Raw genomic sequence first — 50,238 nt, 5'->3', positions numbered from 1 at the left:
TCATTCACGTTGTACATCATCTCCCAAATCTGTCAAATCGGACAACTTTGAGATTGTTTCGTTTCGTCTAAAACTGGGCAATGGAGTTGAGATCCGAAAATGTAACACTAATCTTGAGAGCATAACAGCTCTGCTTCAAAACCTGGGAACATTATGTTAGGGCTGAATCCCAGCATGCGCTTCTACCTGTGCGAAGGTCCGGTAGATATGCGAAAAGGTATTTTCACCCTTGCCGAACTGGTACGCAAAATAATGGGTAAAGAGCCCTCCGCAGGGGATATTTTCATCTTTTTGAGCAAGGACCGGCGGAACATCAAAATCCTTCATCATGATACAGGGGGATACGTGCTTTATTGGAAGAAGCTGGACAAAGACCGTTTCCTCCTACCTGTTTTCTGCAAGGCCAGTCATCGTTATGAAATCGGTTGGGAGAAACTCGTGGTTCTGCTCCAGGGTACTGTCCGCAAAGAATTACTCGTAGGGTAGTACGAGGTTACAGAACAATCGATTGTACGAGGTTATATATCTGACTATCAATATATTAATATGTTTAAAATCTTGCATAAGTCAGCTTTATTTTGTATATTTGCGACATGAAGTTACGAAAAGAGTGTAATTTATTGGAAATGAGCGTAGGTTAATTGCTCTTGATAGTAATAGGTTACGATTTAGTTAGTTATCTACTGCATTATCCTTCTGCGCGTTGCGTAACCTTCAAAGAACTCTTCGTATGCAAAAGTAGCTATTTAATTCGAGATTTTGATATAAACTCCCGTTTTTTATCCCCTCATTCATAAGAATTTTCCGTAAAAGCGGTATTGTCCGTCGGCACACCATTGCCCAAAACGAGTTTGGAACAAACGTGTGCCGACTACCGCATAGCTGGAGAAAAGGGCATTGCCTCACGCCTAAACGATGTTTAGACAGATGAAGCAATGCCCCTTTCTTTTGCGCCTATGCCAAGAGGTGCTTTTACGGGTTTTCAAATGATTTTTCTTTTTTCGCTGTCTCTTTTGCCGGAAGCGGAAAGTGAATGCAGAGTGTGTCAGCCTGCCCCATGAATGAAACAGGCGCCCACACACAGCCGGACAAACCGGGAAGAATGATTGTTGCCACCCGGCTGAACAAGTTCCGTCGGATCGGAAACAATCATACTTCCTTTGTTGTGGTTTGCCCTTTTCACGCTTCCGGTGATGTCTTTTTCCTTTTGGTGATTCTTTTTTTTACGGATTTTCCCCTGAAGTTTTTTTCTACACAATCTGCCTCTGTTTTCGTTTACCTCCATTTTGCGCCTTTCAGTAAGCCGCATCAGTCAGTCATTTTCGTTCTGGGCGCAAAGGTAATTCCGGGATTGGACGGGAAAGCAAGGTCAAGCCTCCTGTTTTCGGTAAAAATCTCCAGCCCTGCGGGTAGTATTTTGACCGAAAAACCTTGCATTCCCTAATCCCTACCTTTTCAAGCACCCGAAACGAAAACGACCGATGCGACAGAAAGACGCATAAAAAAAATGTCGGATAAACGAGAGGCAGATAAGATAGTTTGAAACTCAACTCCCTCAGCTCTTGAATCCGCATTAAAAACAAAAAAATCAAAAACAGCGAAGATATGACGGCAACGGCAAATTTCAGACAAATGGCGCAACACATCGGGTTGGCGATATGCGGCTTGATGATGCGCACCGCCTTCGGGGTGTTCGGCATCCTTTGGGGCATCATCAGAGAGATTGTAAACGGAGTGTTCCGAGTGGCGATAGGTGTAATCGTGGCTATCCTTTCCACCATTGCCTTCTTTGGCTTCATCCTTTGGTTATTCACCCTTTAACCCTTACCGACATGGCAAAAAGAAACAGCAAGACGGCAGCGCAGCAGTGCAGATATTACGAGGTGGACAACATCTTCGTGTATATGGTGGAAACGTACATCAACGGCAATTTTGAAACTTTCCGAAGATTGTACCACGAACTGAACAAGGACGCACGGAGGGATTTCATGGACTTCCTTCTCAGCGAGGTAGAGCCGACCTATTGGAGAGAGATACTGAAACAGATAATCTAAAAATGACAGCGATATGAAAGGAACAGACCATTTCAAGAGAACGATATATATGTACTTGGAACAGCGTGCGGAGGAAGATGCGCTATTTGCAAAGAAGTACCGCAACCCTGCCAAGAACATGGACGAGTGCGTGACCCACATTCTGAACTATGTGCAGAAAAGCGGTTGCAACGGTTTCACGGACGGAGAGATATTCGGGCAAGCCATCCACTACTATGAGGAAAACGAGATAGAGGTGGGCAAACCGATGGACTGCCAAGTGGTTGTGAACCACGTTGTGAAACTCACGGCAGAGGAAAAGGCGGAGGCACGTCAGAACGCTGTCCGCAAATACCAAGAGGAGGAACTCCGCAAGTTGCAGAACCGCCACAGACCGTCAGCGAGAAAAGAAAACCAACCCCAACCCTCATTATTTGATTTAGGCTTATGAAACCGAAGACCAAGATACAGAAAGAGGTGGCAAGACTTTCCGCCAACCTTCGCCCCATATCAGCGACACAAATAGATTGGGCATACCGCCACTGCGTTGAGCATATCGGCTACCGCACCAAGAAAGGGAACATCACCTGTTCCGACTGCGGTCACGAGTGGCACAGCGACAGCGGACTATGCGACACCCTTGAAGGCTGCACCTGCCCCAAATGCCATGCCGAACTCAAAGTGCAGGACACACGCAGACGCATCTACAAGGAAACGCAGAATTTCAGCGTGATAACCACCTGCAAAGGGTATCAGGTAATCCGCGTGGCGCAGGTCAGATGCGAGAGCAGGAAAGGCGAACCGATGCGTTTCTACTGCCACGAGGTCGTGCAGCGTTGGATTTCACCCGACGGCAAGGTTACGGACATGGCGTTGCTCCGTGGCTTCCTTTTCTGCTATTGCGATGTGTGGGCATTAGGCAGCGATATGGAGGTAAGACCGCACAACAGCCTATACGATGATGTGGTGGCAAGAAGCTGTGCATATCCAAAGATGAGGATATTGCCCCAACTCAGACGTAACGGCTTCAAGGGCGATTTCCACGGCATCTCCCCCGTGCGTCTTTTCAAAGCCTTGCTTTCAGACCCAAGAATTGAAACCCTTATGAAAGGCGGTGAGATTGAGGTCATGAAACACTTTCTTTTCAATACCCGTACTGCCGATGAATGTTGGGCATCATATCTGATTGCCAAGCGTCACAAGTATCAGATAGACAACCTCTCAATGTGGTGCGACTATCTGCGTATGCTCAAAAAACTCGGTCAAGACCTCCGTAACCCGAAGAACATCTGTCCCGAAGATTTCATGGCGGCACACGACAACGCAACCCGAAAAATTGAAGCCATACACGAGAAGGAAAGAGCCGCAGAGCAACGCCGTTGGGAGATTGAAAGGCGTGAGCGTGAGCAACAGCGACAACTCCAACGAAAGAAAGATGCGGAGGATTTCATCGCCAACAAATCCAAATTCTTCGGCTTGGTAATCACGGACGAGGAAATAATCGTCAAGGTGCTTGAAAGCATAGACGAGTATTACAACGAGGGCAAGACGCAGGGCATCTGCGTGTTTGGCAGTGGATACTACAAGAAAGCCGACACCCTCATACTATCGGCAAGGATTGGCGATGAGATTATTGAAACCGTAGAGGTGGACTTGCGAACCCTCGAAGTGGTGCAGTGCCACGGCAAGCACAACCAGGACACCGAATATCACGAGCGCATCATAGACCTTGTGAACAAGAACGCCAACCTTATCCGTGAGCGGATGAAAGCGGCATAGCATAACCCCTAAAACAACATTGATATGGAAGTAAGAATTGAAAGTATGATTTGTGTGTGGGATGATGCAATCCCCACGATGTTCCTTGAATTTGTGAACCTCCTCACTCTCACAACGAGTGAGGGGGAATTGAGAAAGAGCGTAAAGGAGTTTGCCGAGAAGCACGAACTTGACAAGTTTTTCCTTTACGGCTTCGGCTCACACCATTTCTACCTGCACCAACGCTACACAAGCAACCCCGAAATGGTGATGAAGAACAGAGTTCTGTCAGTACATTTTTAACCATCTAAAAAGCAACATTATGACAACACGAATGACCATCAACGGAGTAAGCACCTGCGCGGAAGCAGGTACGGAGAAATACGAGCGTTTCCAATCGGGTATCGGAAGACGCAGGCGGACACTTGTGCAGTACGACTACCGCCACCCCATAGACAGAGAATTGTTCTCTTGTGTCAAACCCACGTTGGACGAGTGCCGAGCCGCACGGGACAAGTGGCTGAACGCAAAGAAGGGAAAGGAGGACAGACTATGAACACGACCTATCAAACGCTGATAGTCAAGTTCAGCGAACCTATCACGGCATTGGACGGTATCTTTGACGATACCGGAGCGTGGGGAACGGACACCCTCAAGGGGTGGATAGATGATTACGAAAGCACACGTTTCACCGCCACCGACAGCCATACGGCAGTCATCACGAGCGAGTACAATATGGAATGTGTGAAAGAGTGGCTACAACGGCAGACCCCCATTTCCGAAATGCGAGAATTTTGAACGGGATGGCGGTGTCCGCACCGCCAATACTTAAAACCCTAAAAACAAAAGATATGATAGCCAAGACGATATTACAGCAGATAGGCGGAAAACGCTTCACCGCCATGACAGGTAGCCGTGATTTCATAGATATGGGCAACGGCTTACGGATGAGCCTTGCAAGGAACAAAACAAGTGCCAACCGCCTTGACATCATCTATGACGAAGGGGCAGACCTCTACAATATGCGCTTCTACCGCAGGACGTTCAGCAAAAAGACCTTTGAGTGCAAGACAAAGGACATTGCCGTACACGAGGGTATCTATTTTGATATGCTGGAGGAAATGTTCACGATGGTGACGGGACTTTACACACGCTTTTGAGTGGCGGGGCGGCGAGAGCCGCCCTACTTTCTTTCAGTGAGCATGATGGCGGACAAAGAAAGTAGCAAAGAAACCTTTGTCCAATCTGCGATAACTAAAAAATCCGCAAGTAAAACTTGCGGAGGCTATATATTGGGTCGTTATTTTTTGGTGGAGGGGAATGATAATCTCGAACCGTTGAACTACACATTTCTGCTTCGTCTCCATTTCCCCCAACGATTTGATACGTTCAATCATTTTTGTTGTTCCTTTCTGAATTTTCCTAAATACTTTCTTCATAATTTCGCTATACTTTTTATGGTTAATAACTATGTTTTGTATTGCTCTCACAACACTTACAACTTGAAGTGTTATTTGGAAACCGATAGGCAAAAATGGCTCAACGATGTCAATTAACGAGAAAATCCTACGATAATCTATCAAGTGATAGAGCAAAAGACGTGCCAAGTTAAATATGGCACGTCTTTTGCCAGTTTTGTCAGTCCTTTTATGGGATATACAACAGCGCAAACTCCGCCTTTCTCCGTTTGAGCAGCATGGCGTGGCGTTTTCCTTTGTAGTTGCAGAAGGCTATATACTCACGGTAGATGTTCCTGTCACCAGCTTCCAGCTTCTTGATTAAGGTGCTTTTGGGGATTGTTTTGCTGCCTAACAGCTTCGCCGGTCCCACATTGTAAGCTAACGTGCCAAGCAAAATCGAATCAACCCCGAATTTACGGAACATGGCGACAAATTTGCGCAGGTCTTTCCGCAAAAGTTCATCCGCATCCCGTTTTGTCATGGTTCGTGCCGAATACTTCTCGTTTGGCAAAAGTTTGTGACCCCAACCGACGTATGGGTAGTGTTTTTCTGAGTGCCAGCCTTCAAAGTAGCGGCAGCATAAAAAAGCACGTTCCATAAGCGGCAGTCGGTAGATTGCCGCCTGCCCGTCCGTTCCCTCTTGGCGGCTGATCTGCGCGGACACAGAACAGACCGTCAGAAGTGAACAGAGCATTGTCATGAATACACGCATCATTTCAACAAGGGGCTGAAGTTGCCGATGGGAACGATGGTAAGATCGTCGTCCTTTACATTCCTGTTGTTGAAGTCAAATTCCAGTTCGTAGGAGTTGCTAAAGTTATCCTCCACCACCACGATGAAATTATGCGCCTCATCACCCGCCGCCGTGTAGTACAGGCGGAATTTTTCGTTCTCCAGCAGGTAGCGGTCGTTAGGCAGGAAGGTGATGCCGTTATCCATTTTGAGCGAGCCTTCCCCCTCGAACTGGAAATAGCGGATGGTATAGAGCGTACCCGAAAAGTCGCCCTCCTTTTTCAGTTCACAGCGGATTTCCACTGTCTGCCCCTTTACTACCTTGTTCGGCACGGGCATGACCTCCACCGTGAAGGGATAGGACTGCTGGATGTCCATGTCATCGTCACATGACACGAGGGTGAATGACATGGCGGCTATCAGGCATAACGCCACTGCCTTGAATATTGATGTTCTCTTGTTTCTGTTGTTCAGTATGTTCATTGTTCTTCGATTTTTAGATGGTTGTTTTTCTGTTTTTTCGTTGTCAGTTGCAGGTACTCGTTCAAGTCCTTGCAACCGTCATAGAGGGAGGAACGGTCGGTGACACGTTCCCCGTATCGCATGGTAAGTGCGGCAAGCGTCCGCCGTCCGGCTTCGTCACGGTCGAGGAAGCAGCCGATGCGCCCGTATCCGTCCAGCAATCCCGCCGCCTTCTCCACGTTGGCGACTGAGTTCAGCACAAGACAGTCAGCGTTACCGGTTACACCAAGCGTCACGGCAGAGAGAAAGTCCATGAAGCCCTCGAACACGAGGCACTCGTCAGCCGGGATGTCATTCGCCTTTACCAGTGATACAGACTTCGGAGGTATGCAACCCTTGAAATATCGGCTTCTGACTTCATAGCCACCTGCCATGTTCGGAAAGCCAACGGCAAAATACCGTTTCCCACGCACACCGTAGTTCAAGCGGCAGCAGTGACGGGATGCGATGGCGTAAGGGATGCCCCGTTCCTCTAAATACTCCGTCAGCAGTGAGCGGAGCAGCGGAGCGACCTCCACATCCTCAAAAACGGATTCGGTCGGCTTCGAGAGATAGACGGGCTTTTCCCATCCGGCAACCGTCATATTGGCGGCTTCCGCTATGAACTTCGCTTGCTTCATGAAGTCATCGCTTTGCAGAAACTCCCCGGCAAGCGTGAAGATGTCGCCGCCCTTGCCCAAACCGAAGTCGTACCAGAGCTGTTTCGCCACGTTCACACGGAAAGAGGATGTGCGCTCGCCCCTGTACGGGGCAAGATACCACAGCTCGTTACCGCTCCTTCTGACAGGCTCATGCCCCAGCCGTGCGAGAAAATCCGCAAGCGGCATCCTTCTGACAGCATCTATTTCCGTCCTTTCCATGCCCGTGTCAGTTGATGATGAACTTGATACCGACCCCGAACTGCGTGTGGAACTTCCGTGTGTCGCCACCCCAAAGGCAACGCTCCCGCAGGTTGGCAAGCAGGGCGATACGGTCTGCCACGTAACACTCCACATCGAGCGTCAGCGCACCGCCGTAGATGAAGGCGTCCCGGTCGTGCAGCGTGGAGCCGTCATGCAGCACCTTCTTCCCCCAATTTACCGCCTCATATCCGGCGAGAGCCGAAGCCCCGGCATAGACGAAAACAATCTTTCGGGCGTCCGACAGTATCTTGAAGTAATAGCCGCCCTCCGCCGTGAACTGCGCCACGGGTATCTTGGTGTCCTTGTAGGGATTGTTCTTCAACAGGTATTCGCCACCGAACACCCACTTGTTCCCCTTCTTCGTGTAGGTGGAGAGAGCCGCCCCGAAGCTGTACCCGCCGTCCTTGCCGCCGAGATTGAAGCCGTCCGCCATGTCCGCCCTCACCTCGATGCCCTGCATCTTCGGCAGACACCGCTGGGCGTGCGCCTGCCCTGTAAAAAGGGCAAGCGACGCGATGATTATTGCGATGTACTTTCTCATGGTCAGCGTACTTGAAGTTCGTTGATGGTACCCGCGCGTACCAAATCCTCGTTCTCAATCACGAAGGACTGGTGACGGCCGCCGTTCTTCTCGTTCAATTCCACCACGAGGCACTTGTCATCGGGGATGGTGAACTTCGCCATCGTGAAGACCGTGCGCTCGCTCTTTTTGCCCGGCACGAGGGTGGCGTAGTTCTGCGCGCGGAGCGGCAGAATAATCTGCTCCTGCACGGCAGTACGCTTCGCAACCTTCTTGTCCACGATTTTCCAAGTGATGTAGTCCACATCGAAAGGCACGTTGCTCTGGTTCTTTATCTCCGTGTGGAAATAAAGCAAGCCGTTGTGCGTGTAGATGCCTTTCAACAGGTATTGGATGCCGAAACGCTTGCAGCCGATATGCTTCACCTCGCGCTTGTTCTGTTTGTGGATGGACTTCATGATAAGGCGCACCAGCATCGGGCTTTCGCTGCCCAGCTCTTTCAGATAGATTTCCTGCGCGTTGTTCGGGCGGTTCACCGTGCTGCCGTCATGGATGAAGTCGCACATCTCCACGTTGAGCAACAGCGGTTCGGCGGCGTACTTCACGTTGAAGGTGTAGAAACTGCCGTCCTCCGTGATGACGGACATATTCGTTTCGTTGGGAAAATTCCTTACGGTAGCCTTCACACGGATGATGTTCTCCGCTCCGTCGGCTTTCCCGGCAATCAGGTCGGGCGAGCCTAAATCGACATAGCGCACCTCCGCCGGAAAAATGACGTGGACGGTCTTGTCGTAGGTCACTTCCAGACCGTGCGGCGGTATCATGCGGTCGAAGGTCAGCTTGCGTGACAGCCCGTGATATAGGTCGCCGTCCGCCTCCTTCTGCGGATAGACCTCCTTCGTCAAGGTCGGTTGTTCACTTCCGTTGGTCGTTTCAACGGTTACATTCTCCTGCGCGTTGGCAGTTATGATGCCCATAGCGAGGGCAAACATGATGATTACTTTTCTCATTACTTTTGGATTTTAGTGGTAATTTTTATTGTTTTCAATATTTTTCTTGGTAAAGCATGACCCTGTACCCGGCTTTCAGATGCACCTTGACGGTTCGCATCTTTTTGGCGATGTACTGGCTCGTGCCTTGTATCAGCCCCTTGCCCAAGTCGGAGGCGAGCTGCGCCCCGGCATTGGTGGAGATGTTGATGCTGCTTCCCAGCGAGCCGCCCATGTTGGCGGCGACCTCCCGGACGGCGTTCATCTCCATCGAGTTCGGGATGAAGATGCCGGGCTGTCCGTCCGTGTCATAGACCGCAAGCTCCACGGGGATAATCGTGCCGTCGTATTCCAGCGAGGTAATCTCGATGTCGAGCCGCTCACCCTGTATCTTGCCCGTGCCGACCACCACCGCACCCCGGGGTATTGTCCTGCCTGCCACCGCCATAGGCTCCAGCAGGCGCAGCCTTACCGTCTGCCCGTCCGTCACGCTCTGCGCCCCATGCACGCACGCCGGTATGGTGTTCCTGTCCAATACCTCCGCCGTGCCGACAGCCGTGTTGAAACCCCGGTTGCGTTCCTGCGATAAGGCGGCGACAAACTCCGCGTTACTCATAGGCTGTGAGAGTGAAGAAACTACTTGATGCTCCACCTGTCTGATAGGCATTGCCTTGTTCTTCTTCCCTTTCTGCACGGTAGTTGGCTCTGCCCTCTGTTCCGCCGATGGCTGTCCTCCGTTCTGACCGCCCATGTACTTTGCCGCCAGCTCGTAGGACTTCTCCATAAGAGCCACCTGCTCGTCCATAGAGGAAGCCTTGCCCCTCTCGCTTTCCAGTTCCGACTCCAGCGATGCGATGCGCTCCAACAATTCGTCCATCTCCGCATTGTCGTTTTTCGGCTGGTCGTAGAAGTTTCCGAGCGTGGCGTTCAGGTCACGGTAGGCGGCTGCGGAGGACTGGATGGTCTGCGGCGTGGCTGGCTTTGCCCTTTCTTCCTTGCCGCCCGGATTGGCGAGGTCGAAGTCCACTCCGTTCTCCGTTCCCGCTATCTCGCGGTCGAACATGTCGCCCAGCTGCCCGATGGCACGGTTGCGGCTCTCCTGACGCTCTTCCATCTCCCCATGCTCGTAGGCTTTCAGCTTGTCGCCGATAATCTGCCGGTTCGCCTTGTCAGCGTCGGGCATCTCGGTGTTGTATCCGTCCGTTCCCGGCGGTTGCTCCTTGCCGGAGGACGGGGCGAATATCAGCCACATCGCCCCGATGAACACCAACACCATAGCGGGCAGCACGATCATCTTCTGCCGTTTCAGCCGTTGCGCCTCTGTCAGCGGTTCGCGCTCCTTTTTCGGTTTCCCCGTTTCGGGAGCAGCTTTGTTCTCTTTCGTCGGTTCATTCTTTGTCTGTTCCATATAAATAAGGTGTTAAGTGATTGCCTGTTTCCGCCGGGGTCGGCAGTTCCACCCGTCCGGCGTGTCCCGTTTCCATATGTGAGCCGTCGTTCCTGCCGATGTCATAGACGGCTCTGCCGAAGGTGTAAAGGGCAAGCACCGCGAAGGCGGCGAACATCCCCAGCACGATGCGGCGGCGTGTTTCCGGCGGCAAGCCGTCCAGATACCCTTTGAGACTTGCCGCCAAGCGTTTCCGTTTGTCGTGGAGTTTCCAATACATGCCCCACATTGATTTTCTGATACTTTTCATGTCCTGTTACCGTTTGATAGTCTGTAAATCCTTGTTCTCAATGATGGTGAAACCCTCGATGGTAAAACCGTTCGGGTTGTCATCCGACCGCGATGCGTTCAGCAGGCGGCAGGTGGTCACGAGGCTGCGCTCGGTGACGTTGCTCTGCCGGATGATTTTCTGTGTGGCGTAGGTCACGGCACGGTAGGGATAGGCGTTGAAGTCGCACACCACGCTGTCCACCTTCAGCACTTGGTTGATGTTCCCGGCGATGATGCGGTTGTAGTACCCCTTCTCCGCGAAGTCCGAATAATAGTGGTACACGCTCTTGTCCGCCAGCAGCAAGGCACGTTTCACGTTGTGTTCAATCGCGCTTTTTTCAGGTGATAGCGTGAAGAACATCTCGTGGAAACGGCGCACATGTTCCCGTGCCTCCGCCGGGCGGTTCTGCGACAAATCCTGAGACAAGGCGAGCATCAGGCTCTTGCCGTTGTCCAGCACATAGATTTTCTCCCGTTGCTTCTCTGCGAAACGGTAGGAGTTCCACACGCTCCACACCGTCACCACGGCGCACAGCGAGAGGAAGACGATACCGAACAGGCGTATCTGCCTGAACGACGATTCGATGTTTCTAAGTGATTTGAATTCCATTTATATTTTCCAATTTATGATTGCACATTGATTATTTCAGCAATTTGCCGACACGTCCGACTGCGTTTCCTGCGGCTGCACCCGCCACGCTGCCCGCCATGCTTCCGGCTCGTCCCGCCATCTGGTTCACGTTGCGACCGTAACCGCCCATGCCTCCGGCTTGGATAATCCAGCCCGCAACGGTGGGAATGGTAAAGTAGCCGATGATGCCGATGCAGAGGAATACGATATACACCCCGTCGCTCGAATCCAGCGAGAAGTTCGGGTCTGCCTGCATCCGCTCGATGTCGTTTTGCAGCATCAGAACCTGTATCTTCGCCAGTATGGTGCTGAACATGTCCGATACCGGTAGCCACAGATAGACCTGTATATAGCGGCATATCCACTGCGTGAGCGTGTTTTGGAAACCGTCCCATACCGACAGGGCGAAGGCTATCGGACCGAGAATCGCCAGCACCACGAGAAAGAAGGTGCGGACGGTGTCTATCACGAGGGCGGCGGCTTGGAACAGCAGTTCGAGTATCTCGCGGAAGAAGTCGCGGATGCTCTTCTTCATGTTGTACATTCCCCGGTCGATATACATTCCCGCCATCGTCACCATGTCGGAGGGCGACCAGCCGAGTTCCTCCAGTTGCTTGTCAAATTCCTCGTTGGACACGAGGTAGGCGGTTTCGGGGTTGCGTACCATCGCCTCGTATTCCAGTTTGTCCTTCTGCTCCCGGTATCGGTTCATGTCCAGCGTTTCCGCCTCCAGCATCTTTGCCGTGCCCTGTACGACGGGTGAGAGGATGCTGTTTATCGTGCCCAGCACCACAGTCGGGAAGAACATGATGCACAGACCGATGGCAAAAGGACGGAGCATCGGGAATACGTCTATCGGTTCAGCTCTCGCCAGCGACTGCCATACCCGGTAGGCGACGTAGAACAGCGCACCCAGCCCGGCGATGCCTTTCGCCACACCAGCCATGTCCCCACACAGCGGCATCATCTGCTCATAAAGTGAACGTAAAATCTGATGAAGGTTGTCGAACTTCATAGGCTACCAGTATCTTTCGTTCATGTTCCCGTACAGCCCCATGATGCGGTCGAGGTCGTTCTTCTTTTTCGCACGCAGGTAACTCACGGAGATGTTCTTGTTCGTGTAGTAGCTCACGAGGTTGCGGTAACGCTTCATCTTCGAGTGGCAGCGTTCCACCACGTCCATGCGCTCCTTGTCGGTCATGGAGAGCGTGGTGATGTTCACCACGTTCCTGAGTTCCGTCAACACTTCGTTGCTTTCCTCCAGCAGTTTCGTGTAGCCGAAAGCGATTGCGGAAAGCTCTTCGGGTCTGAAATTCCCGTCACGGAGCATCCGTTGGAAACTGTTCACATAGATGTCTGTGATGTCGCCCACCATCAGGATGGTCTGCTGCACCTTGCGGGCGTCCTTGACCAGATTGTTCACCGATTTGAGGGCATCGTAATACTTCTTGCCCTGCTGATAGATTTTCACCGTCTCCTGAAAGTTGCTCACCATGTTCGTGGCGGTCTTGGAGGTATGGATGATGTTTTTGGAGGCATTGATGATGCCCTGCGCTAGATTGCCCGGATCGCTTACGACCCACTGTGCGCTTGCCCTGCCCGCGAAAAGCAGGCACAGGCAGATAATCATTGTTATTCTTGTTCTCATGTTACTTTGGATTTTAGTGGTTGTTATTCTTCGGTCGGATGTCCCGGCTGCGGCTTCACCCGCACATAGTCCCCGTTTGGCGAGAAAGTCAGCACATCCGTGGCCTCGTTGTAGGACACGTCGATGCGGAAGCCGGTGTTCATGAACAGGTTGCCGTTCTCCTCCTGCAAGAGATAGGTTTCCGGCTTGAGCTTGCGGCGCAGACCGCTACGACGGAACACCGTCACTTTGTAGGCTTCGCCCTCCTTGTAGATAAGCACGTCAGGTTTTCCCTCCACGCTCTCCCAGTTCCCGCACAGCATGTCGCGGCGGTTGTCGGCCACGTCGCAGGATTGCAGCATCATGACCGCCAATCCGATAAGGCACTTGCTGACTTGCAGCATTTTCACTTTTGGTAAATTCATACGCGTTTTTCTTTTTTGGTTGATACATTCTGTTTTTTAGTTATTCCTTGTTTCTCCGCCTTTCGGCAAGCTGCCGGATGGCGGCTTCGATGTCGTCGCCCAGCTTCTCCGCCAGACGGTAAACCTCCACTTTTTCCGTTTCCTCGGTGGTGTACGCCAGATACTCTTCCGCGCTGACCTCCGTGGCATAGACCGCCGACTGCGTGCCGCCCAAGCCTATCCACACCTCCTTGTAGAGCCGTGAAGGGTTGTTCGCCATGTTGATGGAGAGTATCTGCGACTTCTCCTTTTCCGTCAGTCCGAGCAACGCCTGTATCTGGTCGAACTTGTTCATATATTTCCTTTGGTCAAGCAGGATTTTACAATCCGAGTTGTTGATAATGCTCTCTTTGACCACCGGAGAACTGATAATGTCGTCCACCTCCTGCGTCACCACGATTGCCTCGCCGTAATATTTTCTGACCGTCTTATACATATAGCGCAGATATTCAGCCATGTTCGCCGATGAGAGGGCCTTCCAAGCCTCTTCCACGATAAGCTGTTTCCGCACGCCTTTCAGCCGCCGCATCTTGTTGATGAAGGCTTCCATGATGATGATGGTCACGACGGGGAACAGTTCGCGGTTTTCTTTAATCGAATCTATCTCGAAGACGATGAACCGCTTGCCGAGCAGGTCGATGTTCTCCGTGGAGTTGAGCAGGAAATCGTAACGCCCGCCCCGGTAATACTGCCGCATGGTGGTGAGCATGTTGTCGATGTTGAAGTCGGACTTCTCCACCTTGATGTCACGCTGTGCCAGTTCCTTGCGGTAGTCGTCACGCATATACTCGTAGAAGGTGTTGAACGACGGCACGATGCTACGGTCGGATTGGATGCGCTCAATATAGGCACTCACGGCACTGCCCAGCTCGCCGCTCTCCGTCTTTGTCACCTTGTCGTCCTCCGACTTCCAGAGCGTCAGCAACAGGGTCTTGATGCTGTCCTTCTTCTCCACGTCGAAGATGTAATCGTCGGTGTAGAACGGGTTGAAGCTGATGGGCTTATCTTCCGTGTAGGTGAAATACACACCGTCCGCTCCGCCTGTCTTGCGTCGGATCATGCCGCACAAGCCCTGATAGGAGTTTCCCGTGTCCACCAATACCACATGTGCGCCTTGCTCATAATATTGGCGCACGAGGTGGTTCATGAAGAAAGACTTGCCGCTGCCCGAAGGACCCAGCACGAACTTGTTGCGGTTGGTCGTGATACCTCGCTTCATGGGCAGGTCGGAGATGTCAAGGTGCAGCGGTTTTCCCGTGAGCCTGTCCACCATCTTGATGCCGAAGGGCGAGAGCGAGCTGCGGTAGTTGGTTTCCTCTGTGAACAGGCACACCGCCTGTTCGATGAAGGTGTGGAAACTCTCTTCCGCCGGGAAGTCCGCCGCATTGCCGGGTATCGCCGCCCAGTAGAGTGTCGGGCAGTCGATGGTGTTGTGGCGCGGCACGCATTCCATGCTTGCCAACTGGCTGCCCACGTCGTTCTTGATATGCTTCAGTTCCTCCGCATCGTCGCTCCACGCCATGACGTTGAAGTGTGCCCGTACCGAGGTCAGTCCGTAGGAATGGGCTTCGTTCAGGTATTGGTCTATCCACTCGCGGTTGATGCTGTTGCTCCTTGAATAGCGAGATAGCGACTGCATGTTACGGGCGGACTTCTCGAACTTCTGCAAGGTTTCCTCACTGTTGTCTATCAGCACATACTGGTTGTAGATATGGTTGCAGGAGAGCAGAAGCCCCACCGGGGAGGCGAATGACAGTCGGCAGTCACTCCGGTCGGTGGAGAGCTTCTCGTAACGGGTGTCGGTAGCCACCTTGCCCGGCAGGTCTTCCGCGTCGGAGAGGGTGTGCAGACACAGGCGGTTGTCGCCGATGCGCATCTCCCTTGCCGAAAGCTCGATGTCCTGCAAGGTGGTGTCACCTTCCGGCATGAGCGAGAAGTAGCGTTCAATAAGTCCCGTCTTTCCCTCAGTACCCACAATCTCATCGGTGGAGAGGCGGCGCAGCCTGACAAGCCCGCTGTCGTTCATGATGCGCTCGAACTGTTCGCAGGCTTCCAAGAACTTGGTCGTGGTTTCCCTGTCCAGCTCCTTCGGGATGATATGTCCCCGGCACAGCGTGCTGAAATTGCTCTGCATCCGGTTACGCTCCTTTGTTGTCTTGGTCAGGTAGAGGTAGCAGGTGTGTTTCAGGTACGGACGCTCGTTGAAGTGACGCTCGAAAGAGCGGCTTAAAAAGCTCATGTCGTCCTTCTGAAGCTCCGGTTTGTAGCGTTCCTTGATGAACCAGTCCTGTTTGTGGACGACGGAGTAGTCCGGCAGCACCTTGATAGCCTTGCACCAGCAACTGTGTATCGCCTCGTACTCCGCACCCGTCACGGTGTAAAGTTCCGGTAGTTCCACCTCGAAAGCCACCGTGATGTCGGCGTCCTTTGAGATGATGCAGCCATGCTCCACCGCTAAAAGTGGGAACCTGTTTTCCAGTGTTGTCATTTTCGATGTATTCCTCATTGTCTTTCTTCCTTTCGTTGTCGTTTGAACAGACGGGTTATCCGCCGCCGGTTGATAAGGTATCGGGGATGGCTCCGTGCCGCTCCTAATTTCATCAGCCCGTGTTCACCGTACCGGGCGTTCAGCGCGAAGGTCTGCCATACAAGGAGGGAGGACGATGCCGCGCCGAAGCCGATACATATCCACTGGTCGATACCGACCATGTAGAGGATGACGAACAGGACGAAGAGAGCCAGCAGACCTCCGCAGAAGATGAAGAGGTACTGTGCCTTCAAGCCCTTGAACTCTACCGGACGGCCGATACCCTTGTTGATTGGGTATTCAGCCATACATTATTTATTAAAGGAAGAATGAGCGCAGGATGGTGGCGGCAACAATCAGGAAGATGCACGCGCCGAACCACGAGGCGGCTGTCTTGCTGGTGTCGGGGTCGCCCGATGAAAACTTGCCGTACACTTTTACGCCCCCGATAAGCCCGACGACTGCACCGATGGCGTATATCAGTTTAGTTCCGGGGTCGAAATAAGAACTCACCATAGAGGTGGCTTCGTTGATGCCCGCGATGCCGTTTCCCTGCGCGAAAGCGGAGGCGGTTGCGGCGATGACAAGTGCCGCGGAGAGGATTGCTTTTCTGTTTTTCAAGATGTTCTTGTTCATAAACTGTTCTTGTTTTTTGCCGTCAAAAGGGTGGATGGTCCTTTGTCGGGCGGTTGATACTTTGTTTCTTTACTTTGGTTTTAGTGGATGCCCGTTTGTTTCCACGGACGTGGGCGTGTCCGTTGCGGATGGGGATGCGCCTTGCGTTTCCTCGCCGCGTGGGTTGATGTCATTCTTTCATGTTCATTTCTTTTATTGTTGTCATACATAGTTGCGAATGTCGAACTCCTCGATGTTGTCCGGCACGACGAACTCCTTTTCAGATTTCTTCAGCCGAATCTCGATAAGCCCCTTGATGCGGATGCCTATCTCCGAAGAGCCTTCCATCATTTTCTCGTACAACTCCGTGCCCTCCATGTCGGTGAACACCTTAGCCGCCTTTTCACGTTCCGCCTGTGTCGCGTCCGGGTTTTTGGCGGTCTTGCAGGCGTCGTCAATCTCGTCAAAGCTGCTGCCCGAAGCCCGTGGCGTGTCCGAGGCGTCCTCTTCCGGTTCGTCGTCCCCGTATCCCAGTTCCTCCGGCGGTATGCTCGTGAAGGTCTCATCGAGTTTTTCCTCCGGGACTTGTGCCGGGCGGGATGCGTTTCCCGTTTTTCCGTCGTCAAAAGTAGCCTCTTCCTCCGACAGCTCAATGCCTTTTTCAATAGTGGCGGCTTCTTGCGTCGGTATGGCAGCGGTTGTCCGGGTGGATGCCATCCTGAAACGGCTCTTGCCGATGATGTCCGCCTTTTCCGCAGGGACTTCCTCGTGTGCCGCTATGCGTTTAGCCTCATTCCCGTCCAGTGACCGCCATAATCCGACAATGCCCTTGAAGAAGCGGACAATCCGCGTGTCCATGATGCGCTCGTAAAGGAGCAGGAACAGGAACCAGAGGTTGCAGCCGACCGATACCGCCAGCAGAATGTCTGTCATGCTGATTGTGTAATTCATATCCTTCCGTTTTTGGTTAGAATACTGAATTGTAATTTCGGGCATAAAGGCTCTTTATCGCATCTTCGCACTGGTTGAAGTGGTGCGTCAGCACATGGTCGATGTAAGCGGACAGCGTAAGCCGGTCATGCCCGATTACACGGGTGATACGCATGATACGCTCGTGGTACTCCGGGCGCACATACGCCATCTTCCCCTCACGTGCCTTTACTTCCGGGTCGCGGATGAACAGGCGTTCATAGTCCTTCTCACTGCATTTGCCGCTTACCGGGACAGGCGACAGTATTTCCACACTCGCCTGCACTTGGGTAAACATACCTCCGCAGTCTTGCTGTGGTCTTTTTTCATTCGGTGTCATTTCTTTTTCCATTTTCAAATCAGATCTTCACGTTGTTTCTTGTACAGTTCGTTGATTCTCTCCTTGTGCTGTTCCAGATGCTGGCGCAGCACGGTATCCACATATCCGCCTACTGAGATTTCCCCTCCGGCGATGTCGTTCACGATTCTGAGGATCTTGCCGTGGACGTCACGGCTGATATAGACACATTGGCGGGTCTTTATCTCGTTGCGGCGCAGGAATAGCTCGTTGTAGTCCTCGTCCTGCCTTTTCCGGCGTCCACTTTCCCTCTGCGCTTTTTCCCGTGTTACGGGTTGCACAGGAGATGGTTCCGGTGCGGCGGTGTCCTCTTCGGTCGGTGCAGCTGCGGGTACTTCCTGTGCGGGGCGCAGTGTCCCGTCCTGTGTGCGCCGCCCGATGGAGGCTAACAGCAGTTCCTCGTCGATGCCTTCCGTGTTCACTTTCCTGCTGCCCATGCTCACTGCGGTCTGATGATGTCGCTTATCTCTTCGGAAAACTCCCGGATGCCACTCCCTTTCAGCAGTGCCGTGTCCATCGGGAAGATGGTGGAGCGGAAAACGCTCTTGCGCTCTTCCGAAAGGTCACGGCGGAACTTCTTGCTGTCGGGCAAGCGGGTGGAAAGTACCGGAAAGCCCATTTCGGCTATCACTTCCTCGTAGATGCCGTACAAGTCGTTCCTCTCCCTGCCGTCCACCATCGTCCAGAACAGATGCAGCCCCTTTGTTTTCGCCTGTCCGGTAGTCATCAGCCTGTCGCGGAACATCGTGACGAATTTCAGGGTACTCTCCACGACAAAGCGGTCGGCACTCAGCGGAGTGAAAATGTAGTCCATCTGCGAGAGCGTCTTTATCACGCCGTTGCTTCGGAGTGTGCCGGGCATGTCGAAGAACACCACGTCGGGTTTCACGTCCTCAGTGGCAATCATCCTCTCGGCATCGTCGAGGGCGTTCACCGCATTGCTTTTGACGATGGTGTAGGCGTTCTTTTTGATCCGGCGGAAATGGTCGCAAGCGAGAGCCTTGAAGTAGGTGCTGCTGTCGATAAGCCCCATTTCGTGTTCGCGCAGCCCGTGGATGCTGTGCTGCGGGTCGTCGCAGTCCACGACGGCGACATTGTAGCCTTTCACGTTGTGCAGGTAGCTGGCGGCAAGTGCCGTGACAGTGGATTTGCCGATGCCACCTTTCTGTGTTGCGAATGCAACGAAGATTTCCTTACTCATAGTTCCATTTATTTTAATTGTTGATGATTTGTTTTTCTGTTTCCATACGGATTTGGCTGTCGCACCATCCGCTTCCGTGACTACACACGCAGGCGGGTCGTCGCGTATCCGGTTCTGTGGTGAAGCGGTGCGTCGGACAAATGGTGATTGACGACATTGCGTCATGAAGTCATTGAATCCATACGTCACCGAATTGTCGGAGAACCGGGTTTCCGACGGTTCGGGTATCCGTTTCGGCAAGTATCCGAAGAAGCGGATTTCCGGGTATTTGAATGTTCCGTTTATCATATCTTCAAATCGTTCGTTTCTTGAATCATGCTGCAAATAAACAAGTATATTTTGGAACCTGTATCACTTCTCCGGCAAGTGGCGGCACGTTGCGCCGGTTGGCAGTCATTGACCGGGTCAAGCATCTGTCCGATACCGCTTTAAGGGCGTAACTTTGCACCCGGACAGCAGGGTTCGCCGATGACGCGCGGCCCGGAGTCCTGAAAGGTATTTTCCCAATCCGTCCCCTGACGGATTTTTATGTTCACCTGAACATAGCAAGATGTCTTTTCAGCCGCTCAAAATATTTTGAGCAGCCACGAAAAGCACTTGCCCTTGCAGGGGGCGGGCTTTCCCTCCGAAGTCGGGAAGCCTTTCAGAACTGCGGTGCTGTAATCCGAAGCGGCGGCTTATGCCGTCAATCCGCTAAATCCAAAGTAATATGAAAGAGAAAAGGAAAAGCAAATCAGGGAGAAATCCCAAACTTGATCCGGCGGTGTACCGGTACACCGTCCGTTTCAACGAGGAGGAACACAACCGTTTCCTCGCCATGTTCGGAAAATCGGGTGTCTATGCACGGTCTGTTTTCCTCAAAGCGCACTTCTTCGGGCAACCGTTCAAGGTGCTGAAGGTGGACAAGACGTTGGTGGACTATTACACCAAACTGTCGGATTTTCATGCACAATTCCGTGCCGTGGGTACGAATTACAACCAAGTCGTGAAGGAACTGAGGCTGCATTTTTCAGAGAAAAAGGCGATGGCGTTGCTCTACAAATTAGAGCAACACACCGTCGAACTCGTGAAACTGAGCCGCCGGATTGTGGAACTTTCAAGGGAAATGGAGGCAAAATGGTCGCAAAAATCAGTGTAGGAAGTTCGTTGTACGGCGCGATTGCCTACAACGGGGAGAAGATTAACGAGGCGCAGGGGCGGCTTCTCACCACCAACCGCATCTACAATGACGGTTCGGGAACGGTGGACATAGGCAAGGCGATGGAGGGTTTTCTCACCTTCCTGCCACCGCAGATGAAGATCGAGAAGCCGGTGGTGCATATCTCTCTCAACCCGCACCCGGAGGATGTGCTGACCGATATTGAGTTGCAGAATATCGCCCGCGAGTATCTGGAAAAACTCGGTTTCGGAAACCAGCCTTATCTTGTATTCAAGCACGAGGACATCGACCGCCACCACCTGCACATCGTGACGGTCAACGTGGACGAGAACGGGAAAAGGCTCAACCGGGATTTTCTCTACCGCCGCAGCGACCGTATCCGCAGGGAACTGGAACAGAAGTACGGATTGCATCCGGCAGAACGTAAAAATCAGAGATTGGATAATCCGTTGCGCAAGGTGGCCGCATCGGCAGGTGATGTGAAGAAGCAGGTAGGCAACACCGTGAAGGCTCTGAATGGGCAGTACCGTTTCCAGACGATGGGCGAATACCGTGCGCTCCTTTCCTTATATAATATGACGGTGGAGGAAGCGAGGGGCAACGTGCGCGGACGGGAGTATCACGGGCTGGTCTATTCCGTCACGGACGACAAGGGTAACAAGGTGGGCAACCCGTTCAAATCCTCGCTTTTCGGGAAGTCCGCAGGCTATGAAGCCGTACAGAAGAAGTTTGTCCGTTCCAAATCGGAAATCAAGGATAGGAAACTGGCAGACATGACGAAACGCACCGTCCTTTCCGTGCTGCAAGGCACTTATGACAAGGACAAATTTGTATCCCAACTCAAAGAGAAGGGCATCGACACCGTACTGCGCTACACAGAGGAAGGGCGCATCTATGGGGCTACCTTCATCGACCACCGCACGGGATGCGTGCTGAACGGTTCGCGCATGGGTAAGGAGCTTTCGGCGAATGCCTTGCAGGAACACTTCACCCTGCCATACGCCGGACAACCGCCGATACCGCTATCCATCCCTGTGGATGCTGCGGACAAGGCACACGGGCAGACCGCCTACGACAGTGAAGATATATCGGGCGGTATGGGCTTGCTCACTCCCGAAGGTCCGGCGGTAGATGCCGAGGAAGAGGCTTTCATCCGGGCGATGAAGCGCAAAAAGAAGAAAAAACGCAAGGGCTTGGGTATGTAATCAGAGTATCAACAATTAAAAAATCAATGTATGTCACAACAAGAAGACGATTTGAGGGCATTGGCGAAAATCATGGATTTTCTGCGTGCCGTGAGTATCATTTTAGTGGTCATGAACGTGTACTGGTTCTGCTACGAAGCCATCCGGCTGTGGGGCGTGAACATCGGCGTGGTGGACAAAATCCTTCTGAACTTCGACCGCACGGCGGGGCTGTTCCATTCCATTCTCTACACGAAGCTGTTTTCCGTCCTTTTGCTTGCCTTGTCCTGTCTGGGTACGAAGGGTGTCAAGGGTGAGAAAATCACTTGGGGGAGAATCTGGACAGCATTTGCCGTCGGGTTCGTGCTGTTTTTCCTGAACTGGTGGTTGCTGCCCCTGCCGCTGCCGCTTGAAGCGGTGACGGGACTGTATGTCCTTACCATTGGAACGGGCTATGTCTGCCTGTTGATGGGTGGTCTGTGGATGAGCCGCCTGTTGAAACACAATTTGATGGAGGATGTTTTCAACAACGAGAACGAGAGTTTCATGCAGGAAACGAGGCTTATCGAAAGCGAGTATTCGGTCAATCTGCCGACACGTTTCTATTACAGGAAACGCTGGAACAACGGTTGGATCAATGTAGTTAATCCCTTCCGTGCGTCCATCGTGTTGGGTACGCCGGGCAGCGGCAAGTCCTATGCCGTGGTAAACAATTTTATCAAGCAACAGATTGAAAAGGGCTTTAGTCAATACATCTACGATTTCAAGTATCCCGACCTATCTACTATTGCCTACAACCATTTGCTGAACCACCCGGACGGCTACAAGGTAAAGCCGAAGTTCTATGTGATCAACTTCGACGACCCGCGACGCTCTCATCGGTGCAATCCCATTCACCCGGATTTTATGGAAGATATTACGGATGCCTATGAGAGTGCCTACACAATAATGCTCAACCTCAATAAAACGTGGGTGCAAAAGCAGGGCGACTTCTTCGTGGAGTCACCTATCATTCTGTTTGCCAGTATTATCTGGTATCTCAAAATCTATCAGAACGGGAAGTTTTGCACGTTTCCCCATGCTATCGAGTTTCTGAACCGCCGTTACGAGGATATATTTCCGATACTGACCTCTTATCCGGAGCTGGAGAACTACCTTTCGCCGTTCATGGATGCGTGGCTTGGAGGGGCTGCGGAGCAGCTCATGGGTCAGATAGCGTCGGCAAAAATCCCGCTTTCGAGGATGATTTCACCGCAGCTCTACTGGGTGATGTCAGACAGCGAGTTTACGCTGGACATCAACAATCCCGAAGAGCCGAAAATCCTCTGCGTGGGTAACAATCCCGACCGTCAGAATATCTACGGTGCGGCACTCGGTCTGTATAATTCCCGTATCGTGAAGCTCATCAACAAGAAGGGGATGCTGAAGTCATCGGTCATCATCGACGAGTTGCCCACAATATACTTCAAAGGGTTGGACAATCTTATAGCTACCGCCCGAAGCAACAAGGTTGCCGTGTGTCTGGGCTTTCAGGATTTCAGCCAGTTAGTGCGTGACTACGGGGACAAAGAGGCGAAAGTGGTGATGAACACTGTCGGCAATATTTTCTCCGGTCAGGTGGTGGGGGAAACAGCCAAGACGCTCTCCGAGCGGTTCGGTAAGGTGTTGCAGAAACGGCAGTCCATCTCCATCAACCGGCAGGATGTTTCCACCTCCATCAACACGCAGATGGACGCGCTCATTCCACCGAGTAAGATTTCCGGGCTTACGCAGGGAATGTTTGTCGGTTCTGTATCCGACAACTTCAACGAGCGTATCGAGCAGAAGATTTTTCATTGCGAGATTGTGGTGGATGCCGAAAAGGTGAAACGGGAAGAAAGTGCCTACAAGAAAATTCCCGTCATTACAAACTTCACGGACGAGGACGGCAACGACCGCATGAAGGAAACGGTGCAGGCGAACTACCGGCGCATCAAGGAAGAGGTGAAGCAGATTGTGCAGGAGGAACTGGAGCGTATCAAAAACGATCCGGTGCTGTGTAAACTGCTACCAGATAATGAGACTGTCTAACAAGTCCCCAAAATTGAAAATTATCCCTATCGAAGTTTGAAGTGACCCCCAAAAGTTGGATACAATTTTTTTGGGGGGCACTTCAGTTCTGACGGGTAAAATCGTAAAATTCGGACTTGTTAGACAAATACTTACGCGGTTTCAACCTCAGGTACTGAATCTATCGAATTGACAAATTTAACCAATTGCGGATCTGAATCTTTTTGTATGAGGTTTCGGAGACTCTTTTTCAATTCATAAGCATCATCCCCTGCTGTATTTATTAAATCCATATAAAAATCTTTGTTTTGCAGAATCAATGAACGGCATGCCCCATCGGAAATTACAGGTTTCACTATTTTATCAATAACGTCTCCAGCTTGACTTTTCAAATTACCATGCGATCTAAGCCATGTTTCGAAAAATTGAAACTTTATTGCATTGATAGTCTTTTTACCGATGCAGAAATCATTTCTTATATCGGTAACTGTCGATTTAATTTTTCGTTTATCCAATCTTTCAACTATATTCTTGAAACAATTAGGGAAAGGATTCAAACTTTGAGTTCCAGAAGCAATATCCATCAGAATCTTTTTGCCAAATTCAGTCAAGTTATCTGGCAAGGATTTGATTTTAGCCAGTAAATGTTTTATTGCGACAAACCAATAATATGATGTATGTGCTGTTCTTTGGGCGTATAATGTATCAACACTTATTTCAGACAACGCTTCGAACGCTATTTTATTGATATGATCGGTCAGGACATTGCTTATTTTAGTGGTCAAATCGTAAAAAGATGCGTCAGGAATTACATCTTTAATATTGTTCTTAGTGATATACTTATCCAAATCGGTATTCCACTCTGCTAAATGCTCGATAAATACCTCATCCGTTACACCTATTCTGTTCTTAATATCTTCAAATTGGGGCAATATGTCTGAGAGCAATAATTTATAGCCAAGTTTATGATTTACCATGTATTGTAGTGTTTCATTTAATAGCGGTATATTCCATCCCACACTATTTACTAATAAGTCTCCATGATCCACATAATAGTCCATGAGTTCTGCAACATATTTTATATCTCCACCCTCTATTAAGGAAACGGAATGACCATGTGCCAATTGCATGGCGACTAAATCGTAATATCCAGACTCTTTAATGTTTCGGCCATCAGTTTCTAATTCAGAATGCAACTGATTTATGTAGGTTGAATCTAACGTTACAGGTAAAGGTCTTTCTTCGTCAGATGCCAATAAACGATAGGTTGTAAATATAGCCCCTATATTATCTTTATTTACATTCTGTTCATCAATGCAATTCGTGATCGCTTGCAAAAGCGTTGGAAACGTATAGGTAGAATTATCTTTTAACGTTTTTACAATATCTGCATGGTCGAAATTATCGGGTAGTAAGTTTGCCAAATAATTATCGAGCGCCTCCGAATTTGTTGCTACTTGATAATATTTATATGCTTTAGTTGTCGCGTTATCCCGATAGGCAGCATCTGTTGCATTTGCAGCTTGAATATAATCGATAAATGTATTTGGCTTGACTGTTTTTGCTTCAATCAATGACGTAAAATCGCACGCCAACTTATTTTGCGCAATAAACCTGTCTATTGCATCTAACGTTTTGAAATAGTCGCCGCCATTGAAGTCATTGAACCGAACTATCTTCTTATATAATTGAGCAATCACATGGTTTTGGCTTTCCGTGTCTAAATGCAACAGCAGTTCTTGGTATTCGACAGGGAACACCTGCTTCTCTATGGATTCTTTTAATTTCAATTGTGCTATTCTTTGCCATACACGCAGAATAACATCGCTCTTTCGAGTTAATTTATGCAAACAATGTATAATCTTATCGATAAGCGCATTGTCCATACATTGTATAACTTCTTCTAATACAGTGTCAAATTGTTTATTAGTCTCTGCATATTGATTTATGTCGTGGTCTTCTTCTCCGTTGATGCAGCCTTCAATATATTTTTTCAATGGAATTTGTCGAGCATCTTCAACATCGACACCATATACCAAAGCTGCAATTTCGCGTTGTGTTTGCAGATCATTGTTAATTATTGTTTGAATGCCATTCAGATAGTCGCCGGACAATATTTGTTCTACTGGATTTGCCAGAATATCCGTCTTCTTCAAACAGAACAATGCTATGTTTATCATCAAAATTTCGTTACACCACTCTTGTTTAAGAGCGACCATCTCATTGATATATGATATAATTTCCCTAACATTGGCATTAGGATTTACCAATCTGAATATCCGATTTATAGTTTCTTTCGCTTCATTTTCTGTTTCTCCAAATGCTTCAACAAACAGTTTGTTGAATATACTTCGATAGTCGGTAATAACAGGAGGAGCAACACGATAAACAATAGGGAAAGTTTTATTGATAAAATACTTGGTCAGTTGTTTCGTTTGTTCGTCGGTCTCATCTCCGAATGCACAAGCTAAATGTGTTTCATCGAAAGGAATAACAGCCCAAACATTTTCAAAACCGCTATCGGCGAAGAACGTATGGATAGAAGACCATAATTCTTTTACTTTTTCAGCGGGGAGACGATCCATGTTGTCAAAAACAAGGACTAATTTACGTTGTCCTTTTTCCTTGATAAAATCAGAAATGTCTTGCATCCATGTTTTGAACTCGTAAACCGTTGGTTCGTCTTCGCTCAAAGTCTCATAGCAAACGTCCTTTTCGACTTTATCTTGATAAATAGCTAACATATAACTCCATCCATATTTATGATCTTTGCTATATGCCCATTTCCAAACGCACAATGCAATAAGAACTGGCAGTGCAGCTATGATAATAGACAATAAAGAAAACCACCATGTTGTGGGTGTAGGTTTTACTGCATACGCAATAAATGTAAATATCGGAGTTAAAACTGCAACCAAAAATGCCGCAACCATACCATTACTGATAAGGGGATATTTTTCGGTTACGGTCTCCGTTTTACGGGCTAATAAATATTTCAGCTTTTCAGACCATGATACGGTTTTCGTACCTCCACCTTTGACTTTTATTGTTGCATTTCCAGATAGGATACCATCATCAATAAGTTTGCTTGTAAGCAATTCCAATATAGAGCGGCGTTGCAAGTCCTCTTGATGTCCCCATGCGTCATACTCAAAAAAGTAATAGTCGTCTGATAATTCACGTTCCAACATTTTAACCACGTTGGATTTTCCAGATCCCCAAATACCTTCGATGCCGATAATTCGAGGTAAAGTACATTCCTCATCCAATGAATCATTCTGACAAAAATGGCGAGCAATAGTTTTTGCCAACCTTTCTTGCGAACCTCCATCGAATTTGTCAATACCACACGGTTTATTTTGGATAAACCGCGGATATTGCTGTTTGGATTGTAGTTTTGTTTCCATATACGTAATTTATTGATTATACGAACTCCAAATAATTCTCCCGATTTACCACATGAAACTCGGCATAGGGATAGGCTTCTTGGAAGGCTTTCGGTGCGGCCGGCATTTTATTTCCCCACTTGAACTCCAAGGCGGTAAGACTGTCGGCACTCTCCTCAATCAGGTCGATTTCCTGTTTGTCGTAGGTGCGCCAGAAATAGAACTCCCTGTGCAGTCCCTCATTGAAGTTCGCTTTGCGCCGCTCTCCGATGATGTAGTTCTCCCACAGCGCACCGACATCCTGCCGAATGGCCAGCGGTGAGAAAGCCCCGATAATGGCATTGCGAATGCCGTTGTCGTAGAAGTACCACTTGCCAGCTTTTGTAACCTCCTTGCGTAGGTTACGCGAATAAGCCCCCAGACGATAGATAACGAAGACCTTTTCCAATAGGTCGAGGTATTTTTCAACGGTCGTCTTGCTCATGCCGAGTTGTTTACCTAACTCTTCGTAAGAAACTTCGCTGCCCAACTGAAAAGCTATCAATCGCAGTAGATCGCGCATCTTGCTCGAATTTTTTAAGCCGTCAATTGCTAAGATATCTTTAAGCAGGTATGCACCGACAATATCACGTAGGTAGTCTGTTTTACGTTCATAGTTCTCCATCATTACTACTTCGGGATAGGAACCGTAAATCAAGCGCGCTTCGAGGTTCTGGCGGGTTTCAAGTGCCGTTTCCGTCTGTGCGATTTCCCGTTGCGAGAATGGTGTAAGGAGAAATTGCGTACTGCGGCCGACCAACGGTTCACCAGTCTTATTCAGCAAATCGAATGACGAAGAACCACTTGCCAAGACACTTATTCCCGGTATTTCATCAACTATCAACTTCAGAATACTACCGATTTGTGGTATGTTCTGTGCCTCATCAATAGCCAGCAAATCAATACCATCCAATAAATGCCGATAATTGGCTATTGAGCGATTCTCCAATAGTGCTAATGTGTCGTAGTCTTCGCCGTTGAGCATCATCGTCCTACCTGAATAGTTGTCCACAATTTTACGCATCATTACCGTTTTACCAACACGGCGAGCACCAAAAATCAGTACTGCTTTATTGGGCGCGATTCGTGCTGTAATCTTCTCTTGAAGTATTCTATTTACTGTTTCCATACCTTATAAAATATAATGCAAAGATAATCATATTTTTTTAATTGGCGAATTTTACAAAAAAAACGGGCTATTAAATGGCGATTTTTACAACCACAATCTTATGGAAGTTGTTTCATTGTTTTTAGTAATGATATATGTTCATACTATGATGACTCAATAATTTACCAGACATACGTTTCTGAAATTTGTCCTTATAGGAATGAAAAACTCACATATATTGTGCTAATTAATATATAATTAAATGAAAATAAAAAGACAGGATACGAGTATTCCTGTCTTCTCATATGTAATGGATATTTTTTTATTTTCTCATCCGCTCCAACTCCTCATCACGCAACATTCTCTCGTTCAGTTTTTCCTGCATCCTGTCAATGAAATAGGTGCGGCTTTCGTTCTTCCGGCGTTTGATATCAGTGTAGAAGCGGTAGCAGTCTTTAGAATCAACCCCGAATATCTTATAGAGAAGTGGGGCGAGCTGTTTGAGCGGCATATTGCCGTTGTTGATGCAGCCCATCACGTCTATGCCGTAGATAAGTTCCACGAGGTCGATGGCATTGCCCGTCCATTGAAGAAGGCTGGCGGTGGTTTCTGTTGCGTTGTTGGCGGATATTAGTGGTGGCACTTGGGGCGTGGCAAGGAATTTCTGCATCTTTCTTACGAAAGACAGAGCCTTGCTGACGTAGGCGGCAATCTCTCTTTTTTCTTCTGACAGATTACGTACGGGATGGTGCTGCAACTCGATTTCGATGTAGGCAAGCGCGATGACGGTAAGGTTCATGTCCATGCCGCCGTTGCACAGTTCGATCACTTGGGTGGCGAAAGCCGTGTATGCCGTTTCCATATTGCAGTCGCCGGCTTCGTTTATCAGGCGGAAAAAGTCGGTTTCCGCCAGCAAGAAATAATTCATGGTTCTGTCAATTTTGAAAATTACACTTTGTTTTCTGCGTGCGCACATGAATATAATTGGCAAAAAACGCGGCAGAAAATAAAAAATCCAACACTCAATTTTACAAAGTGCTGGATTTCAGAGGTATAAAATTCAGTATTTTTTCACAAGGACAAATTATCTCCGACTTAAATTGTTTGTAATCGGAACATTTATTCTATTCCTGAAAATAGAAATGTATGCTTGCCGCACATTTTGGCTATCTTGCTTTTTTATCAAGGATATAGATAATGCGACATACACCGTTGGGATAGCTTTTCAAAGAGGAAAGCGTCCAGTGTTGCTCTGGCAGAGCCGACTTAAAAAAATGTCGTCCGCTTCCGGATATGAAAGGAACGGTGTATAGTATGATTTCATCCACAGCGTGCATCCGCAGCAGTCCGTTTATATAGTCTGCCGTGTCCGGTGTGGCTTCCGCGAGGTAACGGATGTTTGTGCAGTCTTTTCTCCATTCGTGCAGCATTGAAATGGAATAGTCCGGTGTCACACGGTAAAAGGCTTTCTTCCTGATTTCATCAAGACCGCAACGGTCAAGGCACAAATCCTGATGTGCTTTATCATATAACTCTGAAGAAAGACATCCGTCCATCGTCAGTACGGCGAGAATCTGAACTTTACCCATAATCGTTTCCTTTCGTTAGGCAAGGGTAAAAAAGTAGCGTGCAATTCACACTACCTTCAAGCGATGGCTCTGGTAAAGCCTTTACGGAGAGTACGTGAATGCACGCTATGCGTAAGCATAGCATAAGCATCACGCAATCGTCTCCGTAGTTCCAATTTACCAGATTTTCGCTTGAAACGCCTTGCGGTCTTATCCTATATGTTGGCGGCGAAAAGCTCCTGCCAATCGCCGTTTTTCTCAAATGTTATGCAAAGATAGCCAAATTCAGTGAATTACGGGCTATGATTGCTTGAATTTATATTTAAGTCCATACTCTTCAAGTTTGCTGTATAGTGTTGTCCTGCCTATGCCGAGCAGTTCTGCGGCGACACTCCGGTTGCCGTTTGCCTGTTTCAACGCACGCAATATCCGCTCCTTATCCTCCGCGTCATTGCGCAAGGCGAAGCTGACAGTAGAGGTCGGTTTCGTCACGGCAAGTTCCAGATGCTCTTTCATGACAACACCTTCCTGCGCCTGCAATACAGCACCCATAACTTTCTGCCGAAGTTCCCGCACGTTGCCCGGCCATGCGTGTGTCAGCAACGCTTTACGTGCTTCGGAACTGAACCCGCTCACGCTACACTCCAGCTCTCTGTTTGCCATATCACGGAAGAACTCTGCCAGCGGCATAATGTCTTCTTGACAGTCACGCAACGGAGGAACGGTTATCCCGAAGTCGTGCAGGCGGTACAGAAGATCCTGCCGAAAACGCTTTTCATTCACCGATACCTCCAAATCTTCATTGGTAGCAGCGATGATGCGGACATTGAAATTCCGGTCTGCCTTGTCTCCGACCGGGCGATACCGCCTCTCCTGTATGGCACGGAGCAACATCTGTTGGGTTTCCAACGCGAGGTTTCCTACCTCGTCCAGAAACAACGTGCCGCCTTCCGCCTCATGGAAATATCCTTTCTTGGCATTGTCCGCACCTGTAAATGCACCTTTGACGTGTCCGAAGAAAGCCGACGGTGCAAGCTCTTTGGAGAGTGAACCGCAGTCCACCGCCACAAATGGCTTGCCTGCACGTTTGCTCTTGTCATGCAACAGGTGGGCAATATGCTCCTTGCCCGTGCCGTTCTCACCAAATATCATCACGCTCATATCGGTGGCGGCTACCAGCCTTATGCGGTGCATGATTTTCTGAAAGGCGGAACCTTCACGGGCGAATATAGGCATACGGCGTTGTCCTGCCTGACGTTCTTTCAGTATGGAACGGATCAGGGGGACAAGTTTATCCTCCACAAGCTGTTTGGGAATATAGTCTATCGAGCCGAGTTTCATGCTTTCCACGGCGGTATTAACTTCGGCGTAGTCGGTCATAATGATGAAGGGCTGCATCTTTCCCTCCTTTCGCATCCAGCACAAAAGGTCTATGCCACTGCCGTCAGGCAGACGCAGGTCGGCAACCACGATATCATTATCTGTTGCCTGTTGCAGATGTTTCTTCGCGGTTGAGAGGTGGTAAGCCTTCATATTGCGGTAGCCCTCCCGTGACAGCATATTGCAGACATATTCGCAATACACGATGTTGTCTTCCACCACAATTATTTTTGTCTTATTCATCTTCGTATTTTCTCCTTTCCTCTTCTGCCAACCGTATTATTTCCACTCCCTTATCCAGCACGGCAGTCACGGCATGGCTTAACGCTTCACCATCCGGGAGAGCATCGCCACGAAGCAATCCGTAAAGTACATTCAGCGGTTGGTCGGCACGGAGCACCTCCCACGAACTGCGCAGGTGGTGGATCAGGGAATCCAGCTTTTGCAGGTCTTTTTCTTTTGCTGCATCCCGTACCGCCTGCATTTCCTTTTCTGTTTCAGTTATCAACTTTTCCAGCATGACGGCTTCATTGCCATAGGACAATAAGGCGGAAAAGTCCGGTTTCCCGTCCGGTGTCGCTTTTATGGCACACCTGTCGGAAACCTCCATCAGTTCCGATATGGAGAACGGTTTGAACAGGCATCCGGCAAAGCCTTTTGCCAATAGTTCCCCTTTGTTACAACTGCCCGAAGCGGTTGCCACAACCACCGGGATTGTTGGTGAATTGCCCACGTTGGACGAACGCAACAGTTCCAGCAATTCGAAACCGTTTATATCGGGCATATTCAAGTCTGTCAGCAACAGGCTGTATTCTTTCTGGCGTATCATTTCCATCAGTGCCGCAGCATCGGTGCAAGTGTCGCAGTGTATTCCTTCTTGGGAATACATCTCTTTCAGCATCAGAAGTAATACCTCATCATTGTCAATGGCGACAACATCATGGAATTTATTGTTATGATAAACAGGTGTATTGCTTGTATATCCAAGCTGTTCTTCAGCTTCCTGCATAGAAATTTCAACTGTGAAACGACTGCCTTTCCCTTTCTTGCTGTCTAAACGGATTGTTCCGCCAAGCATCGACACAATATTACGCATTATGGCAAGCCCAAGCCCGAAACCCTCCTTTGCGGCGGCATTTGATAGACGTTCAAACGCACCGAACGCTTGTTTCTGTTCCTCTTCTGTCATGCCTGTACCTGTATCTTCAACGACCAGTGTCAGAACTCCATTATCATATTCAGTAATCAAAGAAACACCGCCTTCTTCTGTGAACTTGACAGCGTTTGACAGCAGGTTATTCCCGATTTGTATTATTCGCTCTTTGTCGGTCAATACAATGGCATCGTGTCCAGTCTTCACGGACAAGGACAGCCCTTTGTTCACGGCAACAGGCATGAACTCCGTTTCAAGTGTGTGCGTGATTGCTGAAATCCGGCAGGGTGACAGACGGGGCTGTTCCTTGCCGTTGTCCAGGCGGAAGAAGTCAAGCAAAGTGTTAAGCATATCCCGCATACGGTCGGAGGATTGCAGTATGTTTTGGATATACTGCCCGGACTTATCCTCACACTGTTCTTTCCGTATCAGTCCGGCATAGCCTGTTATTGCTGTCAGCGGTGTGCGCAGTTCATGGGTGATAGTATGTACCGCCTTCTTCCTTGACGTTATCAGTGCCTCGTTCCGTTGTACGGATTGTTCCAGTTGCCTTATCAAATCAGTTGTCTTGTGCTTGTATTGTTTAATGCTTTTTGCATCACGATGTATGATGATGTAGGAAATTAACAACAATAGAAGAACGAATCCCATTAAACCGCCTACTTGCATAAATGACTTTTCACGCATGGCAACTATTTCGTTTTCCCGGCTTTGCAGTTCGGTTTGTACCTTTTCTTCTATTTGGCAAATCAATTCTTGCAGTTGTCTGTTAAGTTCTGCATTACGAGCTGCAAGGCTGTCGGCTTGTTCCGACAATTGGCGATCCTGCACTTTCTGTTCGCTGATTACGTTTCTATTGACCGAATGAAGGATAGTGGTTGATACTGCTGGAGTTACTTCCTTTTTTTTGCCGAATATGCCTAAGAAACCTTTTCGTTTTGGCTTTTTGGACTGTTCCTGCACACTTTTCTGTACAATAACCGGAATTTGATTGGCTATCTTCTTGTTAATAGATTGTTGTTCATCCATTAACCGGACTATCTGGAACATCTGTCGTTCCTTATCCTCTAAAAGACTGCGCACACTATCGATGCGCTCTGCTGGATAGGTGGCCTTGAAACGGCAGAGCATACTGTCCATTGCCATACGCCGTGCATGGTAATGCTCGATATCTTTATCGTTCCATTCCAGTATTGTTTCACCCAATAGAGAAAATTTTATCATTTGAATATTGATATTGTTTATTTCTTTTCGGAGCTCGTCTATTTTTTTATTGCCAAGTTCTAATGCTTCTATCTCCTGCCATTCATAGAGGCTATTATATGCCATACATCCGATAAGAATGGAGATAAGTATATATCCCAACCGTATTGCCTTATAGAAATTTCCTGACCGCTCCATTATTTTAATGACATTGATTTTTGGAACATGAATAAAAGTTTATCTTTTTCGTTCATGCGGATATTATCAGAATAACCGTCTTTTGTTATTTGATACCCACATGGCTTAACCATAAAAATGCCTAAGCCCTTAGTGTACGAACTTACTTCTGAGGCATAGTCTTTACTTGTATTTAATGGAACTTTCCCTTTAATATGACACCACTCATTATTACAACTGATGTCTTCAATCTCAGACATCAGTTTTTGCAAATCTGTAATAGCTTTGGAACTCGCTACTTGGGGTATCTGCAACTCAAAACAGAGCATCGGTTCGAGAATGTCCACACCTGACTGTTGCAAAGCCAGCCTGAAGACATAAGGGGTCAGCTGTCTGAAATCAGCAGGTGTACTTACCGGGCTATAATACTCGGCTTGAGTAAAAGTTACTTTCAGATCTGTCACTTCCCATCCATGTAAACCAGATTGGCAAGACATACGAATCCCTTCAAAAACGGCATTTTGAAAAGAATGGTTCAGATAACCATAGGAGATGTCACTTTCGATTTGCAACCCTGCCCCTAACGGTAAGGGTTCAAGAGTCAGCCCTATTGTGGCCCAGTAAGGGTTGGGTGGTACTTCGATCTGAATAATCTTATTGACCTTTTTTATAGGTCGTTCTTTGTAGATAGTCTTGATCTCATCAAAATGGACCTTTACGGAAAATCGTTCTTCCAGCAATGTCTGTATGATTTCCTTTTGGGTCAAACCATATAACGAGATTTCCAATTCATCACTATATGAGTTTATGGAAAAGGACAAAGACGGGTCTTCAATCCACAATGTATTCAGAGCGGATATCACCTTGCTTCTCTCTTCGGGCTTATTTGGCCGGACGGAGGATTTGAGAGCGGGATGCTGATGAGATAATCCTTGAATCAAACAAGGTTTAGCACCTAAATAATCTCCGATTCGAAAATCTTCTATATCTTCTACAATCGCGATATCATTGGCACCCACTTCATCAACATTTATCTCTCTGCCCTGATAAATAGTCTTTAGATTTTTAATCTTGATGAATTTTTCCGAATCGTTGATTCTTACAACGTCTCGAAGTCTCAGACTTCCGTCAATTATTTTAAGAAAACTTCTTTTATGCCCTTTGGGGTCATGCTCTATCTTATAGAGATAAGCTGAAAGTCTGTTTGAGACTGATGCCGGAGGAAGTATAAAAGAAGAAATGGCGTCCAACAACTCATTGATACCGATATTGAACATTGCTGATCCATGTAGCACCGGATAGACTTTGGCTTTTGCCACAAGAGCGATTATCGTATTCCAATAATCAGCCGGTGAAATTTCGCTATCCGCCAAATATCGTTCTAATATATCGTCGTCATGGTTGCATACAAATTCTTTGTATTCTTCCTTTATATATGTTTGGGAGCAAACCGGATAAACCGATCCATCGACAACAGTTTGCATAAACAGGACATCTTGCGACAGATTTGTTTTTATATCCATATACAAACGCTCCAAATTCACACCGGCACGGTCAATCTTATTGATAAATATAATTGTCGGGATTTGCAGCTTTTGTAAAGTACTGAACAGCAACTTTGTCTGCGCTTGTATGCCTTCCTTTGCGGATAAGATGAGGACTGCTCCATCAAGCATTTTGAATGTCCGCTCCACTTCCGCAATAAAATCCATGTGTCCCGGAGTGTCAATGATATTGCATTTCACTCCATTCCAGATAATAGATGTCGTAGAAGCCCGGACAGTAATTCCTCTACGTTTCTCTATATCCATAGAGTCCGTTATGGTGTCACCATTATCCACACGGCCGCACTTTTCCGTTGCTCCACTGGCAAACAGCAGATTCTCGGTTACGGAAGTTTTTCCTGCATCAATGTGAGCAAGAATTCCTAAATTTATAATATTCATTTGGATTAAGCAATAATATACTACAGTAGATGCATTGTCGAAACGCACCTTTTAATACCTCCTCGTAGCATATGAGAACTACAGGATTACTAACTCGTATTAATATGTATATTATTACTGCCGCATAACGATTACAAAATTACACAAAAAAATATATCTAACAAAAGTGGGAGGATTTTTTAACTTTTTACCATAGACATTTTATTAGGGAAGCGTAGGTTCAACTGGCAAGTACAAATAAGTAGAAATGTTTGAACAACACCGTTTTAGGAAGTTGAAAAATCAAGTTTCTCTCTCGGTATAGCGTTTATTTTGGCCAATATCTTCTTTAGTTTAGCATTTGTGTATTTCCCATTCGTGTTCTATTTAGCTCCTTATTATGAGTATGTAGCAAGTTACTTATCAAATTCAGCCTCTTTGAGGGTCAAATATGGTTTTGCAAATGGTGACTGACAAGACATAAACAAGGTCAGCAGGAATTTTTTACATAAATGGACATGAATGTATATAACCTAAAATAAGAATAAATTTTAATAAGGGCTGCCCAAAAAGAAAAAAATGCAGTTGCCATCCTATAGATACTTGCAGAAAGGATAAAATTTACTTTTAGACCTTTTGGGATAGCCCTTATTAATACTTCAGATAAAATTCCTTAGGTTATATTTTCAATCCTTTGGACCGGGTTTCCTCCTTGGCATACAGTCCCGGACGCCCGATTATGACATGGTTGGCAACGATACTATCCGCCGGACTGCGTATCTGCGGCGGTGCATTTTCGGGATATTGCGCCTGCCTGTTCCTCACATCTTCCGCTTCCGGCTTGAGCTGTTGCCCTTCATTCTCCTTTTCTGCGACTTCGGGCGTGGGTGGCGCAAGCTCCAGCTGAATTTTTCGGTCAAGGGCGGCAAGTTCGGACTTCAACTGCTTCAGCTCGTCCTCCTTCTTCCACACCTTACCCGCTATCTCCTGTAACTGCGGTATCTCCATCTCCAGCACCTCGTTCTTCGCCTTGTACTGGTCGATGATGGAGGGTATCCTCTCCATCGCGTTGAGGAAGTTGCGGGCGGCGGCCAACGGGTCAGCCATCGCCAGATGCCCGTTGTTGTAGGTGTACTTGTAGTTCCCCTCGACCACGAAGCGGTTGTCGGTGAACTCCAATCCCTCTTTGAGTATCCTTTCGCTCACCACCTTTATCGGAAAACCGTAAAGTTCACCGACCTGCGTGTACAACCCTCCGGTCGTGGCATTCTTGGCTATCTCCTGCAAACGCTTTCCGATGACCTTCTCATCGGCGGAATCCACTCCGTCCACCTTTATTATATTAAGGCGGTTGCCCTCCTTGTCGGTCTGCACCACCGACAGGAAGCGGTTCCAGTCCTCCGTCATGGCATCTATGAAAGCCGTGTTGTTGCGCAACTCGCCGGTCTTTGACTCCAGCTTGAACTCCGAATCACGCTTGCCCTTGTTGAACGACTTGCGTTCCCCTTCGAGCGATGCGATCCGCTTTTCCAGTTTCGCCTTGTCCAACAGGTCGGTATTGCCGGAGAGCAACGCCATGTATTCCGAGAAATTCATGCCCGATTTTTCGTCCATTGCCCCCTCGTCGATGGTACGCGCACCCATCGCACCGCTTTTGAGCTGGCTTATGAAAGTCTGCTTGCAGTGCAGGAGGTTGAACTTGTAGCTGTCCAGTGACTTCTCCACCGCGTAGATGATTACATCCACGTTGTTCCCGGCGAAATGTTTGGCAATCTCATTACCTGCCCTAACTCCGCGTCCGTCACGCTGTTGCAAGTCGGACGGTCGCCACGGCGTATCGAGATGATGGATAGCCACACACCGTTTCTGGGCGTTCACACCCGTTCCGAGCATAGAGGTAGAGCCGAACAGCACACGCACCGTCCCGGCGTTCATGGCGTCTATCACCGCCTTCCGCGCCTTGTCGGTCTTGCACTCCTGAATGAAGCGCACCTCGCTTGGCGGTATACCGTAGTCCTCCGTCAGTTTGCGCTTGATTTCCGAATAGACGTTCCACCCGTCGCCCGGCTGGTATGTCCCCAAATCAGAGAAAACGAACTGCGTGCCTTTCTGGGCGTCGTATTTTTGATAATACTCCGCGATCATCTTGGCACAGTGACTCGCTTTGTTGTCGGGATGATCTTCGTAATTCGGGTCTATCATGCGCATGTCGAGTGCCATTTTCCGGGCATAGTCCGTGGCGATGAGCATCTTCGCCTTTTCTTCCGTTTCCGAAAGCGGCAGCCTGCCCAACAAGGTGGCATCGCCCGTCTTGGCGAACTGCATCAGTTTCTGTATGAAGTCCTCCTGTTCCGGCGTGGGCGGTATATGGTGCAGTATCTCGTTCTTGGCAGGACGGTCAACGCCCACATCCTCCGCCGTGCGGTAGTCCGTGATTTCATTATAGAAGGCGGCAAGCTCCGGCACTTTGATGAAGTAGCGGAAACGCTCCTTCTGGACCACATTGTTCGTCACGTTAAATTCAAAATCCGTCGTCTTCTTGGCAAATATCGCCGCCCAAGCGTCGAAACACCTTATGTCCTGCCGTTCCAGCTCCTTCGGGCGCAGGTACTTGAACAGCAGGTACAATTCAGTCAGTGAGTTGCTGATAGTCGTGCCGGAGAGGAAGGTCGCACCCAAGTCTTTTCCTGTGCGCTCCTGTATGGTGCGTATGGCAAAGAGCATGTTAAGTGCCTTCTGGCTTCCCTCGCTGTTTCCCAATCCCGCCACACGGTCGTGGCGCGTGTTGAAAGTCAGATTCTTGAACTGGTGGCTCTCATCTATGAAGATGTGGTCGATGCCCATCTGCTTGAAATCCACCACGTCGTCCGTGCGTGACTTTATGGCGTGTTCCACCTTCTCCAGCTTCGCTTCAAGGTTGTGCTTGCGCTTCTCCAATCCTTTCAGCATCGCCCGCGACACGTTCTTTCCCTGCTGCCGTAGCACTTCGAGGTTTTCCTCCACCGTGTCAAGCTCTGCTTGCAGGATGCGCTGCTGCAATTCCGGCGACTGCGGTATCTTGCCGAACTGGTCGTGCGACATGATGACGCAATCGTAGTCGTTGTTCTTTATATTATTGAAGAAGCGCACACGGTTGGCGGTCGAAAAGTCCTTCTCCGAAGCGTACAGAATACGTGCGTTGGGATATGCCGCCTGATAGGTGGCTGCAATCTCCGCAACGTTGGCTTTCAGCCCGATAATCATCGGCTTGTGTGCCAAATTCAGACGCTTCATCTCATGCGCGGCGATGCACATTATCAGCGTCTTACCGGTTCCCACCTCGTGGTCGCAAATTCCGCCGCCGTTCTGTTTCAACATCCAGACGCAATCCATCTGTGAGGGATAGACGCTCTTGATACCCCGGCTTGCCAGCCCTTTCAGGTTGAGGTCGGGAAAGGTCTGATGGGAGCCGTCGTAGCGCGGGCGCACGAAACAGTTGAACTTGCGGTTATACATCGTCACAAGCCGCTCCTTGAACTGCGGCGACTGCTCTTCGAGCCATTCGGAGAAGCCGTTTCGTATCTCGTCAATCTTGGCGTTGGCGAGTTGTATTCCCTCGCTGTCGCGCATCTTGATGTCGTTGCCATGCTCGTCCTTGCCGATGGACTTCATCATGTCAGGGCAGGTGTTGTGCAGGGCGTGTTTTAGGAGGTGCATACCGTCATAGTTCCGGTAATACCCCTTCACCAGAAACTCGTCCGTGATTTTCATGGTGCGGTAGCCGCACACCACCGAAAACTCGTCCATGCTTGCGGAATAGGCGATTTTCACCTCCGTGTCGAACAGCCGGCTCATGTAGGCGGCATAGACACCCGTCGGAATCCAGCGTTCCCCGAAATTGAAGTCCAGATCCTCGAAGGCGATGCGCTGCGGCTCGGCATCTTTCAGAGCCTCCAACGCCTGCTTCACCTCCGGCATACGCTCATTTTCGGGATTGTCACCCATCCATGCCTCTATGCGTTCCGCTTTCTCTATGACATTTCCGGCGATGAAACGGTCTTTGATTTCGTAACCGGTCACGAGCGGATTGTAGTAGATGCGCCCTTGCAGGGCAGTGAGCAAATCCTCCGCCGTGCTGTCGGTTATCTCCCGCATATAGTCGAGATTGACCGTACCATATTTGTTGAGCGACGCAGACAGGGCTTCTTCGGGAGAGCCTACGTTGGCATGGCTCTCCACCGCGAAGGAAACAGGATGCTCGAAGATGTCCGCCTTGACGAACTTTCCGTTTTCCATCCGTTCCAGCGAAAGGATGTCGCGCCCGCCCGCATCCATCATCACTAACTTCACGTTCTGCTTGGCGTTGAGGTTGCCGTAGCGCATGACAAACTCATCGTAACAGGTATTCAGATGCTCTCGCCACGGAACATTTGCCTCGCGCCGGAGCGATTCATAACGGTACAGACGCTCGTAGGCGTCACGCAGCGACACATACAACAACGCCTTTTCCTTCTGGTATCCTTTCAGGTCGAGCGGCTGGAATGTCGCCCCGTATGGCGTGATGTCTTTCAGGTAGCCGATGTTATGACGCCCCCGGTCAGCCACCAGCGACCCTTCGCGCAGGTGCATCTCCGGCGTGCGGTGGTAGGCACGCGGAGAAAGGTCCACGACTTCCTCCTTCGGCTTTTCCGCTTCGATGTCGGGGAAAAGGAAAGTCCCCACCGCTTCCGATGGGGTATCTGTAACGGCAGGTGCGGCGACTGCCTCCGGCTGTGTTTCCTCCTGTCGTGGCTGCTCACGGGAAGTTTCCGGCACGGCTTTCACTTCCGTCTTTTCCGCCACTTGTTTCTCGTTATGCTGCCTTGCCAGTTCCCGAAGTTCTTTCCTACGCTCCGGCGTCAAACCCATCATCATTTCATAGAAACCGTTGATGGGAGGATTGGTATCCCAGTCCAGTGTGGCATAGATGTCGTCCGGGTCGGCAGGCTTGGCGGTGTTCTCCGCTTTCACCTCCTTATTCTCCATTGCGGGTTTTGCAGTTGGAGCTGTCGGTGTAACCGTGACTTTCGGTTTGGGCGGAGTGGACTTTGCCGTAACTGCCTTTTTCACCGTCTTTTTCTTTTTGGAGGTTTTCGGTTGGCTGACCTCTTCCGTCATCCCCCAGAGGTCAAGCAGGGTGAGCTGCACGCCTGCGGAATATTGCGGGCGCGGTTCTATCTCCGGCTTTTCATCTGCGGGTTGCGGCTTTTCTGTCGGAGTTTCCACCGTCTGCGCCGAGGATACTGTTTCCAATTTTATGGCAGGACGCTCTACTTTATTTTGAACGGCAACTTTTTCTTCCGTTCCTGCCTGCCGGATTGAACCCGAATACAAGCGCATGGCAAGCCTGTAATGGAAATCCTCGTCGAGCATACGGCGCAAATCCCCGGCGATGCCTGCTGCCTTGCCCTCGTGCAGATAAACCATAGCGGGCTTCCCGTAGGGGTCTGTGTCAAGTTTCGCCATCGTATGCACGATGCGTTCCGGGTGGTGGATGAAATAGGCGTTGTCGGTCAGGGCGGTTTTCGTGTCCGTCTGTATCACGGTCATCAGCCGCTCGTCCTGCGACATTTCCTTCTTGCTGAGGTTCTTTTGCAGGACAATCAGGTCACTGCCCACCTCCGTGCCCGCGTTGTCCGTGAACAGGTTGTTGGGCAGGCGTATCGCGGATACCAGATTGGCCTGACTGAACAGCTCGTTACGCACGGAGGTCTTGGTGCTATTCAATACCCCTTGCGAGGTGATGAACGCCACGATACCGCCGTCACGCACGGCATCCAGTCCTTTGAGAAAGAAATAGTTGTGGATGGTTTTCTGGGCGGAGCGTCTGCCGAAAGAGTCGCTCCGCTGAAACTCCGCGTCGAACACGGCAATGTCACCGAACGGAATGTTGGACACCGCCAAGTCGAAATAATTGTTGAACGGTCTTTCGATTTTCTCAAAACCGCAGGTGCGCATTTTCTGGTCGGGATAGAGATGCCTCAAGATTGTACCCGTGAGCAGATCCTTCTCGAAAGCCATCACATCCGCATTGGGGCTGTGCCGCAGCATGGAATCCACGAACACGCCGACACCTGCCGACGGTTCGAGCATACGGGCGGGGCGGACGCTGTAATCTGCCAGCACGTCCGCGATGGTGTCGGTTATCTCTTTGGGGGTGTAGAAAGCGGTCAGCACGGACGCTTTCAGCGAATCCACAAACCGCTTGTACTCTGTTTCGTCCTTGCTGTTCTCACGGATAAGCCTGTGCAGCTCCACCGTCGGGGCGAACAGTTCGAGGTCGGATTTCGCCCACCGGACGGCATCCGTCAGTTCCTTTGCAGGGTTGAGGATACATTTCAGACCGCCGAAACCGCAGTACCTTTGAAGTATGGCACGCTCTTCGGTTGTCGCTGTCCTATTTTCCCTGTCAAGGATGAATGCCGTCCGTATCGCCTCGATGTTGTCCCGCAGTTTCTGTTTGCGGTTAAACGCCATATTCGTCTAAGTAAAGGACGGTTGCTCCCGTCAGCTCCGTGTAGAGCAGGTCGTAATCGGAAGACAGGGCGAAATTGTCATCCGAGAGGTCATAGACGGAGAACACGTTGCCGACAAGCGGCAGCAGTTTCAGGACAAAGGCTTCACGCTTCTCTTCCGGCACTTCATCGGCAAACTCGTTTTCCACGACTTCGCGGAGGATGGCGTAACGGGAATAATGCAGCCCGCGCAGCAGCGTGTCCATCGCCAGTTCCTGCGCACCATCGGCGGGATAGCCTTCAAGCCGTGCCCTCTCATACGTTTCGGCGGCACGGTCGGCCCGTTCCCGTATGAAAGCGGTGTCGTCAGCCTGTTCAAACTTGTTCGTGCGGAGATAGTCCAGCAGGTACAGACCGTAATAGGAAAAGTCGGTCTGACCCTCGTTTTTCTTCTTGTTGTTCATTACTTTGGATTTAGCGGATTGATAATTAACGGGATAATCGGTTGGAAAAAGGAAGAAAAAGGCACTCGGTATCCCTCCGAGTGCCACCACTAAATCCAAAGTATGAGTGTAATCCGGTATCGAAGAACAATTCATTACTCTGAACAAGTGGCAAAGTTAATACTATTTCTTCCGTCCTGAAAATTTCTTGTCCTTTTTAGCCTCCGGGAACACAAAAGTCGTGTTATATTCCCCGTCAAAGGCGACAACAGCATCGAAACTCTTGCCCTGTTTGCTCTTGAACCCTTTGAGCAGCTTGGTATGCCCTTCGGTGAGCAGGTCTTTGATTTCATCGTCGGACAGGGTGCGTCCCGCTTTCAGCCGGAACACGGGCAGTCCGCACTCCGTGTTGTCGCAGCGTACCACCTTGCCGTAGAACCGCATCCTGCCCGTGCCACACTTGGGACACGCGCAGCCGGAGTCACGGCTGCCGAAGAGCTTGTCGCACGAGATCAGTTCGGAGGTTATCTCACGTGTGTACGCCTCTATCTCCTTGCGGAAGGTGTCGTCGGACAGTTCCCCGCGCTCGATACGCGCCAGCTCCTTTTCCCATTCGCCCGTCATGGCAACATCGGCGATGCGCATCGTCTTGACGACGGAATTGAGGGCAAGTCCTTTTTCGGTGGGAACAAGCGACTTCTTGCAGCGTTCCATGTAACCGCGCTTGAAAAGCGTTTCGATGATGGAGGCGCGTGTGGCGGGAGTACCGATGCCACAGTCCTTCATCGCCTGCCGCAGTGCGTCGTCCTCAATTTCCTTGCCCGCCGTTTCCATTGCCGAGAGCAGGGTGGCTTCGGTATGCAGCGGCTTGGGTTTGGTCTTTCCTTCGGTAATGGACGAGCCTTTCGGTGTCAGCGTGTCGCCTTCCTGCCAGCCGGGGATGGTAATTTCCTCTTTTTCCTCGCCATAGACGGCACGCCATCCGGTTTGCTTCACGACGCTGCCTTTTACGGTAAACTCCACTCCGGCACATTCCGCCGTGACAGTGGTCACATCCTTGACGCATTTCTCAGAGAATGCCTCGACCATGCGCCCGGCAATCATCTGATAGATGGTATTGTCCTCTTTGGAGAGGAAGAGCGGTTTCTCACCCGTGACGAGCAGGGCATGGTGGTCTGTCACCTTGCCGTCGTCCACGCTGCGGCGTGTCGGGGCGGCTTTTGCCCGCACCTTGTCTTTCCATTCGGGCTGTGTGCCGATGAAAGCGAGCAGTTTGGGAATTTCGGCAAACACGTCTTCGGGGATGTAGCGGCTTCCCGTTCTCGGATAGGTTATCAACTTCTTTTCGTAGAGTTTCTGCGCGATTTCAAGCGTCTGTTCCGCCGTGAAGCCGTGCTTGGCGTTGGCTTCTTTCTGGAGCGTGGTCAGGTCGTAGAGCAAGGGAGTTTCCTCCGTCTTCTCCTTGCGCTCGGCTTTCGTGACAGTGGCGCAACCTGCCGCCTTTACCTTATTATATAGTTCCATCGCCGGTTCTTTCTCTTTCCATTTCTCGGAGGATGAGAATTTCACGACTTCGCCGTCGCAACCGTCCGTTGCGATATGGAGCTGCCAGAATGCTTCGGACGTAAAGCGGCGGTTCTCCCAGTAGCGTTCACATACCATAGCCAACGTTGGTGTCTGCACCCGCCCCACGGAATACGTGCCGTGTCCGGCGGCGATGGATAACGCCTGTGTGCCGTTGATGCCCACGAGCCAGTCGGATTCGCTCCGCGCTTTGGCGGCGAGGTAGAGGTTGTCGTATTTGCTGCCGTCTTCGAGTTTCCGCAGTCCCTCGCGGATAGCTTTGTCGGTGAGAGAGCTGATCCACAGGCGCACGAAAGGAGTGGTGCAACCCGTATAGTGGTAGAGGTAGCGGAAGATAAGCTCTCCCTCGCGTCCGGCATCGGTCGCCACGATGATATGTTCGCTTGTGTCGAACAGTCTTTTGATGACTTTTATCTGCGACACCACGCCGCTGTCGGGCTTGTAACCTTTCTCCGTCCTGACCTGACGGGGGACGAGCGTGAATGTGTCGGGAATAATCGGGAGGTTGTCACGGACAAATCCGCGCACGCCGTAGCCGTCGGGCATGGCAAGCTGAACGAGGTGTCCGAATGCCCATGTCACGGCATAACCGCCTCCCTCGAAATATCCTTCCTCTCTCTTTGTCGCGCCCACGATGCGGGCGATTTCACGTGCCACGGAGGGCTTTTCTGCAATGATTGTCTTCATGTCTTCTTCTTTTTTGTTGATACTTTGGATTTTATTTTGGATTCAGTGGCGGACACGGGATTACATTTTCATGCCCTTGCCCGTTTTCTTCTGCGGCTTCTCCTGCTGCTGTTGCTGGCGGGCGTCCTTCGGGTTGGTCTGACCTTTCTGCAACGGCTCTCTCAGATTCTTTGTAGCCTCGTTGGTCTTGCCATCGTTGTTCACCGCCACCTGCGTGCGGCTCTCGTTGGACGGAGCAACCTGCTGTGCATTGTCAGGGTTCGTGTCGTAGCGGTACGGGCGTCCCTTCTCCGGGTTGAACTTGATATACATCGTGGCATGGAAGCCCTGCTTGTCGGTCACGTTCTCCAGCTTCACGGCTTTACCCGCCACATAGTCGGCTTTCTGCTGGTCGGTGAAGCTCACGCCGCTCCATTTGCTGATGGGGCGGATGCTGCCGTCCTCGTTCGTCCACGTGTTGCGGCGTTGCTCCTTCTTGGTCTGTGCGGCATTTTCCCCGCCCTGCGCCTGACTTTTCGATGTGTCGCCTTTGGTTTCCTGTGTCTGTGCGGTACGGGGCGACTTGCCGGTTCCCGGCACGAACTCCACGCCGCGCTGCTCCACGTTCACTTGCAGGGTGGTGACGAACTTTCTGCCGTCGTTGCGCTCGATGAGCTTGTCGCGTACGGGCAGTCCGGCGCGGAGCATGTCCCGCTCCTGCGTGGTGATTTCCGTCTTGCCGATGCGCTCCGGGATGCGCACCCTGCTTGCCGGAATGTCCGTGATTTCATTCGTCTTGCGGTCGATGCTGATGTAGGAGGGGATGATCTCGCCCGTTTCCCTGTCCACAATGTCCACGACCCTACCGAGATTGCCCGTTTCGCGGAGGTTCTTCCGGTCATTGTCGGAGAATTTGTGTTCCTTGTACTCATCCAGCTTCTGCTCCTTGCGGATGAAGTGCGGCACGAGGCTGATGTTTCCCTCACCGTCCTTCTTGAAGGAGAGGCGGGCGTCCAGCTCGAATGATTCGCCGCCGAAGGTCGGTTTGACCTTTACCAAGTCGGACTTGCCATAGTTGAGCATCTTCGTAAGGTCGCCGGACTTTTCAAGGTTGTCCCGCTTTACGCCCCATCTGTCCTCCAGCTCCTGCCAGTTGATTTTACTCTCGTCGATGGGCTGGTAGCCACGTTTGCCCTGCATCTGTTCGGATTTGTCCTGTTGCTGTTCTTTCCGTTGTTCCATGTTCTCCTGTTTTTGAGGTTCTTGTTTCTCTGTCTGTTGTGCTGCCATCTCTTCCTGCACCTTCTTCTCATAGTCGGAGGTGTCCACCTTGTGAGGGGCGAGCAGCTCCTTGTTCGCTTCGGGGTCTTTCAGCAGTTGCTTCATCACCTCTAAGAGATTTTCAGCTTGGTCTGCCGCAATGCGGTAGAAACCGAAGCGGCTGGGTTCCTTGCACTGCCGGAAGAAGTTCTTGAAGAAGTTGTCCAGCACGTCGCCATGTCGGTCGAATTGCAGGAAACTCTGCGCGTTCTCCGCTTTTGCGGGGGTGCGCTTGGGTGTGCCGTCCGCGTTCAGCCCGGCTACCACGCTGATCTCGCCTGTCTTCTCGTCACGGACTACCAGCACGTCCTTTTCGTCTTTTTTCTTTGCCATCTGAAAAATGTTTTAATGGGTTATTTATGAAAGAAATTATGGATACGAGCCTTGTAGAAGGCTATATCTTCCTTTTTGAAGTCCTTGATATGGTTGGAAAGGAATGTCAGCACGTCCTCCTCGCTGTAATAGGTCTTCTTGCCCAGCGTCTTGTAGGGCAATGCGCCTACGCTGCGGTAGCGTTGGAGGGTGCGTTTGCTTATCTGGAGCAACATGCACAAATCCTGATTGTCGAAAAGGCGGATGCTTTCCGTGATAGTGGGCTGTTTCCCCTCAGCCTTCATCGCCAGCAGCAGTTCGTCCTGACGGTCGAGCCGTTCCATCAGCTTCTGCATCCAGCCCTCGAAGTTGTTTCGTGTGAGCAGTTCCATGACCTATGTCCTCCTTCCTTTTGGTTTGCCGCCCGTGCGCAGCGTGTGGTTGTGGAACAGGGTGTCTATTGTCCCTTCCTCGTTCCTTACTGTGTTGTCCTCCAATAGCCGCAGTATCTCGGAAAGGCGGTAGCGGCAGCTTCCGCGTACCACCACATACTCGATACGGTGGTCGGTGCGCATACGCTGCATGGTGCGCTTGCTCACGTTGAGCATCTTCGCCGCCTGTGCCGTGTCAAGCAGCTTGTCTTCGGTTTCCCGCTTCCGTTTCTTCTCGTCCCTTGCCTCGCGGATGTACCCTGCGATGTTCGCAATCTGCGCCATCATCTCCTTGTAGGCGGAACTTTCCATTGTTATCACTTTCATGTTCAGTCCTTTCTTTTTGTTTCTGCGACAAAATTCGGCAATAAACAAAAGGGGCTTTAACAACTCACTACGTGACTCACGTAAGATTTTTGCGGAAGATGGCTCCGTAACCCGGTCAAACGGCGCAACAGGCAGCCTTTCAGCGGAAAACGATACGTCTTGTATGCCGTTTCGTTACCTTTGCGGCAAACTCTAAATGACATGAATATGGAAATAGTATCTATCGAGAAAAAGACTTTCGAGATGATGGTGGCGGCATTCGGCGCACTCTCGGAGAAGGTCGCCGCCCTGAGGCGCAAAAGCGACACGGGGCGCATGGAAAGATGGCTCACGGGCGAGGAGGTCTGCGGGCAGTTGAGAATAAGCCCGCGCACGTTGCAGACGCTGCGTGACAGGCGGCTTATCGGCTACTCGCAGATAAACCGCAGGTTCTATTACAAGCCAGAGGAGGTGAAGCGGCTGATACCGCTTGTCGGCACGCTCTATCCGCACGGCAGATGATTTGATTTATTCACCCACTGAATCCGAAGTTATGATGAACGAGAACAACGATGTTTTTACGATGGAAGACGAGCCGATAGCCTCTGTGGTGCAGGATATGCGCAAAGGCTCGAAATGGCTGTCCGCATTTCTGGAAAGCTACCGTCCTCCGCTGGACGGGGAACGTTACCTGACGGACGGCGAGGTGTCGGAACTGCTCCGTGTGAGCCGGCGCACCTTGCAGGAATACCGCAACAACCGCGTGTTGCCCTTCATACTTTTGGGAGGGAAGGTGCTTTACCCGGAAACGGGGCTGCGCGGGGTACTGGAAGCGAACTACCGCAAGCCGCTGGAGTGAGGCGGTTTCATGAAAAAGTAAACGGGTGACACCTTTTGTGGTGCTACCCGTTTACTTGTCTTATGGGGTATGTGCAATCAGCAATACCCGGCTTTTCCGTTCTGTATGAACATCACGTATGTCTGCCGTTTCTCTTGTGAGAGTGCCTTTCCCACCAGCCATGTGCGGAACAGGTGGGTGTTGTAGGTATTCACCCTGAAAGCGACCGGGATGATGATTTCAAGGGCGTACACGTCCGCGTGCAGCCCGTTTTCAAGCTGCATGTAGCGGCACACCTCGTAGTCGTTCAGCACGTCCGACTTGCGGACGGCTCTGATGGCGGCGTTCACTGCCGGGACGGTCGTATGGAACAATCCGGCTATTTCGGTGGCGGTCATCCACACGTCGTTACCGGTTACGCTGACTGCCTTGTCCTCGATGATGATTGTGTCACGTTTCATGGCTTTTCTTTTTAGATGGTGCAACCTGCAAATTCCTCGACGCCGTTCAATCTTGCGGCAAGGTTCTCCATGTCCTGATTGAGCTTCTCTTTGGTTATCTTTGCGTAAATCTGCGTCGTCTTTATGCTCTTGTGTCCGAGCATGGAGCTGACCGTTTCGATGGGAACACCGTTGGAGAGGAATATCGTCGTGGCTGCCGTGTGGCGGCTCTGATGCCACGTGATATGCTTGGTGATGCCGCAACGCTTGGCGACGGCACGGATACCGGCAAGGCACGTGTTATAATGCGGAACGGGAAATATCCTGCCGTCCCCGCACAGTCCCCGGTATTTGCCGATTATGCGGTTGGCGATGTCGAGCAGGCGGATGTTGGACACCACGCCCGTTTTCTGGCGGTTGATGTTTATCCACTCGTGTTCGTCGAAGTAGGTGCGGATATTCTCTTCCGTAAGGTTGCGCATATCCGCGAACGACAGCCCCGTGAAGGCGCAGAACAGGTAGAGGTCGCGGTACAATTCCTGTTTGGCGTTTTTCAGTTTCCCCTCCATCAGCAGGCGGATCTCATCTTTGGTCAGGAAACTGCGTGTTGTTTCCTCCTTCTTGATTTCATACTCGCGGAACGGGTCGCGCGTCAGCCACTCGTTGTTGATGGCGATGAATACCATCGTCCGTAACGGGCAGACGTACAGCCACACGGTATTGGTGCAGCAGTGCTTGTCCGTGCGCAGGAACATCTCGAAGTCGGAGATGAAAGCCGGGGTAAGCTCTTTTAGGGCGATGTCCTTCACATGGTAGCGGATGTCGAGGAACTCTTGCATGTGCTTGTAAACGGTGCGGTACTTCAGCAGCGTGCCTTTGGCTTTCATGCCTGCCTCCACCTGCTTCTCGTAGTCCTCGTTGTGCTGGCGGAACACCTGCATCAGCGTGTGGTAGCGGTGTTCCAGTCCGAGAAAGGCGTTCTTCACCTTCTCCGCCGTGACGAAGTTGTCACGCTCCATGATTTCCTGATAATGCCTGTTGATGCGTACCCGCATCTTGTCAAGCATACGGTTCGTTTCGAGTGCCGCCGTGCTTCTGCCCGTGACACGTCCACCTTTGGTGTCCCACAGTTTCGGATCGACAGTCAGTTTGCAGCTGAACTGTGTCTGGCTGCCGTCCACCGTGATGCGTCCCATGACGGGAACTGTCCCGTCCTTTTTCACTACCTGACGCTTGAGGTAGTAGATTACTGAAAATGTACTCTTCATTGTCCTTAATTTTTGGGTTTCAAAATTAGTTGGTGAAGAGTCCGGTGTTGGTACGCAAAACGGGGAGGAACGGCGCAATCTTTTTCCGTAACCTGATTTTTCGCATGAGTTATGGATAACTCACTATTCCTTAGAGCCTTGTTTCGCTATTCGTACCCGTTTGTCGCATTTTCGGGCATGGTTACGAACAAGTAACGTAGCGGCGTCAGGATTTGGCTTCGGCAGGGATTGTAATGGCTTCACGGATTATCGCCACTTCAACCAAAACCCTTGTAACTCAATTCTATCACTATATCTTTCCGCATTTCACTTTTTTGTAGTAACTTTGCACCCCGGAAGACAAGGAAACGATCAACATATTAATCGCCCAGCTACTGTCAAAGGATGATGAGATCCTGCGGCTTCGAAACCTGCTTGACGACTTACAGCGTGAACAGCAGTCGGGTAATATGCAGATCCTGTCTAAACTTGACAGGGCACTTGAGGAACTGAAAAGCATGAGACATGACAACAAGACGCTTTCCAACCGTCTTTCCCAGGCCCTTGAGGCCAAGTCAGCCGCAGAAGAGAAAATACAGGAGCTTTCCAGTGCCCTTGAAGCACTCGAGAATACGCGCGCTGATGAACTTTATGAGATTGCCAGACAGAAACGGCAGTTATACGGGCGTAAATCCGAGAAGAAATCTTCCTTGTCCGCAATGAAGCAAAAAGACCTCAAAGAGGATAAGGATGATTTTGACGGATCCGCTCCTTCGGCTCCGGTTGAAGACTTGGAGCAGAAAGCTGCGGAATCAGCCTCTT

At 50.2% G+C, this 50,238-nt stretch carries 51 protein-coding genes and 1 pseudogene; 17 read left to right on the top strand and 35 right to left on the bottom strand.

Features of this window, described 5'->3' with window-relative positions; genetic code table 11:
- Positions 1 to 153: 153 nt before the first annotated feature.
- Positions 154 to 486, top strand: a complete 333-nt coding sequence (gene tnpB / locus HMPREF0106_RS04585; protein ID WP_004324217.1) for an IS66 family insertion sequence element accessory protein TnpB — start codon at positions 154 to 156, stop codon at positions 484 to 486.
- Positions 487 to 714: 228 nt separating this feature from the next.
- Here the strand turns inward: tnpB and HMPREF0106_RS28325 are convergent, their stop codons facing one another.
- The gene (locus HMPREF0106_RS28325) at positions 715 to 927 is read right to left on the bottom strand and encodes a hypothetical protein (protein ID WP_007567577.1); all 213 of its coding nucleotides are present in this window, start codon (positions 925 to 927) and stop codon (positions 715 to 717) included.
- A 106-nt stretch (positions 928 to 1,033) separates the two neighbouring features.
- Here HMPREF0106_RS28325 and HMPREF0106_RS28475 point away from each other — a divergent pair, with 106 nt between their 5' ends.
- From HMPREF0106_RS28475 to HMPREF0106_RS04625, 9 genes are all read left to right on the top strand, one after another.
- Positions 1,034 to 1,444 carry a hypothetical protein gene (locus tag HMPREF0106_RS28475; RefSeq protein ID WP_004291538.1) on the top strand — a complete coding sequence of 137 codons (411 nt, stop codon included), beginning with the start codon at positions 1,034 to 1,036 and terminating at the stop codon, positions 1,442 to 1,444.
- A gap of 161 nt (positions 1,445 to 1,605) precedes the next feature.
- Positions 1,606 to 1,821 carry a hypothetical protein gene (locus tag HMPREF0106_RS04590; protein ID WP_004291535.1) on the top strand — a complete coding sequence of 72 codons (216 nt, stop codon included), beginning with the start codon at positions 1,606 to 1,608 and terminating at the stop codon, positions 1,819 to 1,821.
- Between the two features lie 11 nt (positions 1,822 to 1,832).
- Positions 1,833 to 2,054: a hypothetical protein gene (locus tag HMPREF0106_RS04595; protein WP_004291534.1), complete on the top strand. Its 222-nt coding sequence runs from the start codon at positions 1,833 to 1,835 to the stop codon at positions 2,052 to 2,054.
- Positions 2,055 to 2,067: 13 nt separating this feature from the next.
- Entirely contained in the window at positions 2,068 to 2,484 is a 417-nt protein-coding gene (locus HMPREF0106_RS04600) for a PcfK-like family protein (protein ID WP_004291533.1), read from the top strand.
- Positions 2,481 to 3,812, top strand: a complete 1,332-nt coding sequence (locus HMPREF0106_RS04605; RefSeq protein ID WP_004291532.1) for a PcfJ domain-containing protein — start codon at positions 2,481 to 2,483, stop codon at positions 3,810 to 3,812. The genes HMPREF0106_RS04600 and HMPREF0106_RS04605 overlap by 4 nt, the downstream gene beginning before the upstream one ends.
- Positions 3,813 to 3,836: 24 nt before the next feature.
- Positions 3,837 to 4,094 (top strand): hypothetical protein, encoded by a 258-nt coding sequence (locus HMPREF0106_RS04610; protein WP_004291531.1) that lies wholly within the window; start codon positions 3,837 to 3,839, stop codon positions 4,092 to 4,094.
- 19 nt (positions 4,095 to 4,113) lie between these two features.
- Entirely contained in the window at positions 4,114 to 4,347 is a 234-nt protein-coding gene (locus HMPREF0106_RS04615; protein ID WP_004304291.1) for a DUF3873 domain-containing protein, read from the top strand.
- A complete protein-coding gene (locus HMPREF0106_RS04620) occupies positions 4,344 to 4,589 on the top strand; it encodes a DUF6956 domain-containing protein (protein ID WP_004291529.1) in 246 nt (81 codons plus the stop codon). Before HMPREF0106_RS04615 ends, HMPREF0106_RS04620 begins: the two co-directional genes overlap by 4 nt.
- A gap of 53 nt (positions 4,590 to 4,642) precedes the next feature.
- Entirely contained in the window at positions 4,643 to 4,951 is a 309-nt protein-coding gene (locus HMPREF0106_RS04625) for a hypothetical protein (protein ID WP_004304290.1), read from the top strand.
- Between the two features lie 33 nt (positions 4,952 to 4,984).
- On the opposite strand, the gene HMPREF0106_RS28320 is transcribed toward HMPREF0106_RS04625, so the two are convergent.
- The 19 genes from HMPREF0106_RS28320 to HMPREF0106_RS0125130 all read right to left on the bottom strand — a co-directional run bounded on the left by HMPREF0106_RS28320 (position 4,985) and on the right by HMPREF0106_RS0125130 (position 19,190).
- Positions 4,985 to 5,374 carry a hypothetical protein gene (locus tag HMPREF0106_RS28320; protein ID WP_004291527.1) on the bottom strand — a complete coding sequence of 130 codons (390 nt, stop codon included), beginning with the start codon at positions 5,372 to 5,374 and terminating at the stop codon, positions 4,985 to 4,987.
- Between the two features lie 64 nt (positions 5,375 to 5,438).
- Positions 5,439 to 5,966, bottom strand: coding sequence for a glycoside hydrolase family protein (locus HMPREF0106_RS04635; RefSeq protein ID WP_004291526.1), 528 nt, complete (start codon positions 5,964 to 5,966; stop codon positions 5,439 to 5,441).
- On the bottom strand, positions 5,963 to 6,466 hold the full coding sequence (locus HMPREF0106_RS04640) for a DUF3872 domain-containing protein (RefSeq protein ID WP_004291525.1): 504 nt from the start codon (positions 6,464 to 6,466) through the stop codon (positions 5,963 to 5,965). The genes HMPREF0106_RS04635 and HMPREF0106_RS04640 overlap by 4 nt, the downstream gene beginning before the upstream one ends.
- A complete protein-coding gene (locus HMPREF0106_RS04645; RefSeq protein WP_004291524.1) occupies positions 6,463 to 7,365 on the bottom strand; it encodes a toprim domain-containing protein in 903 nt (300 codons plus the stop codon). The genes HMPREF0106_RS04640 and HMPREF0106_RS04645 overlap by 4 nt, the downstream gene beginning before the upstream one ends.
- Before the next feature lie 7 nt (positions 7,366 to 7,372).
- The gene (locus tag HMPREF0106_RS04650) at positions 7,373 to 7,948 is read right to left on the bottom strand and encodes a conjugal transfer protein TraO (RefSeq protein ID WP_004291523.1); all 576 of its coding nucleotides are present in this window, start codon (positions 7,946 to 7,948) and stop codon (positions 7,373 to 7,375) included.
- 2 nt (positions 7,949 to 7,950) lie between these two features.
- Positions 7,951 to 8,937, bottom strand: coding sequence for a conjugative transposon protein TraN (gene traN / locus HMPREF0106_RS04655; protein WP_004291522.1), 987 nt, complete (start codon positions 8,935 to 8,937; stop codon positions 7,951 to 7,953).
- Between the two features lie 34 nt (positions 8,938 to 8,971).
- A complete protein-coding gene (gene traM, locus HMPREF0106_RS04660) occupies positions 8,972 to 10,324 on the bottom strand; it encodes a conjugative transposon protein TraM (RefSeq protein WP_004291521.1) in 1,353 nt (450 codons plus the stop codon).
- Positions 10,305 to 10,613 carry a TraL conjugative transposon family protein gene (locus tag HMPREF0106_RS04665; RefSeq protein ID WP_004291520.1) on the bottom strand — a complete coding sequence of 103 codons (309 nt, stop codon included), beginning with the start codon at positions 10,611 to 10,613 and terminating at the stop codon, positions 10,305 to 10,307. Before HMPREF0106_RS04665 ends, traM begins: the two co-directional genes overlap by 20 nt.
- A 6-nt stretch (positions 10,614 to 10,619) precedes the next feature.
- The gene (gene traK, locus HMPREF0106_RS04670) at positions 10,620 to 11,243 is read right to left on the bottom strand and encodes a conjugative transposon protein TraK (RefSeq protein ID WP_004291519.1); all 624 of its coding nucleotides are present in this window, start codon (positions 11,241 to 11,243) and stop codon (positions 10,620 to 10,622) included.
- 31 nt (positions 11,244 to 11,274) lie between these two features.
- Positions 11,275 to 12,279, bottom strand: coding sequence for a conjugative transposon protein TraJ (gene traJ / locus HMPREF0106_RS04675; protein WP_004291518.1), 1,005 nt, complete (start codon positions 12,277 to 12,279; stop codon positions 11,275 to 11,277).
- A gap of 3 nt (positions 12,280 to 12,282) precedes the next feature.
- Positions 12,283 to 12,912: a DUF4141 domain-containing protein gene (locus tag HMPREF0106_RS04680; RefSeq protein WP_004304283.1), complete on the bottom strand. Its 630-nt coding sequence runs from the start codon at positions 12,910 to 12,912 to the stop codon at positions 12,283 to 12,285.
- Positions 12,913 to 12,935: 23 nt separating this feature from the next.
- Entirely contained in the window at positions 12,936 to 13,316 is a 381-nt protein-coding gene (locus tag HMPREF0106_RS04685; RefSeq protein ID WP_004291516.1) for a DUF3876 domain-containing protein, read from the bottom strand.
- A 40-nt stretch (positions 13,317 to 13,356) separates the two neighbouring features.
- Positions 13,357 to 15,861, bottom strand: a complete 2,505-nt coding sequence (locus HMPREF0106_RS04690) for a TraG family conjugative transposon ATPase (RefSeq protein WP_004291515.1) — start codon at positions 15,859 to 15,861, stop codon at positions 13,357 to 13,359.
- Positions 15,858 to 16,190, bottom strand: coding sequence for a DUF4133 domain-containing protein (locus tag HMPREF0106_RS04695; protein ID WP_004291514.1), 333 nt, complete (start codon positions 16,188 to 16,190; stop codon positions 15,858 to 15,860). Before HMPREF0106_RS04695 ends, HMPREF0106_RS04690 begins: the two co-directional genes overlap by 4 nt.
- A gap of 10 nt (positions 16,191 to 16,200) precedes the next feature.
- Positions 16,201 to 16,518: a DUF4134 domain-containing protein gene (locus tag HMPREF0106_RS04700; protein WP_002560983.1), complete on the bottom strand. Its 318-nt coding sequence runs from the start codon at positions 16,516 to 16,518 to the stop codon at positions 16,201 to 16,203.
- Between the two features lie 201 nt (positions 16,519 to 16,719).
- Entirely contained in the window at positions 16,720 to 17,448 is a 729-nt protein-coding gene (locus HMPREF0106_RS04705; RefSeq protein ID WP_004304280.1) for a hypothetical protein, read from the bottom strand.
- A 16-nt stretch (positions 17,449 to 17,464) separates the two neighbouring features.
- Positions 17,465 to 17,818, bottom strand: a complete 354-nt coding sequence (locus tag HMPREF0106_RS04710; RefSeq protein ID WP_004291505.1) for a DUF3408 domain-containing protein — start codon at positions 17,816 to 17,818, stop codon at positions 17,465 to 17,467.
- A gap of 2 nt (positions 17,819 to 17,820) precedes the next feature.
- A complete protein-coding gene (locus tag HMPREF0106_RS04715; protein WP_004291503.1) occupies positions 17,821 to 18,261 on the bottom strand; it encodes a DUF3408 domain-containing protein in 441 nt (146 codons plus the stop codon).
- A 2-nt stretch (positions 18,262 to 18,263) separates the two neighbouring features.
- On the bottom strand, positions 18,264 to 19,190 hold the full coding sequence (locus tag HMPREF0106_RS0125130) for a ParA family protein (protein ID WP_005783105.1): 927 nt from the start codon (positions 19,188 to 19,190) through the stop codon (positions 18,264 to 18,266).
- On the opposite strand from HMPREF0106_RS0125130, the gene HMPREF0106_RS27970 reads away from it, so the two are divergent.
- The 4 genes from HMPREF0106_RS27970 (at position 19,189) to mobC (ending at position 23,438) form a co-directional block, all read left to right on the top strand.
- Positions 19,189 to 19,353, top strand: coding sequence for a hypothetical protein (locus HMPREF0106_RS27970; protein ID WP_196029218.1), 165 nt, complete (start codon positions 19,189 to 19,191; stop codon positions 19,351 to 19,353). The genes HMPREF0106_RS0125130 and HMPREF0106_RS27970 overlap by 2 nt on opposite strands.
- Positions 19,354 to 19,734: 381 nt before the next feature.
- The gene (gene mobA / locus HMPREF0106_RS04720; protein WP_004291488.1) at positions 19,735 to 20,163 is read left to right on the top strand and encodes a conjugal transfer protein MobA; all 429 of its coding nucleotides are present in this window, start codon (positions 19,735 to 19,737) and stop codon (positions 20,161 to 20,163) included.
- On the top strand, positions 20,142 to 21,389 hold the full coding sequence (gene mobB, locus HMPREF0106_RS04725; protein ID WP_004291483.1) for a conjugal transfer protein MobB: 1,248 nt from the start codon (positions 20,142 to 20,144) through the stop codon (positions 21,387 to 21,389). Before mobA ends, mobB begins: the two co-directional genes overlap by 22 nt.
- Before the next feature lie 30 nt (positions 21,390 to 21,419).
- Positions 21,420 to 23,438 (top strand): conjugal transfer protein MobC, encoded by a 2,019-nt coding sequence (mobC, locus tag HMPREF0106_RS04730; RefSeq protein WP_004291482.1) that lies wholly within the window; start codon positions 21,420 to 21,422, stop codon positions 23,436 to 23,438.
- Positions 23,439 to 23,569: 131 nt separating this feature from the next.
- Here the strand turns inward: mobC and HMPREF0106_RS04735 are convergent, their stop codons facing one another.
- The 13 genes from HMPREF0106_RS04735 to HMPREF0106_RS04790 form a co-directional block, all read right to left on the bottom strand.
- On the bottom strand, positions 23,570 to 26,824 hold the full coding sequence (locus tag HMPREF0106_RS04735) for a P-loop NTPase fold protein (RefSeq protein WP_004291481.1): 3,255 nt from the start codon (positions 26,822 to 26,824) through the stop codon (positions 23,570 to 23,572).
- Positions 26,825 to 26,840: 16 nt separating this feature from the next.
- Positions 26,841 to 27,971, bottom strand: a complete 1,131-nt coding sequence (locus tag HMPREF0106_RS04740) for an ATP-binding protein (RefSeq protein WP_004291480.1) — start codon at positions 27,969 to 27,971, stop codon at positions 26,841 to 26,843.
- 301 nt (positions 27,972 to 28,272) lie between these two features.
- Positions 28,273 to 28,878 (bottom strand): RteC domain-containing protein, encoded by a 606-nt coding sequence (locus HMPREF0106_RS04745; protein ID WP_004304269.1) that lies wholly within the window; start codon positions 28,876 to 28,878, stop codon positions 28,273 to 28,275.
- A 238-nt stretch (positions 28,879 to 29,116) separates the two neighbouring features.
- Positions 29,117 to 29,539: a dihydrofolate reductase family protein gene (locus tag HMPREF0106_RS04750; protein ID WP_004291474.1), complete on the bottom strand. Its 423-nt coding sequence runs from the start codon at positions 29,537 to 29,539 to the stop codon at positions 29,117 to 29,119.
- Positions 29,540 to 29,818: 279 nt separating this feature from the next.
- Positions 29,819 to 31,141, bottom strand: a complete 1,323-nt coding sequence (locus HMPREF0106_RS04755; protein WP_004291471.1) for a sigma-54-dependent transcriptional regulator — start codon at positions 31,139 to 31,141, stop codon at positions 29,819 to 29,821.
- A complete protein-coding gene (locus HMPREF0106_RS04760; protein WP_004291467.1) occupies positions 31,134 to 33,452 on the bottom strand; it encodes an ATP-binding protein in 2,319 nt (772 codons plus the stop codon). The genes HMPREF0106_RS04755 and HMPREF0106_RS04760 overlap by 8 nt, the downstream gene beginning before the upstream one ends.
- Positions 33,452 to 35,377, bottom strand: a complete 1,926-nt coding sequence (gene tet(Q) / locus HMPREF0106_RS04765) for a tetracycline resistance ribosomal protection protein Tet(Q) (RefSeq protein ID WP_004291466.1) — start codon at positions 35,375 to 35,377, stop codon at positions 33,452 to 33,454. The genes HMPREF0106_RS04760 and tet(Q) overlap by 1 nt, the downstream gene beginning before the upstream one ends.
- A gap of 657 nt (positions 35,378 to 36,034) precedes the next feature.
- A complete protein-coding gene (locus HMPREF0106_RS04770) occupies positions 36,035 to 41,851 on the bottom strand; it encodes an N-6 DNA methylase (RefSeq protein WP_004291462.1) in 5,817 nt (1,938 codons plus the stop codon).
- Positions 41,841 to 42,293 (bottom strand): DUF1896 domain-containing protein, encoded by a 453-nt coding sequence (locus HMPREF0106_RS0125125; RefSeq protein WP_004304266.1) that lies wholly within the window; start codon positions 42,291 to 42,293, stop codon positions 41,841 to 41,843. The genes HMPREF0106_RS04770 and HMPREF0106_RS0125125 overlap by 11 nt, the downstream gene beginning before the upstream one ends.
- Positions 42,294 to 42,455: 162 nt before the next feature.
- A complete protein-coding gene (topB, locus tag HMPREF0106_RS04775; RefSeq protein WP_004291456.1) occupies positions 42,456 to 44,543 on the bottom strand; it encodes a type IA DNA topoisomerase in 2,088 nt (695 codons plus the stop codon).
- Between the two features lie 60 nt (positions 44,544 to 44,603).
- Positions 44,604 to 46,175, bottom strand: a complete 1,572-nt coding sequence (locus tag HMPREF0106_RS04780; RefSeq protein ID WP_004291455.1) for a DUF3945 domain-containing protein — start codon at positions 46,173 to 46,175, stop codon at positions 44,604 to 44,606.
- A gap of 20 nt (positions 46,176 to 46,195) precedes the next feature.
- A complete protein-coding gene (locus HMPREF0106_RS04785) occupies positions 46,196 to 46,546 on the bottom strand; it encodes a helix-turn-helix domain-containing protein (protein ID WP_004291454.1) in 351 nt (116 codons plus the stop codon).
- Between the two features lie 3 nt (positions 46,547 to 46,549).
- Positions 46,550 to 46,912: a helix-turn-helix domain-containing protein gene (locus tag HMPREF0106_RS04790; protein WP_004304264.1), complete on the bottom strand. Its 363-nt coding sequence runs from the start codon at positions 46,910 to 46,912 to the stop codon at positions 46,550 to 46,552.
- 201 nt (positions 46,913 to 47,113) lie between these two features.
- Between HMPREF0106_RS04790 and HMPREF0106_RS04795 the strand changes: the two genes are divergently transcribed.
- Positions 47,114 to 47,413, top strand: a complete 300-nt coding sequence (locus tag HMPREF0106_RS04795; RefSeq protein ID WP_004291426.1) for a helix-turn-helix domain-containing protein — start codon at positions 47,114 to 47,116, stop codon at positions 47,411 to 47,413.
- Between the two features lie 31 nt (positions 47,414 to 47,444).
- Entirely contained in the window at positions 47,445 to 47,750 is a 306-nt protein-coding gene (locus HMPREF0106_RS04800) for a helix-turn-helix domain-containing protein (RefSeq protein ID WP_004291424.1), read from the top strand.
- A gap of 77 nt (positions 47,751 to 47,827) precedes the next feature.
- Here HMPREF0106_RS04800 and HMPREF0106_RS04805 read toward each other — a convergent pair whose 3' ends face one another.
- Together HMPREF0106_RS04805 and HMPREF0106_RS04810 are read right to left on the bottom strand one after the other, a co-directional pair.
- Entirely contained in the window at positions 47,828 to 48,190 is a 363-nt protein-coding gene (locus HMPREF0106_RS04805; RefSeq protein ID WP_004291423.1) for a hypothetical protein, read from the bottom strand.
- An 11-nt stretch (positions 48,191 to 48,201) separates the two neighbouring features.
- Positions 48,202 to 49,437, bottom strand: coding sequence for a site-specific integrase (locus tag HMPREF0106_RS04810; RefSeq protein ID WP_004291422.1), 1,236 nt, complete (start codon positions 49,435 to 49,437; stop codon positions 48,202 to 48,204).
- A gap of 497 nt (positions 49,438 to 49,934) precedes the next feature.
- Between HMPREF0106_RS04810 and HMPREF0106_RS27525 the strand changes: the two are divergent.
- A pseudogene (locus HMPREF0106_RS27525) lies at positions 49,935 to 50,238 on the top strand (IS66 family transposase); the annotation flags it as partial.

The sequence above is a fragment of the Bacteroides sp. D22 genome (assembly GCF_000163675.1).
Lineage (GTDB): Bacteria > Bacteroidota > Bacteroidia > Bacteroidales > Bacteroidaceae > Bacteroides > Bacteroides xylanisolvens.
The sequence above is the reverse complement of the archived record's forward strand: the minus strand, read 5'-3'. Positions and strand labels throughout refer to the sequence as shown.

Coding starts and splice junctions, on each gene's coding strand:
- HMPREF0106_RS04710 (WP_004291505.1), bottom strand. CDS start 17,818: ATGGAAAAAGAAATGACACCGAATGAAAAAAGACCACAGCAAGACTGC.
- mobC (WP_004291482.1), top strand. CDS start 21,420: ATGTCACAACAAGAAGACGATTTGAGGGCATTGGCGAAAATCATGGAT.
- HMPREF0106_RS04785 (WP_004291454.1), bottom strand. CDS start 46,546: ATGGAACTGCTCACACGAAACAACTTCGAGGGCTGGATGCAGAAGCTG.
- HMPREF0106_RS0125130 (WP_005783105.1), bottom strand. CDS start 19,190: ATGACGCAATGTCGTCAATCACCATTTGTCCGACGCACCGCTTCACCA.
- HMPREF0106_RS04680 (WP_004304283.1), bottom strand. CDS start 12,912: ATGAGAACAAGAATAACAATGATTATCTGCCTGTGCCTGCTTTTCGCG.
- HMPREF0106_RS04800 (WP_004291424.1), top strand. CDS start 47,445: ATGATGAACGAGAACAACGATGTTTTTACGATGGAAGACGAGCCGATA.
- HMPREF0106_RS27970 (WP_196029218.1), top strand. CDS start 19,189: ATGAAGTCATTGAATCCATACGTCACCGAATTGTCGGAGAACCGGGTT.
- traM (WP_004291521.1), bottom strand. CDS start 10,324: ATGGAACAGACAAAGAATGAACCGACGAAAGAGAACAAAGCTGCTCCC.
- HMPREF0106_RS04625 (WP_004304290.1), top strand. CDS start 4,643: ATGATAGCCAAGACGATATTACAGCAGATAGGCGGAAAACGCTTCACC.
- HMPREF0106_RS04645 (WP_004291524.1), bottom strand. CDS start 7,365: ATGGAAAGGACGGAAATAGATGCTGTCAGAAGGATGCCGCTTGCGGAT.
- HMPREF0106_RS04805 (WP_004291423.1), bottom strand. CDS start 48,190: ATGAAACGTGACACAATCATCATCGAGGACAAGGCAGTCAGCGTAACC.
- HMPREF0106_RS04705 (WP_004304280.1), bottom strand. CDS start 17,448: ATGAATTACACAATCAGCATGACAGACATTCTGCTGGCGGTATCGGTC.
- traK (WP_004291519.1), bottom strand. CDS start 11,243: ATGGAATTCAAATCACTTAGAAACATCGAATCGTCGTTCAGGCAGATA.
- traN (WP_004291522.1), bottom strand. CDS start 8,937: ATGAGAAAAGTAATCATCATGTTTGCCCTCGCTATGGGCATCATAACT.
- HMPREF0106_RS04750 (WP_004291474.1), bottom strand. CDS start 29,539: ATGGGTAAAGTTCAGATTCTCGCCGTACTGACGATGGACGGATGTCTT.
- HMPREF0106_RS04600 (WP_004291533.1), top strand. CDS start 2,068: ATGAAAGGAACAGACCATTTCAAGAGAACGATATATATGTACTTGGAA.
- mobA (WP_004291488.1), top strand. CDS start 19,735: ATGAAAGAGAAAAGGAAAAGCAAATCAGGGAGAAATCCCAAACTTGAT.
- HMPREF0106_RS04770 (WP_004291462.1), bottom strand. CDS start 41,851: ATGGCGTTTAACCGCAAACAGAAACTGCGGGACAACATCGAGGCGATA.
- HMPREF0106_RS04615 (WP_004304291.1), top strand. CDS start 4,114: ATGACAACACGAATGACCATCAACGGAGTAAGCACCTGCGCGGAAGCA.
- topB (WP_004291456.1), bottom strand. CDS start 44,543: ATGAAGACAATCATTGCAGAAAAGCCCTCCGTGGCACGTGAAATCGCC.
- HMPREF0106_RS04740 (WP_004291480.1), bottom strand. CDS start 27,971: ATGGAAACAGTAAATAGAATACTTCAAGAGAAGATTACAGCACGAATC.
- HMPREF0106_RS04605 (WP_004291532.1), top strand. CDS start 2,481: ATGAAACCGAAGACCAAGATACAGAAAGAGGTGGCAAGACTTTCCGCC.
- HMPREF0106_RS04610 (WP_004291531.1), top strand. CDS start 3,837: ATGGAAGTAAGAATTGAAAGTATGATTTGTGTGTGGGATGATGCAATC.
- HMPREF0106_RS04745 (WP_004304269.1), bottom strand. CDS start 28,878: ATGAATTATTTCTTGCTGGCGGAAACCGACTTTTTCCGCCTGATAAAC.
- HMPREF0106_RS04635 (WP_004291526.1), bottom strand. CDS start 5,966: ATGATGCGTGTATTCATGACAATGCTCTGTTCACTTCTGACGGTCTGT.
- HMPREF0106_RS04795 (WP_004291426.1), top strand. CDS start 47,114: ATGAATATGGAAATAGTATCTATCGAGAAAAAGACTTTCGAGATGATG.
- HMPREF0106_RS28475 (WP_004291538.1), top strand. CDS start 1,034: ATGCAGAGTGTGTCAGCCTGCCCCATGAATGAAACAGGCGCCCACACA.
- HMPREF0106_RS04700 (WP_002560983.1), bottom strand. CDS start 16,518: ATGAACAAGAACATCTTGAAAAACAGAAAAGCAATCCTCTCCGCGGCA.
- HMPREF0106_RS04640 (WP_004291525.1), bottom strand. CDS start 6,466: ATGAACATACTGAACAACAGAAACAAGAGAACATCAATATTCAAGGCA.
- tnpB (WP_004324217.1), top strand. CDS start 154: ATGTTAGGGCTGAATCCCAGCATGCGCTTCTACCTGTGCGAAGGTCCG.
- HMPREF0106_RS04650 (WP_004291523.1), bottom strand. CDS start 7,948: ATGAGAAAGTACATCGCAATAATCATCGCGTCGCTTGCCCTTTTTACA.
- HMPREF0106_RS04690 (WP_004291515.1), bottom strand. CDS start 15,861: ATGAGGAATACATCGAAAATGACAACACTGGAAAACAGGTTCCCACTT.
- HMPREF0106_RS04695 (WP_004291514.1), bottom strand. CDS start 16,190: ATGGCTGAATACCCAATCAACAAGGGTATCGGCCGTCCGGTAGAGTTC.
- mobB (WP_004291483.1), top strand. CDS start 20,142: ATGGTCGCAAAAATCAGTGTAGGAAGTTCGTTGTACGGCGCGATTGCC.
- traJ (WP_004291518.1), bottom strand. CDS start 12,279: ATGAAGTTCGACAACCTTCATCAGATTTTACGTTCACTTTATGAGCAG.
- HMPREF0106_RS04755 (WP_004291471.1), bottom strand. CDS start 31,141: ATGAATAAGACAAAAATAATTGTGGTGGAAGACAACATCGTGTATTGC.
- HMPREF0106_RS04760 (WP_004291467.1), bottom strand. CDS start 33,452: ATGGAGCGGTCAGGAAATTTCTATAAGGCAATACGGTTGGGATATATA.
- HMPREF0106_RS04665 (WP_004291520.1), bottom strand. CDS start 10,613: ATGAAAAGTATCAGAAAATCAATGTGGGGCATGTATTGGAAACTCCAC.
- HMPREF0106_RS04595 (WP_004291534.1), top strand. CDS start 1,833: ATGGCAAAAAGAAACAGCAAGACGGCAGCGCAGCAGTGCAGATATTAC.
- HMPREF0106_RS04790 (WP_004304264.1), bottom strand. CDS start 46,912: ATGAAAGTGATAACAATGGAAAGTTCCGCCTACAAGGAGATGATGGCG.
- HMPREF0106_RS04735 (WP_004291481.1), bottom strand. CDS start 26,824: ATGGAAACAAAACTACAATCCAAACAGCAATATCCGCGGTTTATCCAA.
- HMPREF0106_RS04780 (WP_004291455.1), bottom strand. CDS start 46,175: ATGGCAAAGAAAAAAGACGAAAAGGACGTGCTGGTAGTCCGTGACGAG.
- HMPREF0106_RS0125125 (WP_004304266.1), bottom strand. CDS start 42,293: ATGAACAACAAGAAGAAAAACGAGGGTCAGACCGACTTTTCCTATTAC.
- HMPREF0106_RS04620 (WP_004291529.1), top strand. CDS start 4,344: ATGAACACGACCTATCAAACGCTGATAGTCAAGTTCAGCGAACCTATC.
- HMPREF0106_RS04715 (WP_004291503.1), bottom strand. CDS start 18,261: ATGGGCAGCAGGAAAGTGAACACGGAAGGCATCGACGAGGAACTGCTG.
- HMPREF0106_RS04685 (WP_004291516.1), bottom strand. CDS start 13,316: ATGAATTTACCAAAAGTGAAAATGCTGCAAGTCAGCAAGTGCCTTATC.
- HMPREF0106_RS04590 (WP_004291535.1), top strand. CDS start 1,606: ATGACGGCAACGGCAAATTTCAGACAAATGGCGCAACACATCGGGTTG.
- HMPREF0106_RS04810 (WP_004291422.1), bottom strand. CDS start 49,437: ATGAAGAGTACATTTTCAGTAATCTACTACCTCAAGCGTCAGGTAGTG.